Below are 57,671 nucleotides of genomic sequence, written 5' to 3' on the forward strand. Positions count from 1 at the left end.
ATAGTATGAAACTTTATTTTCAAACCAAAGAAGAAAGCAATAAAAAACAAATAGATGATTTTTTGAAATTATCTAAAAGTGAACGCTTTTATAGCTTTTTGCGTTTAATGGAGAAATTGCAAGGATTTCCCATTAAAAATAAAGTAGAGAAAAGCACTAATTTTATTTTAAAAAAAACGTAACATGCCTCATAAATGGGAAGAAAATATTAATCAGTTTATTGCAATTGCTAATAAACACAAGGTTCGTATGCTCATGGTTGGGGGTGGAGCTGTAAACTTTCATGGGTACCAGCGCCATTCATCAGATGTTGATTTTTGGATTGAAACCACAGCACTTAATTTCAAAAAATTAGTCGCTGTTTTTAAGGAAATGGGATATGACATTGAAGATTTTCCCGAAAATGTAAAAAAAGAAAAACAAAATATATCGGTTAAATTTTCTCCTCTGGATTTAGATTTAGAACTAATTACCAAGTTTTCTGTAAATAAAACTTTTGACGAAGCTTTTGAAAGTAGTGAAGAGGTAACGGTTAATAATAACTCGTTTTTAAAGTGGAATGTACTCTCTCTCGAAGATTTGATAACAAGCAAAATAAAAGCAAATAGACCAAAGGATTTATTAGATATTCAGCAACTGCTAGAAATAAACAAAAAAAAGTAACCAATTTGAAACACTTCAATATCAAATTCTAAACACTATAAAGTTACATGGAAAAAGTAAAAGCCAAAAAACATCTCGGACAACACTTTCTAAAAGATGAAAGCATTGCCAAAGCCATTGCCGACACCTTGAGTTTAGAAGGTTACAACGATGTCTTAGAAATTGGACCAGGAATGGGAGTGTTGACCAAATATTTGTTAGAAAAACCCATCGACACCTATGTTATAGAAATCGATACTGAATCTGTAGCTTATTTGGATGCCAATTATCCAAAGTTAAAGGACAAAATCATATCCGAAGATTTCCTTAAATACAACATCAATAGCGTTTTCGAAGGGAAACAATTTGCCATCATTGGTAATTTCCCTTATAATATTTCAACGCAAATTGTATTCAGAACCTTGGAGTTTAGAGACCAAATTCCGGAGTTTTCGGGGATGTTTCAAAAAGAAGTAGCCGAACGCATTTGCGAGAAAAAAGGAAGTAAAACTTATGGCATACTTTCGGTTTTGGCACAAGCCTTCTACGATACCGAATATTTGTTTACAGTTGACGAACACGTATTCAATCCGCCGCCAAAAGTAAAATCGGGAGTGATGCGTATGCGACGTAAAGAAAATTATACTTTACCTTGTAGCGAAAAACTCTTGTTCACCGTGGTCAAAACTGCCTTTCAACAGCGCAGAAAAACCTTGCGCAACAGTTTAAAAACCTTAAATTTGTCCGATAAATTAAGAGAAGATCCAATATTTGATATTCGCCCAGAACAATTAAGTGTAGCAGAATTTATTGCCTTGACCCAAAAAATAGAAGCCGATGGAATTTAAAATCAGCAAAGAGCTCATTCAAGAGTTAGAGCAACTCATTCAAAACAAAAACGACAGCAAGTTGGAATTGTTATTGAATGACATGCACCATGCTGATATTGCTGAGGTATTAGACGAACTAGAATTTGACGAGGCCACCTATATTTTTAAAGTTTTAGATAGCGAAAAAACAGCCGAAATCCTTCTAGAACTTGAAGACGATTTACGAGAAAATATCTTAAGCCGTCTTTCCCCAAAAGAAATTGCTGAAGAGCTTGATGAATTAGAAACCAATGACGCGGCCGACATTATTGCCGAATTATCTCAAGACATCAAAGCCGAAGTAATCTCAGAATTGCAAGACGTTGAGCACGCCAAAGACATTGTCGAATTGTTGCGCTATGACGAAGATACCGCAGGGGGAATTATGCACAAAGAGTTAGTGAAAGTCAACGAAAACTGGAACGTGCTCACTTGTGTCAAAGAAATGCGAATTCAAGCCGAAAATATATCACGCGTACACTCCATTTATGTGGTAGATGACGACGGAAGACTAAAAGGACGTTTATCGCTCAAAGACCTATTGACCACATCAACTCGTACCGCAATTAGTGATGTGTATATTCGTAAATTGAATTCAGTCAACGTAGACACCGAAGACGTTGAGGTAGCACGTATCATGCAAAAGTATGACTTAGAAGCCATTCCTGTAGTCGACGAATTAGGCCGTTTAGTCGGCCGAATCACCATCGATGATATCGTAGACGTAATCAAGGACGAAGCCGACAAAGATTACCAGTTAGCAGCGGGTATCTCCCAAGACGTAGAGGCCGATGATAGTATTATGGAATTGACCAAAGCGCGTTTGCCCTGGTTGGTTTTAGCACTATTAGGAGGATTTATTACCGTTCGTGTACTTGGATTGTTTGAAGGTGCTATGGCAGAACATGGTAAACTATTCTTTTTTACTCCCTTAATTGCTGCGATGGCAGGAAATGTTGGGGTACAATCCTCAGCTATTATCGTTCAAGGTTTAGCAAATAATACGCTTAGTGGTTCCCTCCTGGGCCGTTTATTCAAAGAAATTTCTTTAAGCCTTTTAAACGGATTAATCTTAGCCAGTATCTTGTTTTTGGGAAGCCATTTTCTGCTGAATGTAGAAGTAATTATTGGCGTAATTGTAACAATTGCATTGGTTTCCGTGATTATTATTGCCTCATTAATTGGTACTTTTATCCCGTTGCTATTAGACAAATTTGGTATCGACCCGGCATTAGCAACAGGGCCATTTATTACCACTAGCAACGACATTTGCGGAATTTTGATTTATTTTTCTATTGCCAAATTAGTGCTAGGATTCTAATTCAACAGCAAGAACCCAATTAACCAACCAAAAAACCAAACCATGAAAGTACACATCATCGGAGGAGGAAATCTTGGCGTTTCTATTGCCTTAGGTTTAGCCAAGTTTTCACAAGGACATCAAATCACCATCACACGACGCAACACGGCTAGCATTTTATATTTACAAGAACTCGGAATAACAGTAACTACAGACAATACCTTAGCTATTCAGGAAGCCGATTTGATTATCTTAACCATCAAACCTTATCAAGTCGATACAGTATTGACCGAAATCCTTCCAGTAATTACGAACAAAACCATTGCCTCAGCCGTTAGTGGTTTATCTATCGAAAATTTACAAAACAAAATAGGCCCTTCTCACAGCGCCATCCGAATTATGCCCAATATCGCTGCCCAATTTGGAGCATCAGCGACTTGTATAGCATTCAATGAAAAAAACAAAGAAGCCGCTCAACCAGTAGTACAATTGTTTCAAGACTTAGGGACAGCCCCAATTATCGATGAAAAATTGATGGATGCAGCCACCGTTTTAGCTGCCAGTGGAACGGCTTTTGCCTTGCGTTACATCCGTGCGTCTATGCAAGCGGGTATCGAAATCGGATTCGATTGGCAAACAGCTTTAGCAATTTCAGCACAAACCGTAAAAGGTGCCGCCGAGATGCTCCTTGAAGAAAAAGGCCATCCCGAACAATTAATCGACCGCGTAACTACACCACAAGGCTGTACCATCGCAGGACTCAACGAAATGGAAATGCACGGTTTCAGTTCCTCACTCATTCGAGGCATCAAAACTTCTTTAAAACAAATCAAAGGATAAATCATTTGGGCGTGCCACCCTAAAGCAAAGGGGCCAACTCATGCTAGTCGTGAGTCGGCCCATTTCCTTTAGGCTGTCGGGCTATCCGCGCTACTTCGGTAGCTAGCTCCTATCCCTCACGCGAAACATCGTTACGAAAAGAGATTTCAGATTTTCAATTAGACTAATATTTTTTGGATTAGTGCCATTAAAATAGATTGCAATTTGTGTTGATTGGTGCAATTCGTGGCTAAAAATAGATTTCAGATTTCAACAAGGCTAACCCGTTTATTTTGAATTAGTGTTATTAAAATAGATTGCAATTAGTGTTGATTGGTGTAATTCGTGGCTAAATAAATTATACCGCTTTTTTCTTTTTAGTTTTCTTTGCTTTTAAGTTGATTTTTAGCCAAATAAAACCAAGGGTTCCAGCCAAAAACGAAGCAATCAGTATCGCAATTTTAGAATAATTGATGATTTCTTCCCCGTCATTTTTAAAAGCCAACAAGGTGATAAAAATGGACATCGTAAATCCAATTCCACCTAGCATTCCTGCACCAACAATATCTTTCCAACGCAGTTCTTTCGGCAAAGCACAAACGCCAAAAGTCACTGCCAAAAACGAAAACAACCAAATACCCAAAGGCTTCCCAATGACCAATCCAGCAATAATCCCGATAGAATTTTCATGTAGTAAACCTTCGTGCCAATCTCCTGAGATTGGAATTCCAGTATTGGCAATTGCGAATAAAGGCAGTATAAAAAAGGCAACAGGATTGTGCAAAAAGTGTTGCAAACGGTAGGAAGAAGTTTGTGGTCCACCATCCCCAAACGGAATCACAAAGGCCAAAATAACACCTGTAATCGTAGCATGAATTCCTGAATTCAACATAAAATACCACATTCCTATTCCACCTAACAAGTACGGAATTAAGTTGTGCACTTTTCGTCGGTTCAAGATAAATAGGAAACCCCAAATCGCTAAAGCATAAAATAAATTTAGAAAGGCAATAGAATCGGTATAAAAAACAGCGATGACAATAATGGCTCCTAAATCGTCAATTACGGCCAATGCCGTCAAAAATATTTTCAAAGAAGCAGGAACTCTTTTCCCTAACAAGGACAATATTCCAATTGCAAAAGCAATATCGGTAGCCATAGGAATACCCGCTCCGTTTTGGGTAATCGTACCAAAATTTAGCGCTAAAAAAATCCCAGCAGGAACAACCATTCCACCCAATGCCCCAAAAATAGGTAGTGCAGCATTTTTGATATTGGCTAATTCACCATCATACATTTCTCGTTCTAACTCCAAACCAATCATCAAGAAAAAGATGGCCATCAAGCCGTCGTTTATCCAATCCGTAATCGTATGATGTCCCAAAGGAGTTTTCCAAAAGGCAATATAGTCAGTTTGTATGCTCGAATTGGCTAGAAATAAAGAGAGTACCGTTACAAATAGAAGTAATAATCCTCCAGCTTTTTCGCTTTCAAAGAAGGCTTTAAATGTTTTCGTCAATTTCATAGATTGTAATGTGTCTTTTTACTAATCGCTAATTTAAGCATTTTTAAAGGAACTACTTTCTAGAAAGTAAAAACCGTATTTTTTTCGTTAATTTGAAGGATAAAAAATAGTAGTTATGGACATCAAAATCCTTCATATAGACAGCAACAATCCCTTGTTGTGGGAACAATTACAAGAAGCGGGTTTTCACAACGAAGCCGACTTTATATCTTCTAAAGAAGCCATTGAAGATAAAATCAAAGACTATCACGGCATTGTGATTCGTAGCCGATTCAAAATTGATAAAACGTTCCTCGACAAAGCCACCAATTTACAGTTTATAGCCCGTGTGGGTGCTGGTCTCGAAAGCATTGATTGTGATTACGCTATAGCCAGAAACATTGCACTCATAGCCGCTCCCGAAGGCAATCGAAATGCCGTTGCCGAACATGCTTTAGGAATGATTTTATCGCTTTTTAATAACCTCAACCAAGCCGATGCTGAAATTAGAAAAGGGCAATGGAATAGAGAAAGTAATCGAGGTCACGAACTAGACGGAAAGACCGTTGGCATTATTGGTTACGGAAATATGGGAAAGGCTTTTGCTAAAAAATTGCGAGGCTTTGATGTTGAAGTAATCTGTCACGATATTTTACCAAACATAGGCGATGCTAATGCTAAACAAGTTACAATACAAGAATTACAACAAAAAGCCGATGTGCTAAGTCTACATATTCCTTGGACGCCTGAAACGGATAAAATGGTGAATGCTGATTTTATAGCATCTTTCGCAAAACCTTTTTGGTTGATTAATACCTCTAGAGGTAAAAATGTAGTTACTGCTGACTTGGTTCAAGCTTTAGAATCTGGAAAAATTTTGGGTGCAGGTTTGGATGTATTGGAGTATGAGAAATTGTCTTTTGAAACTTTGTTTAATGACAAAAATACGCCCGAAGCTTTTGATTTTTTACTAAAATGCCCAAAAGTTTTGTTGACGCCACACATTGCAGGCTGGACTTTCGAGAGTCATGAGCGATTGGCTCAAGTGATTGTGGATAAAATAAAAGCACTTTACAGTAAATGATAAGGAATTGGCTATCAAACATATGTAACTTTTTTTATAGATTTACAACTAACTAAATCAATAAATAAATGAACCATCATGGAAGAAACGAAACACGAAGCATGGAATACCCCTTATCCTAAAGCACAACCTGAAAATAAAAAGATTATTGCTGGAATTTTAGCAATTCTTTTTGGGTATCTTGGGATTCACAAGTTTGTTTTAGGCTACACACAAGAAGGAATTGTTCAATTAGTAATTGGTGTAGTTACCTGTGGAATTGGAGGCATAATTGGCTTTATAGAAGGTATTATCTATTTGACCAAATCGGATGAAGAATTTTATCAAACGTACCAAGTGGGCAAAAAGGGATGGTTTTAAGCGCTCTTATTGTTACTAGTCCTCAGCTTATTTGTTGTCAAACAAAAATGAATTAACAAAAACCATCACAATACTTTTTGTGGTGGTTTTTATTTTTACTCCAAACTTATATGTCCTTAAATGGTTCAAAAACATAATCATTTTGGAATTGAATCCAAAAAAAACATAATAATTTTGGAATCACACATAAAATTGCTATTAAAACTTCTGCCGTCTTTTATCTTTTTTCTGCTAAATCCTTTTATTGTACTAGAATTTTTGTTGAGATTAAATCAAAGTGCCCACAAATTCCAATTATTTTAGTATAATTTTAAGATGCATCCTTATTTTTTACCGTTGTAACATACAATTAAAAAATACTATCTTTACCGATTAATTTCTAAGTAAGAACCCAAGTTGCTATTTTGGCAACACTACTATATAATTATGGCTTGTACAAGTTGTTCAACTTCCGATGGTGGCGCACCAAAGGGGTGTAAAAATAATGGGACTTGCGGCACCGATAGCTGCAACAAATTAACCGTTTTTGATTGGCTTTCGAACATGAGTTTACCGAATGGCGAAGCGCCTTTTGACTGTGTCGAAGTACGTTTCAAAAACGGCAGAAAAGAATTTTACCGCAATACCGAAAAACTAACTTTAAGTATGGGAGACATCGTGGCAACGGTAGCTTCACCTGGTCACGATATCGGAATTGTAACGTTAACTGGCGAGTTGGTAAAAATTCAAATGAAGAAAAAAGGGGTCAATCCTAATAGCAACGAAATACCAAAAATATACCGAAAAGCTTCTCAAAAAGACATCGATATTTGGTCTGCCGCTCGAGATCGCGAAGAGCCAATGAAAGTTCGAGCACGTGAATTGGCGATTCAGCACAAATTAGAAATGAAAATTTCGGATATCGAATTTCAAGGTGATGGTTCCAAAGCAACTTTCTACTACACCGCCAACGACCGTGTAGATTTTAGAATGTTGATTAAGGATTTTGCCAAAGAATTCAGTACAAGAGTCGAGATGAAACAAGTAGGTTTCCGTCAAGAAGCCGCACGTTTAGGCGGAATCGGTTCGTGCGGAAGAGAGCTATGTTGCTCGACTTGGTTGACCGATTTTAGAAGTGTGAATACCTCAGCAGCACGTTACCAACAATTGTCTTTGAATCCACAAAAACTGGCAGGACAATGCGGAAAACTGAAATGTTGTTTGAATTATGAATTGGACACCTATATGGATGCTTTGAAACATTTTCCCAATTTCGACACCAAATTGGTAACCGAAAAAGGAGAGGCAATCTGTCAAAAACAAGATATTTTCAAAGGACTGATGTGGTTTGCGTATACGAACAATTTTGCCAATTGGCATGTGCTAAAAATTGAACAAGTACACGAAATCATTGCCGAAAACAAATTAAAAAACAAAGTTTCATCGTTAGAAGATTTTGCCATAGAAGTAGTAACCGAGCCGGAGAAAAACTTTAATAATGCTATGGGACAAGAGAGTTTAACTCGTTTTGACCAACCTAAAGTCAAAAAAAGACCTTCGAAAAAACGCAAACCAAATGCAGTAGCAACTGCTAATGTTGCTGCCGCACCAGCTATAGCGCCTAACAAACCTGCTACTCAAAATGGCAACAAAAAAAGACCTCACAACAACAAAAATCGAGGCAATGCCAATGACAAAAAACAGCAAGGCACTACTCCTAGCGGTGAACCAAGAAAACCTATAATAATTACTAAAAATGGGGATAAAAAATAGTTGTATTTTATTTTTGATAGCACTCCTTTTTTTTGCCTGTGACAAAAAAAGAGTTTTTGACGAATACAAAACAGTAGGCAGCGGCTGGAACAAAGACAGTATAGTTTCCTTTGATTTGCCGGTATTGGACTCCACACAATACTACAATTTATTTGTGAATTTGAGAGCCAATGACGATTATAAATTCAACAATATCTTTTTGATTGTAGCCATGGAACAAAAAAATGGCTTCACCAAAGTAGATACTTTAGAATACCAAATGGCCAATCCCGATGGCTCTCTTTTAGGAAATGGTTTTACCGATTTGAAAGAAAGTAAACTTTTTTATAAAGAGAAAGTTAGATTTAACGGACAATTCAAAGTGTACATCAAGCAAGCTTTGAGAGAAAACGGCAAAGTACCCGGTATACCTGTATTAGAAGGTATAACCGACGTAGGTTTTAGAATAGAAAAAATAGAGTAATTATGGCAGTTAAAAAAAACAACACCTCGTCTAAAGCAATTGATAAAGACATCAATTACTATAAAAAGAAGTTTTGGAAAATCTACTTCTATGGTTTGGGCATTTTGGCTCTTTTCTTCCTTTTTGCTTCTTGGGGACTCTTCGGTTCTATGCCTTCTTTTGAAGATTTAGAAAACCCAGACTCCAATTTGGCTACAGAAATTATTTCGGCTGACGGAGTGGTATTGGGAAAATATTTTCAAAAAAATCGTTCCCAACTTAAGTATTCAGACCTTCCTAAAAATTTGGTTGATGCTTTGGTAGCTACCGAAGACGCCCGTTTTTATGAACACTCTGGTATTGATGGCAGAGGAACCATGAGGGCCATTTTAAGCCTTGGAACCAGTGGTGGTGCTAGTACACTGTCGCAACAGTTAGCCAAACAATTATTTCACGGAGAAGGATCTAAATTTTTGCCTTTTCGTGTGGTTCAAAAAATGAAAGAATGGATTATAGCTATTCGTTTAGAACGTCAGTATACCAAAAATGAAATCATTGCTATGTATTGCAATGTCTATGATTTTGGAAACAACTCGGTAGGCGTTAGCTCGGCAGCAAAAACCTATTTCTCTAAAGCCCCAAAAGATTTGACTATAGACGAATCGGCTATTTTAGTAGGAATGTTTAAAAACTCAGGGCTTTATAATCCGGTACGTAATCCTGAAGGGGTAACCAACCGCCGAAATGTGGTTTTACACCAAATGGAGAAGGCCAAACTAATCACTGAACAACAAAAATTACAATTACAAAGTTTACCCATAAAACTTAATTTCAAATTAGAAACCCACAAAGATGGTATCGCTACCTATTTTAGAGAATACCTAAGAGATTATATGAAAAAATGGGTTGAAGAAAACAAAAAACCAGACGGTTCAGATTATGATATCTACAAAGATGGTTTAAAGATTTATACCACTATTGACTCCAGAATGCAAACCTATGCGGAAGAAGCAGTTGCTGCACATATGGCCAACATGCAGGAGGAATTTTTCATACAACAAAAAGAAAACAAAAATGCACCTTTTGTCAACATCACCGAAGCAGAGACTCAACGCATTATGAATCAAGCCATGAAATCCTCTAACCGATGGAATGTCATGAAGGCTATGGAAAAAAGTGAAGACGAAATCATTGCTTCTTTCAAACAAAAAACGAAGATGAAGATTTTCTCTTGGAAAGGAGAAATTGATACCGTAATGACTCCAATGGATTCTATTCGTTATTATAAACATTTCTTGCAGTCTGGATTGATGGCCATGGAACCACAAACCGGAAGCATCAAAGCTTGGGTGGGTGGCATCAATTATAAATATTTTCAATACGACCACGTAGGACAAGGCGCGAGACAAGTAGGGTCTACTTTCAAACCTTTTGTATACGCTACTGCTATTGAACAATTGAATATGTCCCCTTGTGACTCTATTATTGATTCTCCTTTTATGATTCATAAAGGACGCCATCATGTTACCGAAGATTGGGAACCAAGAAATTCTGATAACAAATACCGAGGAATGGTTACCTTGAAACAAGCTTTGGCACATTCTATCAATACCATTTCAGCTAAATTAATTGACAAAACAGGCCCTGAAGCCGTTGTGGAAATGACACATAAATTGGGAGTGAAATCAGAAATTATTAATCAGCCGTCTATCGCCTTAGGGGCAGTTGAAATTACTGTCGAAGATATGGTAGCTGCTTACAGTACTTTTGCCAATCAAGGAGTTTATGTAAAACCCCAGTTTTTAACCAAAATTGAAGACAAAAGTGGAGTGGTTATTTACGAGCCAATTCCTGAATCGCATGATGTATTGAATAAAGACATTGCTTTTGCTGTTATTAAATTACTTGAAGGTGTAACCGAAAGTGGTAGTGGAGCAAGATTAAGAACAGAAGGAGGAGGAGCAGGAGACCACCGCTGGACAGGCTATCCTTATATGTTTAGAAACCCTATCGCAGGAAAAACAGGAACATCTCAAAATCAATCCGATGGATGGTTTATGGGTATGGTACCGAATTTAGTTACCGGTGTTTGGGTTGGTTGTGAAGACCGTTCTGCTCGATTCAAAAGTTTAACTTATGGTCAAGGGGCAGCCTCAGCATTGCCAGTTTGGGGGTATTTTATGAAAAAATGTTATGAGGATCCTAGTTTACAAGTTTCTAAAGAACCTTTTGAACGACCCGCCAATCTTTCAATTAAAGTAGATTGTTACACTCCAAGAAGAGCCGTTGTGGTTGACACTACCGCTACAGAACAAACTACCGAGGAATTCGAACTATAAAAATTCAATAAGCCATAACGATAACCTTTTTAACTATCGTTATGGCTTCTTTATTTCAAAAAAAATACACTTTTAAAACCAATCTTCGCAATCGATTTCGTTATTGCTTCTTTTTTTGAATTAATTTAGCGGCTGCGATAAAATTTCTAATATTAAAGAGATTTTAAGTCGTTGTTTTATTGAATAAATACATTATCCCTAAAATAAATTGTAAACATATGATAAACAAAACGGTTTCCAATGTTCAAGATGCCCTTCAAGGCATCGAAAACGGAATGACACTGATGTTAGGTGGCTTTGGCCTTTGTGGAATACCCGAAAACTCCATTGCAGCTTTAGTTCAAAAAGGCGTTAACGATCTAACTTGTATTTCAAATAACGCTGGTGTAGATGATTTTGGACTTGGTTTGCTTTTACAAAAAAAACAAATCAAAAAAATGATTTCTTCTTATGTGGGAGAAAATGCAGAATTTGAACGCCAAATGCTCTCTGGCGAACTCGAAGTAGATTTGATTCCTCAAGGTACTTTGGCTGAACGTTGTCGGGCGGCTCAAGCTGGAATTCCAGCGTTTTTTACTCCAGCTGGTTATGGAACTGAAGTTGCCAAAGGGAAAGAAGTACGAGAATTCAATGGAAAAATGCACATTATGGAAGAAGCTTTCAAAGCTGATTTTGCCATTGTGAAAGCTTGGAAAGGGGATACTGCTGGAAATTTAATCTTCAAAGGAACGGCTAGAAATTTTAATCCGTGCATGTGTGGTGCCGCAAAAATTACCATAGCCGAAGTAGAAGAATTAGTTGAAGCAGGAACTTTGGACCCGAATCAAGTTCACATTCCTGGAATTTTAGTTCAACGTATTTTTCAAGGCGAAAAATATGAAAAACGAATAGAGCAAAGAACAGTTAGGAAAAAATAGTAGTCAGTGGTCAGTTTTTTAGTGTTCCGTCTGAAGCTAAATCTTAAATGACTCGAACTACCTTATTTGGTTTAAAAAAAATGTCTAAGATTCAGATAAAAACTAACATGACTTAAATGTTTCAAAAAAGAAAAGTATGCTAACAAAAGAAGATATTGCAAAACGCATTGCAAAAGAAGTACAAGACGGTTACTTTGTGAACCTAGGCATTGGGATTCCAACCTTGGTAGCCAATTATGTAAGAGAAGATATTTCGGTTGAATTTCAAAGTGAAAACGGTGTTCTAGGAATGGGCCCTTTTCCTTTTGAAGGCGAAGAAGATGCCGATTTAATCAATGCTGGCAAACAAACCATTACCACCTTACCAGGAGCTAGTTTTTTTGATTCCGCTACAAGTTTTGGAATGATTCGCGGTCAACATGTAGACTTAACTATTCTCGGTGCCATGGAAGTAGCCGAAAACGGTGACATAGCCAATTGGAAAATTCCAGGGAAAATGGTCAAAGGAATGGGTGGCGCTATGGATTTAGTCGCATCAGCAGATAATATCATTGTTGCGATGATGCATGTGAACAAAGCTGGTGAAAGTAAAATCCTGAAAAAATGTACCTTACCTTTAACTGGAGTTGGCTGTGTAAAAAAAGTAGTAACCGAGTTGGCAGTTATGGAAATCACTCCAAAAGGATTTAAACTTTTAGAAAGAGCCCCTGGTGTATCGGTAGAACATATCATCGCTTCTACGGAGGCCGACTTAATCATTGAAGGCGAAATTCCAGAAATGATGATTGACTAAAAAAAACCAAAAATCCCACATAAGTATCTTTTCTGATGTGGGATTTTTATAAAATTCTAGACCTAAACTATAAATTGAAATAGCCACAAACTTGCGTTAATAAATGAATTTGAGTTTTGGCTCGAACCAAGTTATGTTCTTCATAAGTGGTAGCATAATACGAATCGTTATCTAAATAGTCTGACAGAAAACGGCAAGCTTGTTCAAAAAGCAGCAAGGGCAAACTAAGGTGAATCGCTTGGGCTTCATTTGCAGTCATAAAAGAAAGGGCTTCATCGGTATATCCTTTCATGAAAGATTCGTAGATTTTAGCATCAAAATTTACTTTGCTCAAATCTTTTTCTTCCTCACTGGCCGTATTGGCACCCGTCCTTAAGGCATCGCCCACATCATGAAGGATACTCCCTGGCATTATGGTATCGTAATCAATAATGCAAATAATATTGTCTTTTTCATCAAAAAGCATATTCCCAATTTTGGTGTCATTATGTACAACGCGCAATGGGATTTCTCCTTTTTGAATGGCTAAAGCTACTGAGGCTATTGTATCATAATAATACTCCAGTTGCTCTATTTCTTTAGTCGCATTGAGCAAACGCTCTTTTGAAGCAGTAACAAGCTTCTCCTTAAAATAAGTATATCGCTTGGGTGTGTTATGAAAATCTGGAAGGGTATATTCAAGCTCAGTAATTGGAAAATCTAGCAACGCTTTATGAAATTGAGCCAAGTAAATCCCTGCTTTTTCAGCCATCCTAGGCGATTCTATTTTTTCCTTAACTACCGATGGAACATAGACCGACAATTGCCAAGTATCCTCACCTTCTTGAGTATAACACAAGCCCTCTGAAGTAGAGAGAAATGTGATAGTAGGAAAGCCTATCTTTTGAAAATATTGGGTAATCTTTATTTTATTATTCAAGAGCGCATGAATGTTAGGAAAAACAGTTTGATTCATCTTTTGTAAAATAAAATCACCCTTTGAAGTCGCAACTTTATACGTACTATTGATTAAGCCACTTTGTAGAATCACTACATCGTGAATAGTAACAGCTCCTAAAAAAACGCTAACTATCTTTGCAATTACCTTCATAATTTTTCGCTATACACCCCTAAATCATGAAGCTTTTTTAATTGCTTCATTGCTTTTTGCTTATCCTCTTGATACGTAACTCCAATCCATTCTTCGTTGGTCGAAATCACCGATATTTGATAAACACCAGCTTCAATCATAGCGGCAACCACCTGAGGCAACTGATACTCGATTGCAGGATTGTTTTGCCATTTTTGAATAAAGGCATCCAAATCTTTTTCTAAGAAATCAAAAATTGCAGGTGTAAACCCCCACATGTTCATAGAGACCAAAGTGCTCTCGGGCAATGATACACTTTCTCCTTTTGAATCAGGGTAAAAAATACCTTCATTGGTCTTGCTGATTTTTTCTCTCTCGATAGAATCCTTCAAAAAGCCATTTTCAATAGAAACTTCTGCTCGATTTACGGTACCATTTTCGGATAAGGTTTTCAAGATAGGAAATACAATTGCACACGGATTTACATTTTGGGCTAAATGTTGATGGGCTAAAACAAAGGAGTTTTGACCGTAAAAATCATCCGCATTAATCAACAAAAAATTTCCTTGTATTGCTTTTTTAGCACACCACAAAGCATGAGCCGTCCCCCAAGGTTTGGCATTTTCGTATACTATATTGTTTCTTTCAATTTTTCGATCTTGAATCACAAAAGAAACGGGCAATTGTTGTTGCACCAAATAGCGCTCACTAAGCACTGGAATCATTGGTTCTTGTACAATCAAAACCACGTTTCCAAAACCTGCTTTCAAAGCATCATGAATAGAATAATCCATGATAATTTGCCCCTGAGGTCCTAATCCGTCAAGCTGTTTAAGGCCTCCGTAACGAGAACCTAAACCTGCTGCTAAAACTAATAGTGTTGGTTTCAAATAAAAAGAGTAAAAAAAAGACTGTCTCTAGTGAGACAGTCTAAGTTAAATGATTATGAATTATAAATTTTCGAAAAAGTCATTCCCTTTATCATCGGTAATAATAAAAGCAGGGAAATCTTTAACTGTTATTTTTCGTACGGCTTCCATTCCTAATTCTTCAAAATCTACTACCTCAACAGAAAGAATATTCTCTTTTGCCAAAATAGCAGCTGGCCCACCAATAGACCCCAAATAGAAACCTCCATAGGTTTTACAAGCGTTCATTACGTCTTTGGTTCGGTTACCTTTGGCCAACATCACCATACTTCCACCATTTTTTTGGAACTCCTCAACATACACATCCATACGACCTGCAGTGGTTGGTCCAAAACTTCCCGATGGCATTCCTTCTGGTGTTTTGGCTGGTCCAGCATAATAAATAGGGTGATTTTTAAAGTACTCCGGCATTGGCTTTCCGGCATCTAACAACTCTTTAATTTTTGCATGTGCAATATCACGAGCTACAATCAAGGTGCCGTTTAGTTTTAATCGTGTTTTGATAGGATATTTAGACAACTCAGCCAAAATTTCTGGCATAGGCTTGTTCAAATCAATCTCTACAGCCGCTTCTAAATGAGGAGGTGTTTCTGGCAACATTCGTTTTGGATTTACTTCCAATTGTTCAACAAAAATACCGTCTTTGGTAATTTTACCTTTGATATTTCTATCCGCCGAACAAGAAACTCCTAATCCTACTGGACAAGAAGCAGCATGACGTGGCAAACGAATGACACGAACATCGTGCGTAAAATATTTACCTCCAAATTGTGCTCCAATATGGCTTTCTTGACAAATGATTTGTACTCTTTTTTCCCACTCCAAATCACGGAAAGCTTGACCAGCCATATTTCCAGAAGTAGGCAAATGATCAAAATAACCTGCAGAAGCTTTTTTTACAGCTGCCAAGTTAGCTTCGGCAGAAGTTCCTCCAATCACCAAAGCCAAGTGGTAAGGTGGGCAAGCAGAGGTCCCCAAATCCATAATCTTAGCACGAATAAAAGCATCTAACGATTTCTCATTCAACAATGACTTCGTTTGTTGGTATAAATACGTTTTATTCGCTGAGCCTCCTCCTTTAGCTAAAAATAGAAATTCATATGAAGCTCCTTTTTTAGCATAAATATCAATTTGGGCTGGAAGATTTGATCCTGAATTTTTTTCTTCAAACATACTGATCGGCACAATTTGAGAATAACGAAGGTTCTTTTCTTGATAGGTATTAAAAATCCCTCTAGACAAATACTCTGCATCATCAACACCGGTGTATACATTCTCGCCTTTTTTGGCCATCACAATAGCTGTCCCCGTATCTTGGCAAGAAGGCAATTCGCCATCGATAGCTACTACTGCATTTTGCAATAAATTATAAGCTACAAAACGATCGTTATCGGTCGCTTCTGGGTCATCCAAAATGGCTCTTAACTTTTCTAAATGCGAAGTACGTAGCATAAAAGAAACATCTCTCATGGCTTCTTGCGCCAATAATTCTAACCCTTTTGGGTCGATGGTTAAAATCTCACGTTCGCCTAATTGCTCGACCTTTACAAAATCGGAAGTAATTTTTCGGTATTGGGTTTCGTCTTTTAAAATAGGATAAGGATCCTGGTATATAAAGTCCATAGTGTATTGTTTTTTATAAAAGGTAAAGATAAGAATTGTTGAAAGAATGAAAATCCATTTCTCAAAACTTATCTTTTAGAATTGGTATAAATTAACAATCAGACACAAGGATTGCTTTTTGGACTTTAATTTATTTATTCAAAAACGGATAATGGGTAATGTTAAAATTACGTTCGACCCAACGAATAAATATTTGATAAAAGTTGTTGGCCATATATAATATGTTTCGTTCCTACGGAACTAAATTGTTGCATTATTTATCCATCAACGGATTGAAATCCGTTAATCGTGTGTCATTATTTTATCACAATAATTTAAAAAAACCAGCTAGCCACGAAAATTGCCGTAATTACACAAATCACGTCTACCAACAACATTGTTCCTAAAGCATAACGGGTATTTTTGATATTTACCGAACCAAAATAAACCGCAATTACATAAAAAGTACTTTCGGCGCTGCATTGAAAAATACTGCTGAGTCTTCCGGTCATCGAATCGGCTCCAAAAGTATTCATGGAATCAATCAAAAAGCCACGTGATCCTGCCGAGCTAAACGGTCTAAGCAAGGCTACTGGCAACGCATCGGTGATTTGTTTGTTAACTCCCATATTAGAAAATGCAAATGCTACCCAATTGCTCACAATCTCAAATAAACCACTATTTCTGAACAAAGAGATAGCGACCAACATTCCCAAAACATAAGGAAAAATGGTCACTCCTGTTTTCACTCCATTATTGGCTCCCGTTACAAACGCTTCGTAAACGGTGGTACCTGCCTCTGTAAATTTCTTTTCTTTTACAAAAGACAAAATCAGCGTAAAAGCAATAATAGCCACTAAAATTAAAGCTGAAAGATTAGAAGTAAAGTAATTTTTACCAATTAAATCCAAGTGATTCACATACATCAATAAACCTACAATAGCGGCGATTAAAACCATTAATCCTAGCACTAACGAAGCACTTTTAAAATTGATTTTTTGTTTTATACCTACAATTAAGAAAGCCGCAATGGTTCCGATGAAAGAAGTAATAATACAAGGCAACATCACATCGGCTGGATTGCTAGCGCCTGCTGCAGCACGATAACCAATGATAGAAGTAGCAATCAATGTAAGTCCCGATGCGTGCAAACACATGAACATAATCTGTGCGTCACTGGCTTTATCTTTTTCGGGATTGATGGTTTGCAAACTTTCCATCGCTTTTAATCCAAAAGGTGTGGCGGCTGAATCTAACCCTAAGAAATTTGCAGCAAAATTCAAGGTCATGTAAGAAATCGAAGGGTGATTTTTAGGAATACTAGGAAATACTTTTACGAACACTGGGCTCAATACTCTGGCTAGTTTTTCCGAAGCCCCTGAAATGATTAATAATTCCATCAGTCCACAGAAAAAAGCTAGGTAAGCCATCAATGGCAAGATCAAATCGAGCAACGTACTTTTACATGTTGGCAAGAGCCCATCCGATTTTTGAACACCGCTAAATACTTTGACTACTTTGTTTTTATACACATAAGTAGTGTCGGCGTTTAGGGTATCTCGATTGATGACCATCGTTTGGTCGGGTGCCTTTTTAAGACTGTCTTTGATAAAAGCAGGCATTTGTTCAAGATAGTGTTCCGATAGTAAAATAGGATCGTCTTTTTTGCCATTCAAAACATGATCTATAGTATAACTATTGCCCGAAAACAAACTCACAACTACAAAAAGGATGGAAGAAATAAATATAACCAACCAAAATCTACTCAATACCATAATTTATAATTTTTGTAAATGTACTATTTTATTTAAATAACCCCTTCAGGGTTTTAAACCCTAAAGGGGTTGCAGTAGGATTACACGTGAATAATCTCCTCTTCAATCAGTAGATCTTCTCTGCGAAGGCGAAGGAAAATCTGCGCCACGGCAATAGTGTCTTTTTCGCAATAGGTTACGATGCGATCGATGTCTTTCTCTACATAAAAAACATGTCCGACTTGGCTGCCGTCGATATCGCCTTTGGAGGAAGGAATACCAAGTACTTTACACATTAATTTTAAGGAAGTAAAATGCTTGTAATCCCCAAATTTCCATAATTCTAAGGTGTCCAAATGCGGAATCTCCCAAGGTTTTTTGCCAAATAAATTGAGTTTGTCAGGGATAGGCATTTGGTTGATGATCATTCTTCTTGCTAAAAACGGAATATCAAATTCTTTGGCGTTATGACCACACAACAGGTGTTGCGGCTGATTAAAATGATTATTGATGAGATTACTAAAATCCTTCAAAAGCTGCCTTTCTTCACCAAAAAAAGAGGTCACTCTAAAATTACGAATGTCCCCTTTGATGATAAAATAACCTACCGAAATACACACAATTTTTCCAAACTCGGCCCAAATTCCAGCGCGATCATAAAATTCTTCAGGTGTAAAATCGTCTTTGCGTTGGTATACTGTTTTTTGGTCCCAAAGCGCTTTCATTTCGTCATCCAAAGTTGTGAAGTTTTCTACTTCAGGAACGGTTTCTATATCTAGAAAAAGAATAGTATTGAGGTTTATTTTTTCGATCATAAATTAAATTTTAAACACGAATTGCACGAATTTTCACTAACTATTGAAGTCCTAAATTTAGGTAATTTTGTAATCTGAGTCGTCAAATTTTGTAAAAAACAGTTTCGCTTTTCTTAGAACAAACTTTGTTGCGCTGTTGGATTTTCGTGTTCGAGCAGCCATTTTTTGCGCCACAATCCGCCAGCATAGCCCGTTAGTGAGCCATCGGTGCCAATCACTCTGTGACAGGGTACTACAATCCATAGCGGATTTTTCCCGTTGGCAGAAGCTACTGCCCGTATGGCTTTGACATCGCCTAATTTTTTGGACAAATCCATATAACTACAGGTTTTTCCGTATGGAATTTCGAGTAGGGCTTGCCACACTTTTTGTTGGAATTCGGTGCCTTTGGGGTTAAGTTTAAAATCAAAATGGGTTCGATTGCCCTGAAAATAGTCGTTAAGTTGGGTAACTGCGTTTTGTAAAACTGATGGGATTTCAGAGGAAACGTCTCCCTCATTGATAACGGAAATTTGAGCAATGCCGTTTTCGTCGCCTTTAATTTGAGCAATTCCTAGTGGTGTATTGATAGCAACGGTTTCCATAAGTCGGTTTGAATTGAACCGCAAAGTACTAAAAGTTTTTGTATGAATGGCGGTGATTCTGCTAAGGATAAAACGAATTTATATGCCATTTGTGGTTGAAAAAAAAGATAACCGCAAGGGGCGCAAAAAATTTACGCATAGTTCGCAATGAAAAAACTTAAATGACCTTATATGTCTTAAATGGTTTTAAAAAAATCAACCGCAAATTAAACGAATTAACGCAAATTATTTTTGTGAAAATACAGTAATTGAGCCACGGATTGAACGGATGAAACGGATTTTAAAAAACTTATATTACCTTAAATGATTAAAAAAGGCAACCTCAAGGGGCACAAAGATTTACGAAAGGTTCGCAAAGAAAAAAAGAAACTGCAAATTTCACAAATTTTCGCAAATGGTTTTTGGACTGTAATTGCTTCCCTCGCGTAACCCATTGAGAACTTTGCGGTTCATTATTTAACTAAATTCAAAAAAAAACCATTCGTTTGTACAAATGGTTCATGTTTGGTTTACCCTGATCGAAACGGCATCCATTGCCGCCAGTCCCGAAAACCTTCGTGACGGCGGGAAAGATATAGTGTAGAGCAGGGCTCGAGCGAACGGATGAAGTAAACAACTCCTAACACTTCGACTTCGCTCAGGATTTTTTATTTCATGGTTGAATAAATATAGGCTTCTATTTCTTTTAATTCATCATCGGACATGGCTTTGGTAATGGCAAAATTGGCCTTCATTATTTCATATTGACTTGGGTCCATAATGGGTTGTGCCTCTTCTTTGAGGAAAGCCACTAGGTCTCCGTTCTTCTCTTTGTAGGCTTTGGCCATGTCTTGTACACTTGGACCAACTAATTTAGTTTCTACTCGATGACAGGCTATACAAGCTCCTTTTCCTTCAAAAAGTTCTTTTCCTAAATTTTCGGGAGTAGAAGTGATTTCTGTAGTTGTTTCTGTAGTTGCTTCCGTTTTTCCAAAAGGTTCTTGGCTTTCTTTTTTGCAAGAAGCAACAAGCAAAACAGCCGCAAGAATGATTACATTTCTCATAACAATTTATTTTAAGTTGTGGGTTTCAGTAATACTGGTCTAGTGTTTAGCGGTTTTGTTTTTTTAAAAGAATTGCAGCTTCTTTGGCAAAATAGGTCGAGATTAAACTGGCTCCAGCTCGCTTGATACACATTAACTGCTCCATCATTATCTTGTCGTTATCGAGCCATCCTCGCTCTGCTGCGGCTTTAATCATAGCATATTCGCCCGAAACATGGAAAACCGTTACGGGTACATTCACGGCATTTTTCACCTCACGCACGATATCCAAATAGGCAATTCCGGGTTTTACCATCACCATATCGGCACCTTCTTCCACATCAGACAAGGCCTCTTTGATGGCTTCGATGCGATTGGCATAATCCATTTGGTAGGTCTTTTTGTCTTTGGGTACTTCGATCTCGGCTTCTCTTGGAGCACTGTCTAGCGCATCGCGAAACGGGCCATAAAATGCCGAAGCATACTTGGCCGAATAACTCATAATCCCCACGTGATGATAGCCTGCGGCATCCAATCCTTGACGCAAACGCAATACGCGTCCGTCCATCATATCGCTTGGTGCTACAAAATCGGCACCGCCCTCAGCATGCGAAACGGCCATTTTTACCAAAGCGTCGTTGGTCGAGTCATTTTCTACATCGCCATTGGCAATGATACCGTCATGACCATACATAGAATAAGGGTCTAAAGCCACATCGGGCATGACAATCATTTCTGGACAAGCCGCTTTGATAGCACGAATGGCTTGTTGCATTAATCCGTTAGGATTCCAAGCTTCTTTACCGGTATTGTCTTTTAAATCCTCGCTAACTTTTACATAAATATTGACCGCACGAATACCCAATTCGAAAAGCTCTTGCACTTCTTTCACGGTTAAATCAATGGAACGTCTATAGATTCCAGGCATAGAAGGAATTTCAACTTGTACCTTTTCGCCCTCAGCTATGAACATTGGAAACATAAAATCGCTAGGGCTTAAAGTGGTTTCTCTCACTAAGCTTCGTATGGATTCGTTCACTCTTAAGCGACGGTTTCTGTGTAATGGAAACATACTATATTGTTTAAAATAGTTTAAAAGTCTAATATATAAAGTGTTTTTTATTCACTCTTAGCTTAAACCCAATCAATTGGTTTTTCTAATATTTTTAGTATTTTTTCTTCTTCGCTACCCGAGACTGGATGATGGTCATACACCCATTGCACATGCGGTGGCAACGACATTAAAATACTCTCAATTCTTCCGTTGGTTTTTAAACCAAATAAAGTGCCTTTGTCGTGTACCAAATTGAATTCGACATAACGACCTCGACGAATTTCCTGCCAAGTACGTTGTTCTTGATTATAGGGCAAATTTTTTCTTCGTTCTACAATAGGAACGTAAGCTTGAAGAAAACTATTGCCTACTTCAGTTACGAAATTGTACCAATCTTCCATACTCATTGTTTCAGAAGCTTTGCAGTAATCAAAGAATAAACCACCTATTCCGCGAGCCTCGTTACGATGTGCATTCCAAAAATAAGCATCGCACTGTTTTTTATATTTGGGATAAAACTCAGGATTGTGCTTGTCGCAAGCGGTTTTACAAGTTTGATGAAAATGAACAGCATCTTCTTCAAACAGATAATACGGCGTTAAATCCTGTCCTCCTCCAAACCAAGAATTGATAACATTTCCGTTGTCATCATACATCTCGAAATAACGCCAATTGGCGTGTACCGTTGGTGCCATTGGATTTTTGGGATGCAATACCAAACTCAAACCGCAGGCAAAAAAATCAGCTTCACCAACGTTGAATAATTTCTGCATACTGTCTGGTAATTTACCGTGTACTGCCGAAATATTGACGCCGCCTTTTTCGAAAACGGCACCGTTCTCGATTACACGTGTTCTTCCGCCTCCCCCTTCTGGGCGGTCCCAAAGGTCTTCTTTGAATTTGGCCTGACCATCAACCGCTTCTAATCCGGCTACAATTTGGTCTTGAAGGTTTTGTATGTAAGTGTAAAATTTATTTTTCATAAGCCTCACCCCTATCCCCTCTCCGAAGGAAAGGGGGAACTAGGAATTTATTTTGTGTTAGTATTGATGTCCGTTAAAGCCGCCATTTTAGCATTAATCCCAAACGAAAACACTTTACTTTCTTTTTGAATAAAACGATAAACAGCGAGTGCTTTTTCTGAAAAAGAAAAGGGACTTGCTGCAGATAACGCTATTAAAAAATCGGCAAAGGATTCCAATTGGTTCCAATCGAAATGAAGGCGCTGCAGATGAAGCAGCAAATCCTCTGGTGAAAAAACGTTCAGACTTTCCAAATCCATTGCGAAATCTTTCAACTCTACTTCGAGTGCGTCTTTTCGGTCTAAATTCCAATCCAAAGGCGGCAATACTAAAGAATGCAACTGCTTTAGACAATGGTCTATTCGGGTACTTTCTTTATCTCGCAATCCTTTGCTTAGCATTTTCTTCTATTTTTTTTATTCAACGGATTAAAATCCGTTGCCACTAGATTAGTCGTTCTTACGGAACTTTTTACAAAAAGTAAAAATATACGTTATCTGTCTTTTTTGCTGAACACTAAATCCTGCCAACTGACCACTTTCTATTTCTTTCTATATTCCTTCACCGCATCAACAAACGCCTTGGCGTGGTCTACTGGGATGTTTGGTAAAATTCCGTGTCCTAAATTGGCCACGTATTTGTCGGCACCAAACTCGTCAATCATTTCGTGTACCATTTTTTTGATGGTTGGTATAGGTGACAATAATCTGGATGGGTCGAAATTTCCTTGCAAAGTAATGTTTCCACCAGATAAATAACGAGCATTTCTTGGCGTGCACGTCCAATCTACTCCAAGAGCAGAAGCTTTGCTTTTTCCCATTTCGTTTAAAGCAAACCAACATCCTTTTCCGAAAACAATTACTGGCGTTACCTCAGCCAACGCCTCAACGATTTGGTTGATGTATTTCCAAGAGAATTCTTGGTAATCTACTGGTGACAACATTCCTCCCCAAGAATCAAAAATTTGAACGGCGTTTACTCCCGCTTTTACTTTTTCTTTCAAGTATAAAATAGTCGTATCGGTGATTTTTTGCAATAAGGTATGCGCCGCTACTGGGTTAGAGAAGCAAAAACCTTTGGCCGTATCAAAACTTTTGGAACCTTTTCCTTCTACGGCATAGCAGAAAATTGTCCAAGGTGAACCTGCAAAACCAATTAAAGGTACCTCATCATTTAGCATTTCTTTGGTCAATTTCACCGCATCCATTACGTAACCTAAGGTTTCTTCGATATTTGGAACAATCACTTGATTGACTTGCTCCATAGTGCGAATTGGATTTGGAATAATCGGCCCTAAATTGTCTTTTAATTCTACGTGAATTCCCATAGCACGAGGCACTACCAAAATATCCGAAAACAAAATCGCTGCATCTGGTCCTACGATACGAATAGGTTGCACGGTAATTTCAGCAGCTAATTCTGGCGTTTCGCAACGCGTGAAGAAATCGTATTTATCACGCAAAGCACGAAATTCTGGTAAATATCTTCCGGCTTGACGCATCATCCAAACTGGTGGACGTTCTACTGTTTCTCCTTTTAATGCTTTTAAAAATAGGTCGTTCTTTAACATAGTAATCAGTGTTCAGTATTTTAGTGTTCAGTCTGAACACCTTAAATTATTATTTTTTTGTTCTTTTATGTATATTCTTGTAGCACTTCTTCGATTACATCTTCTATAGAAGGTTGAGAGGCTACGATAATGTTCTTGATTTTATTTTTTTCTAAAGCCTCGGCGGTGGTTTCGCCTATGCAAAAGCAAATTTCGTTTTTTATTTTGTTTGCTGCTAAATAACTTTCGACCGCAGATGGACTAAAAAATAAAATGCCATCTACTTTTTCCTGAATTGGTTTGGGAGACAAAGTGGTCGTGTATACTTGAATCTCGTTGAAAACAATACCCGCACATTGTAAAGCTTCGGGTAGCGTATTTCTGCGAAGGTTTCCGCTAAAAAAAGTGTAGCTAGCATTTTTATAAATCAGTACAATGATTTCTGCTAAATCTTCAGCATATCCCATATAAGCTTCTACTTCAAACCCTGCTTCGGTGAGCATTATTTTGGTTTTTAAACCGACGCAAAAAACTTTGTTTTGTTTAAATTCTGCTGCTTTGGGATGTTTCAAGAAATTTTTCACGGCATTTTGACTGGTGAAAATCAAATGCTCGTTTACCGAATCTAAAGAAAAATCCGTGGCGGTGGTTTGGATAAAATTGGTTTCGATTACATCAAAATGAGCGTCCAGCAAAGCTTGCTTTTGATTGGGCAAAAGTGTTTTTGTGGATAATATTCGGATGGATTGACTCATTTTTATGTTTGTTTTCTGAAAAAGCCTATTGTTATTCTCTTAGCCCCGATGGGAGGGAATATCCTTTTTTGTGCCGATTTTTTTCGGGACAAAAAAGATAGGAAGGACAGCGGGAACCCATACTGGCAAAAAAGCCCTGTGTTTCGCTCCTTACTTTTTCAAGGTTTCTTTTATCGTTTTCATCAACTCGGTGCCGCCATTATTGAGGATTTCTTCGGCTGAATGGTAGCCTAGATTTTTCCATTCTTCGATGGGTACGACTTTGTTGATGGCTATTTTTTGTTGGCCGTCGATAGAAAAAAGGACGCCTTCGAAATGAATGGTGTCTTCGTCTTCGTTATAGGTTGCCAAGGCTCCGATGGGCGCGGTACAACCTCCTTCGAGACGGCGTAAAAATTGACGCTCGATGTGGGTACACACCTCGGTTTCGATATCGTTCAATTCGGATACGGCTTCGCGGCAAAACTCGTCCTCGGCCATGGCAACCACTACCATTGCTCCTTGCGCCGGTGCGGGAATCATCCAATCCAAATTGATAAAATCCGTTGGTTTTAAATTGATGCGTTCTAATCCTGCGGCGGCAAAAACGGCTCCACTCCAGTCACTGTCTTGCAATTTTTGCATACGAGTATTGACATTGCCTCGCAAATCGACCACTTTATGATTAGGATATTTGTTGAGCCATTGGGCTTGGCGACGCAAACTTCCGGTGGCGATGGTACCGCTACCTTCTAGAAAATCTAGATTGCCTTTGTGTACCAGAATATCTAAGGTGTTCGCACGCTCTAAAACGGCGGCTTGCACAATGCCTTGTGGCAATGTGGTGGGCACATCTTTCATAGAATGTACCGCAATATCGACTTGACCGCTAATCATAGCGACATCAAGAGTTTTGGTAAAAATTCCGGTGATTCCTAATTCGTATAATGGTTTGTCCAAAATGATATCGCCTTCTGATTTCACTGCGATAATCTCTGTTTTGAACCCTAAGTCGTTTAGTTTTTTCTCGACCGTGTGGGCTTGCCAAAGCGCGAGTTCGCTATCGCGGGTTCCGATACGTATTGTTTTTTCTGCCATTTTTTGTTTTTTTACCATTAAGGTATTTAAGTACCATTAAGATTTAAGTTGAATGTAAATTAATTAAGTTTTAAAACATGTATACTTAATTTTCTTAATCTCTTAATGGTGAAATATTATTTTGCATTTGTTTCAATTTGAAAAACTTTTTCAATCCATTCAATACTTTCATCGACCATAGTTTCTTCATCTTTGAGGTGATTGGCAAAATGAGTCGTGATTTTCTGAATGATGCGGTTGCTGATGATTTCGGCTTGTTCTTCGTTGAAATCGGCTATTTTCTTGCTTTGAAAGTTCAATTCGGCCTCTTTGATGGCGTTGAGCTTTTCTTTCAAGGCATGAATAGTAGGAGCAAATTTTCTAGATTTGGTCCAAGCTAAAAATTCATTTTTAATGACTTCAATAATGGCTTCGGCAGCTGGAATGTGTAATTTTCTGTTTTCTAAGGTTTCATCGGTCATTTGAGACAAGTGATCCAAATGAATCAAAGTCACCCCTTCAATTTCGGTTACATTTTCATGTACGTTTTTTGGGATAGACAAATCTAAAATCAGCATGGGTTTTTTCAGATTCAAAATCGCTTTGTCCACCGTTGGATTTTGTGCGCCTGTTGCTACCACTACCACATCTGCTTTTTGTAATTCTAGGTGCAATTCGGAATGATCTTTTACAATCAAATTTAGTTTACCTGCTAATTTTTCGGCTTTGTCTTTGGTTCGATTAATTAGTGTAATATGTTCGTTTTTGGTATGTTTTACCAAATTCTCACACGTATTTCGGCCAATTTTTCCAGTACCAAAAAGTAGAATATTCTTGTTCCCGATATCTGGAACATTTTTGATAATATACTGAACCGAAGCAAAAGAAACTGATGTAGCTCCAGAACTTATTTCGGTTTCGTTTTTAATTTTTTTGCTAGCCTGAATAACAGAATTAATCAATCGCTCCATGAAAGCGTTGGTTAAATTCATAGCTTTCGACTCGATAAAACCATTTTTAAGCTGACTGATGATTTCGAAATCGCCTAAAATCTGACTGTCTAATCCGGTTCCTACTCTAAAAATATGATTGATGGCATCTTGATTTTTGAAAACATACGCTACTTTTTGAAATTCTTCCACAGTGCCTTGTGAGTTTTCGCAAAGAAGTTTTATTAATTGAAAAGGGTGCTCTGCGTAGCCGTAAATTTCGGTACGGTTACACGTAGAAGTAACGATTAAAGCAGGAATTCCCTCGTTTTTTGCTTGTTGTAGCAAATTGGTTTTGGCCAATGCATCCAAACTAAATTTACCTCTGATCGCAGCATCGGCTTTTTTATAGCTTAATCCAACCGAGTAAAAATAGTGGTGCTTAGCACCTTGATTTTTTTCCATAAATACAGTTCCTGTAAAAGTGGAACAAAGCTAGAACTATCGCTCGTATAAAAACAACGCTAAAAGTTCTTTTTGTGTCGCTCAATGCTTTTTTGGATTTATTTCGTTATTTACAAGCAAAAACGTTTATTTTTGTAGCAAATATAAGGCTTATTGATTGTTTTATTTAGAGTGATTCTAAATAAAATAGCTGCATTACGAGCTTTTTTATAGAAAAAAAATGTCGCTATGAGTTCACAAGAAATTATAAAAATAGAGGATGATTTCACCTTATTGCGTTTTCAAAATGATGAAGAGACTCCGTTTCACACGCATCACGAGGTGAGCCATGGCTTGATTCAATTTCATTTTGGATTGAAAGGAAAAGCAAAATTTTTATTCAATCAAGGCAGTTATGCTCTAGAAATGAACGAAGAAAAGTCCTATTTGTTCTACAATCCTCAAAAAGAATTACCGCTCAATCTAGAATTATCGCCCAACACTTGGGTGATTACCATTTTGATTTCGATTCAAAAATTTCATGGTTTGTTTTCAACCGAAGCCAGCCACATTCCTTTTTTGAGCGACGAAAACAAGGATAAAAAATATTATAAAGAAGGCGATATTAGTCCTTCTATGGCTATTGTGTTAACGCAATTGTTTCATTACAATTTAAATCCTTCTATTAAAAATTTATACTATAAAGGTAAAGGTTATGAGTTATTGAGCTTATATTTCAACCGTTCCGAAGATCCCAATGCTGAGCAATGTCCATTTTTGATAGATGAGGACAATGTGATGAAAATCAAAAAAGCCAAAGAAATCATCATTGCCAATATGGCCGAACCTCCCGGTTTACAAGAACTAGCCGATACTATTGGATTAAATTTAAAAAAACTCAAAATGGGGTTCAAACAAATTTACGGCGATACCGTTTACGGCTTTTTATTTGATTACAAAATGGATTATGCCCGTCAATTATTAGATAGTGGTTCCTATAATGTAAACGAAGTAGGCTTGAAAATTGGCTACAGTACCGGGAGTCATTTCATAGCTGCTTTCAAGAAGAAATTTGGAACAACACCTAAGAAATACTTGATGTCTATTAACTCATCCATACTATAAACCATTAGTTTTAACTATCACATAGACATAAAAAAGAATAAGTCCTATAACTGATAAAAACAGTGTTTATCTATTTTTGAAACCAAAATCAATAAACGCAAGTTTTCATCCCAATAAATAAAACAAAAACATGAAAGGTGTATTATTAGTCAACCTAGGTTCCCCAGAAAGTCCAACTGCTAAGGATGTTAAACCCTATCTAGACGAATTTTTAATGGATAAATATGTAATAGATGTTCCTTATCTATTGCGTGCTTTGTTGGTTCGTGGTATTATTTTACAAACCCGTCCCAAAAAATCGGCCGAAGCCTATGCTAGAATTTGGACTAGCGAAGGTTCTCCTTTGATTGTAATTTCGAAAAAAATGCATCAAAAAGTGAAACAATTGGTAGACATTCCAGTAGCTTTAGCGATGCGTTATGGAACGATGACCATTCAAAAAGGCTTGCAAGAACTCAAAGACCAAGGTGTAACTGAAGTAATGCTTTTGCCTTTGTATCCACAACACGCTATGGCTTCAACAACTACTATTGTGGTTTTGGCTGAAGAATTACGTCAAAAGTATTTTCCAGAAATGACCTTTACGAATGTTCCTGCATTCTACAACAAACCTGATTATATTCAGGCACTTTCTAATTCTATCAAAAAGCATTTGGAAGGATTTGATTACGATCATTTATTATTCTCTTATCACGGAATTCCAAAACGTCACATTCGCAAAACTGATGTGACGAATTCTCATTGTAAAATTGATGGTTCTTGTTGTAACACGCCTTCACCTGCACATGAGTTTTGCTACCGTCATCAATGTTATGAAACTACCAAGCAAGTAGTAAAATTATTAGGAATTCCAGAAGGCAAATACAGCCAAACCTTCCAATCGCGATTGGCTGGTGACAAATGGCTTACTCCATATACCGATGTAGAAATCAATAAAATGCCCGAACAAGGCATTAAGAAATTAGCAGTGGTAACCCCAGCTTTTGTGGCTGACTGTTTAGAAACGCTAGAAGAAATCGCTATGGAAGCCAATGAGCAATTCCTTCATCATGGTGGAGAAGAATTTTTGGCAGTACCATGTATGAATGATGAAGACGAATGGTGTGGTGTGGTAGCCAATTGGATAAACGAATTCAAGAAAGTATAATTTTGTTAAAGGTTTGAAGTCGCTATAAAAACTTCAAACCTTTAACTTGAAATCAAAATAAATGGAACTCTACAACTACCTTAAATCCTTACACATCATTTTTGTAGTTACTTGGTTTGCAGGATTATTTTACATCGTTCGCTTGTTTGTCTACCAAATTGAAGCTGCCGACAAGCCCTCGCCAGAGAAAGAGATTTTGCAAAAACAATACAATCTGATGGCCTATCGTTTGTGGTACATCATCACTTGGCCATCGGCTGTTATTACGTTTTTTGTGGCTTTTTGGCTGTTGCTTTTTACCGATTTAGGTAGAGGCTGGTTGCAAATGCCTTGGATGCATGTCAAACTAGGATTTGTTTTCTTGTTGTATTTGTATCATTTTAAATGCCATCAAATCTTTACGCAACTGCAACGCAATGAAGTAAACTATACCACCAATCAAATGCGCCTTTGGAATGAAGGAGCAACTCTTATTTTATTTGCTGTGGTGTTTTTGGTAGTACTCAAAAATGCTTTCAACTGGGTGTATGGTGTGATTGGTATTTTTTTATTTTCAATCATAATCATGTTGGGATTTCGTTTTTACAAAAAAATTAGAGAGAGGAAATAGTGGTCAGGGGTCAGTTTTTAGTAATCAGTTGCCAATATGTGCCTGTTAAAATTTTGCCTGTTTGTAAGTTTAAAAACGGAATTATACATTAGCAAAATAACTGAACACTAACAGTCTGAACACTGAATACTAAAAAAATATGCTAAACAACTTCAACCTATCGATGCTTTCCTTACGCACTAGGATTTTCCTATCGATGATAGTTGTTATTGTAGTTTCAAGTGTTTTGCTCGCCTCTATTTCTATTTTACAGTTCAAAAGTGAAGCACGAGATTACCATCAAGAACGATTAGAGCGAAAAGAGACAGCAATTAAAGAGCATATTAATTATGTTTTGTCAACCACCACTTACCCGTTGACACCGATAAATTTAGATTTAATTTTTAAAGATAAAATTCACGAATTATCCCAAATTCATAACATCGAAATCAATATTTATAGCCTAGACGGTCATCTTTTAAAATCATCGAAAGAGTCCTTTTCTATTGATAAAATGGCTCCGCCTATTCCAAAATACATTCTGAAACTGGTTCGTTCCTCGATTGACAAACGTTTTGTAGACATCAAAACTATCGATGGCGTCAAAAATCGTTCGTCGTATAGCCAAATCAAAGACGATAAATTCAAACCACTTGGCGTATTAAATTTGCCTTATGTAGAAGATGATAGTTTTTATCAGAAAGAGCTGAATAGTTTCCTGATAAGATTAGGGCAAGTCTATTCTTTTATGCTGATTGTTGCTTTTGCCTTGGCGTATTTCTTGGCCACTTATATCACCAAATCGTTAAAAACAATCGCCGACAAAATGAGCGAAACGAATATTGAGCAGAAAAACGAAAAAATTGTTTTGGACGCCAATAGCCGTGAAATTAATTTGCTGATTCGTTCTTACAACGAAATGGTCGATAAATTAGAAAAAAGTGCACTTAAACTTGCGCAAAGCGAAAGAGAAGAAGCTTGGCGTGAAATGGCAAAACAAGTGGCACATGAAATCAAAAATCCGTTAACACCCATGCGATTAACGGTACAAAGTTTCCAAAGAAAATTTGACCCTACCACACCAGATGTCAAACAAAAACTCAACGAATATTCCGAAACCTTAATTCAGCAAATTGATATTATGAGTGCTGTGGCTTCGGCTTTTTCGAACTTTGCCTCTATGCCAGCCCAACAAAACGAAACGCTGAATGTGGTGGAAGTAGTCGAACTGGCTTTGGATATTTTCAATGAAGATTATATTGTTTTTGAGAGTCAGTATCCGTCCATAATTTCGAGTATGGACCGCTCACAACTTATTCGTGTGATAACCAATTTGGTCAAAAATGCCATACAAGCCATTCCAGAAAATCAGCAAGAAAAAGCCATCAAAGTGGTTGTGAAAAGAGAACACAACCAAGTCATCATTTTGGTTCAAGACAACGGAGTAGGAATTGCAGAGCAAACAGTACCCAAAATATTCGAACCCAAATTTACTACCAAAACAAGCGGTATGGGACTCGGCCTAGGAATTATCAAAAACATCATAGAAAATTACAACGGAACAATTACCTTTGATACACAATTAGGAAAAGGCACTACTTTTAAAGTGACCTTGCCGATTATTCAATCTTAAAAAAAAAAGCGTTATGAACTACGAAAATATTTTAATCGAACAAGAAAACAACATTGCCATCCTTACCATCAATAGACCTTCAAAGCTAAATGCTTTGAATATTGACACCATAAACGACCTACACAAAGCCATAAAAACATTGGGGAAAAACAAAGAAATTCAAGTGATACTAATTACAGGAAGTGGTGAAAAAGCTTTTGTTGCTGGAGCCGATATCTCTGAATTTGCACATTTTACCATTGCTGAAGGTGCCCAACTGGCTAGCGAAGGGCAAGAAAAATTATTCGATTTAATCGAAAATCTAAAAACACCAGTCATTGCGGCTATCAATGGTTTTGCCTTGGGTGGTGGGTTAGAATTGGCTATGTCTTGTCATTTCAGAGTTGCCTCAGACAATGCCAAAATGGGACTTCCAGAAGTTTCCTTAGGCGTAATTCCAGGGTACGGAGGAACACAACGTTTACCACAACTGATTGGAAAAGGTCGCGCTATGGAATTGATTATGACCGCCAGTATGATTGACGCAGAGACAGCCAAAAACTATGGCTTGGTAAATCATGTAGTGCCTCAAGCAGAATTATTGGATTTTACCAAAGGTATCGCTCAAAAAATCATGAAAAACTCTCCTTTTGCCATTGGTCGAGCTATAAAAGCCATCAACGCCAATTATAAAGACGGCAAAAATGGTTTCGAAACCGAGATCAAAAACTTTGGAAAATGCTTCGGAACGGCTGATTTTAAAGAAGGAACTACCGCATTCTTAGAAAAAAGAAAAGCCAATTTTACAGGAAAATAAATAAGTGGTCAGTGGTCAGGTTTTAGTAAACAGTTTGCTAAAACAAGATTTTTTTGTTCTTCAAATATCATATTATTATATTTTTTTGACATTCAAATATCATATTATTATATTTTTTTGATATTCAAATATCATATTATTATAATTTTTTGATGTTTGAATATCAAATTGTAGTATATTTGTGGCTTCAAATGGATTGACAAATGATACAAAGAAGCCAACAACCTGCCATAGACGCTTTACTTTTCAAAGGAAAAGCCATAGTAGTATTTGGTGCACGACAAGTAGGCAAAACCTCTTTGATTAAAAACACGATTAAAGAGCATCCCTATTTATGGCTCAATGGCGATGAACCCGATACCCAATTGCTATTAGAAAACATCACCTCCGACCGACTAAAAGCGCTAATAGGAAATAACACTATGTTAATAATTGACGAGGCTCAAATGATTCACAATATTGGGCTTTTGATTAAAAGAATGGTGGACAATTTTCCAGAAATTCAAGTCATCGCTTCGGGTAGCAGTGCTTTTGAACTAGCCGACAAAACCAAAGAATCTATGATGGGAAGAAAAGAAGAACTGCAACTCTTCCCACTAAACTTTGCCGAATTAGTAAAGCATACTAATTTTGTTGAGGAAACCCGTTTGGTACCTCATCGATTAGTATTTGGTTATTATCCTGAAGTAGTAAATCATCTTGGTCAGGAAGAAAAGATACTCAATGATTTAGTTGATGCTTTTTTATACAAAGACATTCTAAACTTAGATGGCATAAAAAAATCAGCCACCTTACAGCGATTAGTTCAAATGTTAGCTTATAGAATTGGCAGCGAAATTAATTACAGTTCTTTGGCAAATGAATTAGGAATAAGTCGCCTGACCGTTGAAAAGTACCTTGATATTTTAGAAAAAAATTTCATTGTTTTTAGCTTACATGCTTTCAGCAAAAACCAAGATAATGAGCTTAAAAAAGGGCGAAAAGTCTATTTCTGGGACAATGGTCTCCGCAATCGAATCATCAAAAATTTCAATCCCATAGAACTTCGTGACGATGTAGGTGCCCTTTGGGAAAACTTTATAATTAGCGAAAGAAAGAAAAAATTGATTTATGAAAATCAGTTCAAAGACACTTATTTTTGGCGCAATACTCAACAAGCCGAAATCGATTATTTGGAACTAAAAAATACCGAAATTGAAGCTTTTGAAATTAAATACAATCCTAATCAAAAAGTACGTTTTACCAAATCCTTCACCGAAAAATACCAGCCAAAAACAACAGCAGTCATTCACAGTCAAAATTTTTGGGATTACATCCTTTAATCTTTTTAATCTATAAAACACTACAACCTATGTCCTTCCAACCTGTATTTGCTGAATTTTGGCAAAAAGTAATTGAGAGTATCGAAAATCGTACTTTTGCTAAATTGACTTTGGCCAAAACAATTGGTGATACCGAGTTAAAAAACATTTATGCTCGTCCCATTATAACCGCCCAAAATACCTTAGAATTTTCAATAATTGCGCGCTATAAAACCGAAGAAATAGAAAGTTTCCATTCGTTAGAGGAAGCCTTTTTCGTGTTGAGTCCGTATATGAATAATCCGTTTTTGACCGCCTTACTTTTTACTTCAGAAATGGATTTGACATTCAAATTGAACAAAAAAAGAATAGGAAGTTTAACAGAAAGTGACCCTACCTTTAAAAATGCTTCTGATGTTATGCTGGAATTAAAAGCTAGTGAAAATAAGTAATGTGTGCTGTTCTTTGGTTTTACCTTATTGCTGTACTATAATAGCCACTGAATACTAAAAACTGCAAACTGAACACTAGGCCTCCCCTTCCCACTCGGCATAAAACTGAGACAAGAAGTTTTCCATATAACGATGTCTTTTTGTGGCGATTGCTGCACCCGTTTTGGTGTTCATTGTATCAGCGAGCAACAATAATTTCTCGTAAAAATGATTGATAGTTGGCGCTTGACTTGACTTATATTCTTCCTTCGTCATATGCAAATTGGGGGCTATCTCAGGATTGTACAATGCTCTGTTTTTGAACCCTCCGTAATTAAACGCTCTGGCAATTCCAATGGCACCAATAGCATCCAAACGATCTGCATCTTGTACAATATCCAATTCAATAGAAGAAAAACTGCGCTTAGTCTTACCGCCTTTAAAAGAAATATTTTCAATGATTTGCACTACATGCACAATTACTTCTTCGGCTACGTGTTGCGATTCCAGAAAATTTCTCGCCGTTCTTGGACCTATGGTCTCGTCTCCTCCATGAAATTTACTATCTGCAATATCATGTAGTAAAGCCCCTAACTGAACGACAAGTGTATCACAAGACTCTGACTTGGCTATGAGTAAAGCATTCTTATACACCCTCTCTATATGAAACCAATCGTGTCCTCCCTCTGCATCGGCTAGTGTTTGTTTTACAAAAAGAATTGTATCGTGAATTAGTTTAGCGGTATTCATTTGGGGTGTTTTTTTTATAAAAAAACTGATTTTTAAAGGGCGTTCCTAAAAAAATCAGTTCTCTTTATGATCTTACTTTATATCTAAAATAGCTCAAAATTAAGGATTACAATCTTGCAGGCTCTACCCATTTAAAGATATACGACTCAGCTGGGATTACCAAACGTTCTGAAATTTTTGCCATTCTTGCTGGTAATTTCATTAAATAATCTCTTGCTTTTTCAGCTTCGTCAGTTAATCCTCCAATTTTATCGATTTCCCATTTATCGATTAATTTTTGCATAATCTCTACATAATCCGTAGCAGTATACACACCTATACGTTGAGCAGAATCAGAAAATTGTTCGAAAGCAGAACTTATCTTTTGTCCAGATTCTCTTAAAAAGTGAGCCGGCATCACAATTTTTTGTTTCATCATGTATTGAAAAGCCAACATCATTTCGCTAGGGTCTACTTTAAAAATTTGATTTACAAATTCGCTATAGGCTAAATGATGACGCATTTCGTCGCCTGCAATCATTTTACAAAGTTTAGACAATTTCTTGTCCCCAAAATTCTTAGCCAATTGCGACACACGATTGTGAGATACATAGGTAGCTAATTCTTGAAAACTAGTATACACAAAGTTCTTATACGGATCAGTTCCCGTGCCGATATCAAAACCGTCGTTAATCAAATGTTGCGTTGTAACCTCAACCTCACGCATATTTACACGCCCTGACAAATACAAATATTTGTTCAACAAATCTCCGTGGCGGTTCTCTTCACCAGTCCATTGGCGAATCCATTTGGACCAACCATTGCGCTCTTGGTTATCTACTCCTTCTACTTCCATCAACCAAGATTCATAGGTTGGCAAAGCTTCTTCTGTAATGGTATCTCCAACAAGAGCTACCCAAAAATCATAAGGTAAATCTTTCGCAATTTCTCTTAATTCTTTTACTTCTTCTAAGAAAGTAGCGCTCTCAGAATTTGGCAAAAAATCAGAAGGTTGCCATATTTTTTCTACCGGAATTAGAAATTGATCCACAAAACTGTCGACGTTTTTTTCTAAAAACTGCATCACTTCTAATCGGATGTTTTTTATTGACATGGTATTTTTATTAAATGGTTATTGGGTTTTTAAAAATGAATAGCACTCGTTACAGTGCTTTCTGTTTTTTGAAACAATTCCTCAAAAGCATAGTCTTTAACCGCCATAGGCTCATGAATGGTAAACGTTAAACAATTTCCTAAGCCCATTGGAAAGGACCCGTAACGCACCATCTTCCAGGAATTATTTATTGTGATAGGCACTACATAAGCTGATGGCGCATATTTGCATAATATTTTTAATCCACTTTGCGCAAACTCCTTTGGTTTTCCGGTTTTACTTCGAGTTCCTTCAGGGAAAATAACTGCTGAACGGGTATTTTTTTCTATGTATTCAGACAAGCCTTTGATGGTTGGAATGGCTTGTTTCGGATCTTTCCTGTCAATCAAGACAGAACCTCCGTGGCGCAAATTATAGGACACACTTGGAATTCCGCTTCCTAATTCTTTTTTACTAACAAACTTGCAATGATAACGACGCATGTACCAAATAATAGCTATAATGTCATACATGCTTTGATGATTGGCAACTACAATTAGAGGAACGTTTTTGGGTACACTATCCAAATTCTCAAATCGGTAGGTGGTGCCTAAAATATTAGTGCATTTTACCAAAAAGAAGTTCAAATAATCGACACTCTTTTTGTGTGCCTGATAGCCAAATCCATTAAAACAAATCCATTGAATGGGATGAAAGACCAAAAGACAAAGTATAAAACACAAATAGTAAATTACGGATAGGGGGTACGAAATTATTTTTTGCATGCTATTGAAATAAAGAGTCAAAAGTACGAATTAAATTTTTATTGCGATTTAAATCCTAAACAATAATCCTTTTGGGGTTTAATTGTACCTTTGCGTTCTAATTCTCATACTGTTTTATTGAATTCAATGGATTTCAGTTACCCAAAAGAAGAAAAGCTAAAAAGCAAAATTACTATCGGGAAATTATTCACCGAAGGGAAATCGGTATCGAAATATCCTTTGCGATTGGTGTATTGCCAAGAGCAAAAAGAAACCACACAGCAAATAAAAATGGGGGTTTCGGTTTCTAAAAAATACTTCAAAAAAGCCGTAGATCGCAATTACTTTAAACGCGTACTCAGAGAAACCTATCGATTAAACAAGCATTTACTGATTCCACATTTGGACGAACCTTATGCTTTTATGTTTTTTTACCAATCCAAAGAACACCTGTCTTTCGATGAAATCAATACCAAAACGATTCAATTGTTTGAAAAATTTGTAGCACAACAAGCTCAAAAAAAAGCAAACGAAGCCAAAATTACCGATTCGACCAGCACCGAATTGTCCTAAAAAAACAGATTCCCTTAATTATTCCTGTTTTATTACTACTTTAGAGGTCTATTTATTAACCAACACTTTCCTTATGAACGCATTTTTTCAAAAAAAATACATCATTCCTGTTTTGGCTTCAGCCTTTTTGTTTGTTGGGGTAAGTTTCAAGAATGATTTCTTTGAAATTGCTAAGCAAATAGAAATTTTTACCACACTTTTCAAAGAGGTTAACTCTAATTATGTAGATGAAACCAATCCAGGTGATTTGATGGATAAGGCCATCAAAGGGATGTTGGCGAGTTTGGATCCCTACACCAACTACTTCAATGAAGCAGATGTGGTGAAGTTCAAAATCAACAATACCGGTGAATACACTGGAATTGGTGCATTAATCAGTCGCAAGGAAGACCAATTGATTATCAAAGAACCCTATAAAAATTTCCCTGCGGACAAAGCGGGCCTCAAAGCGGGCGATGCTATTATTCAAATTGGAGATGTCGTGCTGAAAGATTTTAAGGACGATGCCTCGCAATTACTCAAAGGCTCTAAAAACACTAAGATTGACATAAAATATATTCGCCAAGGCAAAACATTAACTACCCAATTAGTCTTGGATGAAGTAGAAATCAAATCAGTGCCTTTCTTTGGAAAAATAGATGCCAAAACAGGATATATCGTACTGACTCATTTTACCAAAAAAGCGTCGGCAGAAGTAAAAGAAGCATTGGAACAACTTAAAAAAGAGGGTGCCGAACGCATCGTTTTGGATTTAAGAGACAATCCAGGTGGGCTATTGAATGAAGCGGTGAATATTTGCAACTTATTTGTGCCCAAAAACGAAACCATAGTAACTACCAAATCGAAAGTAGAAAAATACAACAACACCTATAAAACGACTCGAGAACCAGTAGATTTGAACATTCCCTTAGTCATCATCGTCAACGGAAAAAGTGCGTCGGCTTCAGAAATAGTGGCAGGTGCTTTGCAAGATTTGGATCGTGCGGTGGTTTTAGGCAGTCGTAGTTTTGGAAAAGGATTGGTTCAGCGTCCTATCGATATGTCTTTTGGAACACAAGTAAAAGTAACTATTTCTCGTTACTACACTCCTTCTGGTCGTTGCATACAAGCTTTAGATTACACCCGAAAAGATAAAAATGGAGTAGCTACACGTACAGAAGAAAAAAATTATAATGCTTTTAAAACCAGAAAAGGAAGAACCGTATACGACGGAGGAGGCATACAGCCTGACATTGAATTAGCAGAAACACAAGTAAGCGCCGTGGCCAATGCGGTAGTGAGAAACGAGGCCATCTTTGATTATGCCACTACGTATTATTACAAAAATCCTAATTTAGGCAACACCATCCCAACTATCACCGATGCGGATTACAATGATTTCAAACAATTTTTGAAAAACAAAAAATTCAATTTGGATACCGAAACCGAAGTAAACTTGAAAAAGACTTTGGCTGCTGCTAAAAAAGAAAAAATAGACGAAAGCATTACGGCGGAATACCAACAATTACTAAATGCTATTCAAAAAAGTGAATGGAATGCTTTGGACAAAAATCAAAAAGAAATTAAAAATTTATTGCTAGACGAGATTATCAAACGCTACCAATACCAAGAAGGATTGTACCAATACTACATCAAAAGCAATCCCGAAATCAAAAAGGCGGTAAGCGTGTTGACTACTTCTGCGGAGTACAATAGTATTTTGAAATTGTAAAAGAACGCAGTAAAAATTAGCATCAATTCTTAAACATATTAGCCATATAAGCATTCAAGTAAGCATCTTATTTTTAATATATTAGAAATTTAAGGCCATATTAAGTTAGTTTTAATATCCTTTAAATTCTTCCCCTAATGTTTTAGAAAACAAAAATCTAGTTTAAAATAACTCTAATGTCAGTTCGAGCGCAGTCGAGAACCATCACTGCATCTCGACTACGCTCGATGTGACAAAAATTAGAAATCTAAGAATCATAATTTACTTGATTACCCTCTTTTCATCTCGATATGCGGAATGTCATCTTCTAAATACATTTCACTAATAGCCACAAAACCATGGCTTTCGTAGAATTTTTTCAAGTACAATTGAGCGCCAATCGTAATCACTGCTTCGTTAAAATGAGTTGCAATTCCTGCAATAGCGTTTTGCATCAATTCATGACCCCATTTTTTATCTCGATACCTAGCATCAACCACTACTCGTCCTATTGAGGCTTCTGGAAAACTAATCCCTGGCGGTAATAATCGAGCATGTGCTACAACTTTATCTTCATACGTTCCAAAAAGATGTAGGGCTTTTTTATCTTTTCCGTCCAAATCCAAATAGACGCAATTTTGCTCTACTACAAAAATTTCACTTCTCAATCTTAAAATATCATACAACTCATGAACAGTCAACGCCTCGAAGGATTTAATTTCCCATTGTACACTCATAACAACTTTTATTTTTTTCTTTCAATTATTTGAACCGATTTTATAATCGATTCTAACTCAAACATTATATCTCTTTTTTCATCGGCGGGTGAGTAACAAAATCCTTCTAACACCATTATTCGGTTGTACTCTTTGTCAAAAATCACATAATTGATGAAAGGTCCGGACATAAAATCATTCTTTAATTCCCATGTTCCTTTCGATTCAAAAGTGGGACGGTTATCTAATTTTATGTTGAACCAATACGGCGCATAGCCTTCTCCAGTTATCATCGGTGTTTGTGCTTCACGGCCCTTGATGTATAACTTTCCTATAGAATCTCTCATTCGAATGATTGAGGCAATGGGGTTTTTGGTCTTGATGGTATTCAGAGGAACTTGATACAACAACAGACTCATACTACCACTCACAATTTCTTTTTTTAACCAAATGAAACGAGGTTTTTGTAAGGCATATTCAAAATCGGAAGGCACATCTAGATGAATATGAAATTTATTCTCTATAATTTTGGGAGGCAATAATGACTCACTATTAATTCTTTGATTGGCTTGAATTTCGCCTTCTTTAATGATCTGAATCATTTCGGGACTGTGCTTTTCTAATAAATACAGAAGCGTATCATTTGTAGTCCCAGTAAGATGAAAAACAGTTTGCGGTTTGGCGTATTGGTTTTTCTTAACTTCAAAACCAGTAGTTGCTCCTTTTTTGACTACTACAATGGTACGACTATCTGTGATAAAGCCTTCTACTAATTTATCAGGATATTGATTGATGGTAAATAAGGGTTCCTCCTGAGGCAAACCAAAAACTGGGGCTGCTAATTTATTTCGCAGCGAATCACCCACTTCCCCATTCCATAAAGCATCGTTCATAATCACGGCAATCGTATTGATTTTACCAACCGATTCTCGCAATAAGGATTCTTGTTTTTTCCCGCAAGAAAACAAGAATAACGAAACTAAAAGGTATAAAAAATGGGTTTTAGTCATACTTTTTATTTTATAAAATAAAACACTACGAGCTTTACATCCGAAGTTTTGGTTGGTTGACTTAATTCTGTACAATTAATAAAAAACCGCAAATTCGCAAATTAAAACTTAAAAGCATAAAATAATTTGAGAATTTGCGGTAAAAAGTTTGAGAATCTGAAAGGAAAATGCAATAAAGCACTAGTTATAACTAAAATTGTGTCCTCTACAGCCACTTCTACAATTGAAAATAAAAAACCGCAAATTCGCAAATTAAAACTTAAAAGCATAAAATAAGTTGAGAATTTGCGGTAAATAGTTTGAGAACCTGAAAGAAAAATGCAATAAAGCACTAGTTATAACTAAAATTGTGTCCTCTACAGCCACTTCTACAATTGAAAATAAAAAAACCGCAAATTCGCAAATTAAAACTTAAAAGCATAAAATAATTTGAGAATTTGCGGTAAAAAGTTTGAGAATCTGAAAGGAAAATGCAATAAAGCACTAGTTATAACTAAAATTGTGTCCTCTACAGCCACTTCTACAATTGAAAATAAAAAACCGCAAATTCGCAAATTAAAGCATGAAATAATTTGCGAATTTGCGGTAACTATTTGAGATCATGAACACAAAATGCGATAAATCAGATAGTTTAACTATTGAGACCGATACAAACCCAAATGTAGCCCAATTTATTGTATTACCCGTTTATTTTCAACTTCATTCCTGGTTTTAAATCTGCTGCTTTAATTCCGTTCCATTTTTCTAAATCGGTAATGGTAACACCAGGATATTGTTTTGAAATACTAAATAGTGAATCTCCTTTTTTTACATAATAATCACTAGGAGCACTTTTAGGTTTGGTTGTGGGAAACATGTCTTTCTTTTTAAAAGAAGCTACCGTAGCATTATTAGTTACAATCGCAATTTCATTCTTAGCGACAATTAAAGTCGAACCTACAGGTATTTTATCCTTTTCAATACCATTCCATGCTACAATATTTGCTGAAGTGGTACCAAATTTTTTAGCAATAACTGTCAAATTATCTCCTTTTTGAACCACATAAGTAATGTCTTTTAATTCGGGTTTTATTACCTCTTGTACTACTACATTATTGGTAGTGCCCACTTGAAAAGTTATACCTGGCTTCAAATTACTAGCAGTTATAGGATTCCAAGTACGTAAATCATCTACAGAAACATTAAATTTACGAGCAATAGCATTCAAATTATCTCCTTTCTCTACAATATAAATGTTAGAAGAAGCAACTACCGCCGTACTATCAATTGCAGCAGTATTTGGTGTAGCAGTTTTAGCAATCACATTGGCAACAGCTGTTGAAGTCGAACCTAAGGGAGCCGTTCTAATCTTAAGAATTTTTCCCACCGGCACCCAATTAGTGGTTAAATTATTCCAAGATTTAAGATCGGCTTCGGATACGCCATAGTCTTTGGCTACCGAGGCTAAATTATCTCCTTTTTTGATTTTATACCATTGATTGACTAAGGCAACATTCACTGAATCATTTGATTTGGTTCGAGCGGCCAAAGCCGTTTTGGACCACTGCATTGGTTTTTTACGTAGACTGTTATCATAGGCCGCATAAGCATAGATTTTGTCTTCGTTGGAAGTAAAAATGGCAATTTTGTTTTGTGGCAATCGCAGATAATTGGGTTGATCACCATAAACCGGAATAACATTCATTTTATACGAAGGATTCAACAATTGCAATTCGACTACAGGGATGTCGATTAAATCCGCAATTTGTTTGAAGGAGATTTCTTTTTGAATACGAATCGTATCGGTTTCGAAGTGTTTGAAAGTGGCACGTTCAGGTTTAATGCCGTGCTCTTTATGGTATTCATACAAGTACATCGTAGCTAAAAAAGCGGGAACGTAACCTTGCGTTTCTTGTGGTAAATGTTTTTTGATGTCCCAAAACGTTTGCTGTCCGCCCGATCGCCTTATGGCCTTGGTCACATTTCCTGGACCTGAATTATACGAGGCTAAAACCAAATCCCAGTCGTTGAATAAAGGATACATATTGGCCATATATTGTGCCGCTGCTTCCGAGGATTTCAACGGATCCGATCGCTCATCAACATAGGAATCGATTCGCAAATTATATTGTTTTCCGGTATGATACATGAACTGCCAAAGGCCTGTAGCACCTACTTTTGAAACTGCTTTTGGATTCAAGGCAGATTCTACAATGGCTAAATATTTTATTTCTAAAGGAATGTTCTTTTTGGCCAAAGCTTCTTCGAAAATCGGGAAGTAATATTCAGAAGTAGCCATCAAACGAGCGAAAGCTTTTTTCCTATTTTTCAAAAAGGATTTGATTAAATTTTCTAATCCTTGATTGTATTCAATATGAAACGGAGACTTGGCGTCCATAGCCGCTAGTCTTTGTTTTAACAATTCAGTAGGTAGTTCAAAATCAACACTTTGATCCGTGTTCAAAGTTTGAATATCCTTGGACAAGTCGTTGTATATGTCCAAATTAATCAATTCTTTCATCCACAAACTATCCACTTGTTGGGTAGCCTGATGGTGAACAAATGTTTTTTTGATGGAATCTAAATAGGAAAGTGGTATTGGGGAGGCTTGATTGGAATGAACTTCGGGTAGTTGCTGCGAAAAAGCAGCAAACGAAATAAAAAACAATAAGCTTAGTGTGGCATTTTTAAGACTCATACAATAGGATTTCAATATGCTTAATTTCAACTAGTTGACCAATTGATACTACAAAATTACTAGCTTACAACTGAAAAAAACCATAAATATTGTTAAATATACAATATTTATGGTTTTTGAGACCCTTTTACTTAAAAAAAAAATGTTAAAGTAGGATTATTCTATTACTACTGTAATTTTGAAAAATGCAATTTTTACATTTATTCTAAAATTGCAGCGATTCCTGGTAAGGTTCTTCCTTCTAACATTTCTAGCATAGCACCACCACCAGTAGAAACATAACTCACTTTATGTTCAAAACCGAATTGTTTTACGGCAGCCACAGAATCACCACCTCCCACTAATGAAAATGCACCTGCAGCTGTCGCCTCAGCAATGTAGTCGCCTAAAGCAATCGTTCCTTTGGCAAAAGTTGGCATTTCAAAAACGCCTAATGGACCATTCCACAAGATAGTTTTGGATGCTAAAATTACTTTTTTGAAATTCTCTAGTGATTTAGGTCCTGCGTCCAAACCTTGCCATCCCTCAGGTATGGCATTTACATCCATAACTTGTGTATTGGCGTCGTTAGCAAAACCATCCGCTGCTACAACATCAACAGGAATATGAATTTGTACGCCTTTTTCTTTGGCCAAACGTAAAATTTCTAAGGCCAAATCTTGTTTGTCGTCTTCACAAATCGAGTTTCCAACAGTTCCTCCTAAAGCTTTTACAAACGTGAAGGTCATTCCGCCTCCAATAATCATGTGGTCAACTTTATCTAAAATATTTTCGATTACTGTAATTTTAGAAGATACTTTAGATCCTCCTAAAACAGCGGTTACTGGTTTCTCACTGTTCTTTAATACTTTATTCAAACTTTCAATTTCTTTGGCCAATAAGGTTCCAAAACATTTACTGCTAGGAAAAAATTGAGCAATAATAGTAGTAGAAGCATGTGCACGGTGGGCTGTTCCAAAAGCATCATTTACATAGATGTCTCCTATATCTGCCAATTTTTTAGCAAAAGCAACATCACCCGCTTCTTCCTCTTTATAAAAACGTAAATTTTCTAACAACACTACTTGTCCAGGTTGCAAAGCGGCTGCAGCTGTAGTGGCAGGTTCCCCGATGCAATCGGTAGCAAATTGAACTGGCACACCTAAAACTTCAGAAGTTTTGGCTACTATATGACGTAATGAATACTTGTCTTCAGCTCCTTTTGGTCGTCCTAAGTGGGACATCAAAATCACGCTCCCGCCATCGGCCAAAATTTTATCTATAGTAGGCTTAGCAGCTTCAATTCTATTGGCATCGGTTACATTAAAATTTTCATCTAAAGGCACATTAAAATCCACACGGATAATGGCTTTTTTATCTTTGAAATTGAAATCGTTTAAAGTTTTCATTATTTAACAGTATTTAATTTAAAAATGTATAGTGACGCACAAAGATACACTATTTTGGAATTTTGATTTTAGTGTATACTATTAAAAATTAGCTAATTAATTACGAAAACGATGTAAATCGGTTATCCGTTATCAGTTATCGGTTGATGGTTTGACCGAAACTGAAAACCGATAACCGACAACTGATAACGGATAACCGATAACCGATAACCGATAACTGAAAACTGAAAAACTAATCATGCACCGGACTTTGAGTACAAGGACAATTGCTGATGCTTTGTAAGAAATCAAAACCAAGGGTGAGCATGTGGGTTCCGGAATTGGCGGGAGCTAATTCATTCATAGTGATTTGGTACGCATAGCCGAAATAAAATCCTGCTTTTTTGAATCCTACCATGGGTCCAACGTTTAAGGGTTTCCCAATTTGGTCATTCAAGAAACGGTACGAGGCTCCTAACCAATAATAATCGTCCCGACTGTTAAATTTTCTGTATTTAAAATTGACATCGGTACTCGAACGGCGATCCGATTCAAAATATTGAAAATAGGCAGAAGGTTCAAACTCAGCACGATTGTAGCCGCCATTGGTAAACACATAGCCGGTATAGACTTGGTAATTGCGCAACAAGTCGGGCTCTAAAGCGATGAATTTATCCAAATCTTTGGGCAAAATATTACTGGCATTCAAACTCAAATAATAGTTCTTTAAACGGTACAACAAACTGACATCAAAGTTGTTGTTAGAGGTAAAACGATTGTTATTGATCGAAGGATCAGGATTGGTAGGATTTAAATTATCGAGATCAATTTTGAAATTATTGATGTTGAAAGACAATCCAAAAGACAAGTATTGTTTGGAGTAATAATCCAAAATAATATGATGGGCAAAGGATGCTTTGGCCCCTGTTTGACGCGTATTTCCATTGCTATCATTATAGGCAGAAAGTCCAACTCCTGATTGATCGGCTATACGAAAATCAGCATATACCGATTGGTTGTTCGGAGCATCTTTAATCCCTACCCATTGGGTTAACCCATTGACACGTATTCTAAAATTATCTCCAATTCCAGCATAAGTAGGCGAAATCACAAAAGGATTATCGGCCAAATACTGGGTCCAAACGGGTAAATTCAATTCCTGAGTGTGACCTGCCACACCCACTAAAAGCAACAATGCAATGATACTCTTTTTCATAATTCAGTAGATTCTTTGTGGTATGGCAACGACGCTATTGGGGCCGGCGTCGTTGCTACCTATTTTATTCGAATGACTTGCTTCTAATCGTTATCCTTATCTCATTAATGTAAAGTGACCTACAAATTCACGATCGTCCTGAACATTTCTCAATTTCAAAATGTACCAATAATCACCCGTTGGCAATTCCAAATTGTTGTAACGACCATCCCAACCTTGACCTTCTCGTAAGGTTGCGATTTTTCTTCCGTAACGGTCGAAAATACTAATCGTCAAATCTTTGTAATTGATGGTATTGGTAGGTGTCCAAGTATCATTATTGCCGTCACCATTTGGCGTAAATACATTTGGAATTTCGATATCAATAAATTCAAAGTAACGCATCGCTGTAGCTTCACAACCATTGGCATCTCTTACGATTACAGTATAGTCACCAGACTTATAGTAAATCAATTTATTGTTAGAACTAAAGGTATTTCCACCATCGAATGAATATTGATAATTTCCTGCGCCACCTGTAGCTGTAGCTACGATTTCGTTCAATCCACCATCGGCCAAAGTCAGGGCTAAAGGTGTAAAACCTAACACTTCGAACGAAGCCGTTACTTTCTCACAACCATTAGTATGTCTAGCCGTAACGGTATGGAAACCTGGTGCTACATTACGGAAAATGTTACTCGCTTGGAATACTGTCGAACCATCTAAAGCATAGTCTACATCGGCTGGATTGGTAATGCTCGCATCAACGGTTACCGTAACCGTATTACTTGGCGAATTGTTATCACAACCATAAGCTACAATAGCTTTAGGATCTAAAGTTACCGATTCGTCTAGCGTTACAATCCATTCTGCTGTACAACCATTGGCATCTTTTATGTACACAGTATGTTCGCCTCCAGCTAAACCAGTGAAATTGAACACGGTTTGAGTCAATGTTCCCGTTACATAAGTACCGTTGATAGTATCAAGTGCGACACTATAAGGCGCTACCCCACCAGTGATGTTCACATCGAAGGCGGCATTCAAATCGCCGGCACATAGTTCTTGCACTTCAGAACCTGCAACGGTTGCTACCAATATCGCTGTAGGTTCAGTTATGGTTTGGGTCACAAAAATAAAACAACCGTTTTCGTCTTGTACCAAAATATCGTAGGTTCCTGGCGCTAATTGATCAAACACCCCGGTATCAAAAAACTGATTGAGTTGAGGAGAAATGGCATACTTAATCACTCCTGTTCCACCAGAAGCGGTTACGGTAATGATTCCATTGGCGGCTCCGTTACATGTAATTGGAGTGGCCACTGCTGATGCCGTAACAGGCAACATGGGTTCTTCAATAAGTTCAGAAACAGAAATCACTTGACAATCTCCCCCACTGTTCACACGAACGCTATAGGTTCCTGCTGGCAATTGGGTGAACGTACCTGGAGTAGTTTGTACAGGGGTAAAGCCTACTGGATTTCCGGCACCGTCTAATAAGGTATAGATATAATTTCCTAAACCACCGGTAGCAGTCGCCACAATAACTCCTGTAGTATCACCTTTACAATTGATTTTAGCGTTTAACACATCTAGTTTCACCGTTAATGGTGGCAATGGATCAATTACAATAGCATTAGACACTTGACTCACACAACCGTTAGCATCACGCACATAGTAACGGTAGGTTCCTGGCGTTACCGTAATTGTTGCGGTAGCACCCACCATTGTACTCCAAGGTCCTGTTGCAGTTGTACCGTATTCATACGTTCCTGTTCCACCAGTAGCTGATAAGGTAAGCGTCGCATCAGTCAAACATGTTGGTGTAGTTGCTACTACCAAAGTAGCTGCTACTTTTGTAGGTTCGGTAATTACGATTGGTGTTACGGTGGTCGTACTACAACCCCATCCATCGGTAACCGTTACGGTATAGGTTCCTGCGCCTAAATTAGCAAATACATTACTCGCTTGTGGTCCAGAAGAACGTACTGGCGAAGCCGATATCGTATTCAACGTATACAAGTAATTCGAACCTTGACCCCCTGTTGGAGCATTCACCGTTATCGAAGCAGTTGTATCGCCATTACATTGTAAGGCTTGATTGATTGTAGTCGTCGTAAAGGCTATAGGTGTTGGATTAACTAATGTTACAGTAGTTGTTGCAACACATCCTTTAGTATCTCTCACATTCACTGTGTATGTACCAGCTGTTAAGCCAGTGAAAACAGATTGTGTTGAATAAGCAACACTTAGAGGACCAAGCAATTCGAATTCATATCCTCCAGGCCATCCACCGGTAGCGGTAGCAGAGATCGAACCGTTATTGCCTGGTACACAAGTAATGGCAGTATGTGTTTCGCTAATTACTAAAGCTGTACTAGGTCCTGTAATTGTAAAGTTTTTGCTTACAGTACAGTATGGCGTGTTGGTTAAAGTAGCTGTAATGGTGTAGGTTCCTGCGGCTAAATTGGTCAAATCTACAACGCCTGCTGCAGTAGATGCACCACTTGGCAACGAATTCCCAAGAGCATCTACCAAAGTATAGGTAAACGGTCCTGCTTCATTCGTTGGTAAAGGCACTCTATCGATTAAAGTCACTCTAGCACTTCCAGTAGTGGTTCCAAAACAAGTCACATCTACTATGTTATCGATGGTCAAATCGAAAGTGTTGGGTTCGTTGACGAAGTGTACTCCTGTGATTTCACAATTGGTGTCAACGTTTCTCACTGTGATTTCGTAATTACCAACCGGTAAATTGGTGAATGTAGCTACGCCTGCAACTACTGAAACTGGTGGGAAATTATAAACAGTCCCTTTCGTTACTGTAGGTGGTGTAACACTACTATCAATAATTACATCCCGAACCGTAAACTGCAAATTAGTAGGCGTACCTCCAATTGCGCTAACCGAAACAGCTATATCTTCAAGATTCGTACATGTTATCGCATTAATTACATTCACATTCACTTTGTCCAATTGTACAAAAGGAGCAATGGTAATTGGAGCTGTTGTAGTTCCTGAACAACCGTTACTGTCAAACACATTCACCACATAAGATCCTCCTAAAAGATCTGCTTCGGTGTAGACATTGTTGCTGCCGAATTGTACCCGTGTTCCGTTTTTAATAAACTCATAATTCAAATAAGGAGCTGTTCCACCAGTCACTCCAGTAACGGTAATCGTAGCTAAGTTGCTTGTATTTCCTGATGTACAGCCGAATTCAACTACTGTTGGAGCAGGAACCGTAATTAGTCCTGGTTCAATTATAGTTATAGTCTCTGTATCTGTACATCCTCTTCCTGAAGTCACTACAACAGTATAAGTACCCGCTGCTAAACCACTGAATAATGGAGAAGCTTGAGAAGGTCTTGTTACTGGAAGATTACCTACAGTTGTAGTTCCTGTTAAAGTATACGTATACACAGGATTATCATTTACGCCTGCCGTTGGAGTATCCATTGAAGCTGTAATCGTTCCATCTGTTCCTCCGTTACAAGTGACCTCTGTTTTAGCTAAGGCAAAACCTGTGATTGGTGTAGCGACTTGTAGGTTCACAGTAGCAAATACTTCACATAAAGTCGTCGTATCTTGAACGCCAATGATATGATTTCCTGAACTCACATTTGGGAAAGAAGTTACCGAAGCAAATGCGCTACCATCAATATTGTATAGATAACTTCCTGAACCTCCCGTTGCACTAACCGTTATCACCCCATCATTATCTGCACAAGAAACAGGAGTACTCACGGTTGGGGTTAGAATAAGTGGTTGACGAATTACTACTAATGCTGGTACTGTTGTTGTACAGCCATTCTTATCTTTCACCGTAACATCATAACTTCCTGGAGCGTTGACTACAAAGATTGGGCTGGTTTGGAAACCGCCACCAATACTGTATTCAAATGGTCCTACTCCTGTTGGTGTATTGATAGTAAACGTATACGTTCCATTGATAGGGTCTGGACATTCAGTGAAAGCAACTCCATTCAAAACAGGATTTGCATCCATTACAACCACAATATCTAATTTGAATTTACAACCGTTAGCATCTTGTACCCAAACATCATAATTATTTGGACTTGGTAAAGTAACCGCCAATGTGGCATTGTTACTTGCAGTATAATCTGTAGCGATTGGCGTAACACCATCGGCTACAAAAGCATAAGTATAACTTGGTGTCCCACCAGTTCCTTGAACCGTAACTATTGCACCTGAATTACAATTGGCATTCACATTGCTTACTAGTGTTAAATCTAAAACTGTTGGCTGAGCAATTGCAAAAGAAACATCTGCTGTACAACCTGTTGTAGCATCTGTAACTTGTAAGGTATAAGCACCTGGTGCTAAACCTGTTAAGGTTACTATATCAGCAGCTTGTGTAATAGTTCCCCCTGTTCCAGTTGTTAAAACAGCTGTATAATTTGTGAAATCTGTTACTTTGAAAGTAGCTGAACCATTGTTATCCCCAAAACAAGTCACATCTGTAGTAGCCGAAACCGCTACGGTAATGTTGTTTACAGGAGCTACAGTATACGATTCTTGGTACGTACATCCATTGGCATCAGTTACTTGGAATACATAAGTATCAGGGGCTAATCCAGCGAAAACAGGATTTGCAAGATTATCAATCATTGCCGCTATAGGCGAAATAATTTGATACGTATATGGAGTAACACCATTTTGAACATTGCTAATAGTTACCGTACTTGTAGTAGCTAAAGGCGCACAATAAACTGGTGTACCATTAATATCCATCTGAGTTGGTGGATTTAATGGCAATACATCAGCAGTAACCGCAGCTGCAATTGGACATCCATTTGCGTCTTTAACCAAAACTGATACAAGACCTGGTATATTGGTAGTATAGGTATTAACCGTTGAATAGTTAGCACCTCCATCAAAACTATACTCTAAAACACCTGTTCCTCCACTAGCAGTAACAGTAACTGTAGCTTGTTGCGTAATGTTACCTGTTCCACAAGAAAGTGGAGTAGTGACAGCCGCTGAAGCAGTAATTGCTGAAGGTTCTGAAATAGTAATTGGACTAGAAGGTAAAGTACATTGTTTCGCATTACGCACCGTAACCACATAAGTAGTTCCTGCTGCTAAACCAGTAAACTGATTAGATGTTTGGAATGGAGTTGTTGTAACACCATCCGTTAAACTATATTCATAAGGTCCTTCACCAGCAGTTACATTCACGGTAATTGTACCATCAGAACCACCATTACAACTTACATTAGTCTCGGTTGTAGTAAAAACAGTAGTTGGGATTGGATCTAACACAATACTAGTAGTCGTTTGACAAGTAGTTGTATTATTTGCATCAGTTACTCTAAACGTATAAGTTCCTGCTGTTGAAGCTGAAAGAACATTAGTAGTCATAGTAGTCCAAGGAGCCCCACCAGTTGTAGAATACTCAAAAATATATGGTAATGGAGTTGTAGTACCACCATTTGCAGTTAATGTGATTTCTGCATTTGGACTTGAAGTACAATCTAATGCCTTGGTTACTGCAGCAGACAACTCTAGTTTTGGAAGTACAACAAAATCCACATTAGCCTCACAACCATTACCGTCTTTGATTACTAAATTATAAGTACCCGCAGCATTGAAGGTAAAACTTGGTGAATTCTGGAAAGCACTTCCGTTTACACTATATGTTGCTGGTACAATAGTAGCTGTTGCTGAAGCATCAGTCACTAAATTTATAGTAAAGGCTGTTCCATTGTAACAAATTGGGGCAGGTGCGGTAATTGTTGGTGGCGCATCTTGCAATAAGATTACATCGTCCGATTTGATACAACCATAAGCATCTTTTGCATACACATAATACGTTGTACCAGCCAAAGATCCAGCTCTTGTAAACGTATTTGTTGAAACCCAATTGACATCTGAAGCCAAAGGAGGAGTCGCAGAAGTAGTAACTTGATAGCTATATGGAGCAGTACCGTCTTTAGCTTGACCAGTAATTATACCTAAGTCATTACAATTTGAATTCTTAATTACATTAGCTGTAATAGACAAATCAATTGCAGATTCTGTTATGTCAAATGGCGCAGAACTGATACTACATCCAGCGTGTGGTGCAGCACCTGTTTCAGTAACCAAAACAAAATAATTTCCAAATGGTAATGTGCCAAAATTTGAAATCACTAAACTACCACTTGCAGGAATTGTTGTTGCAACAGAAGAACCTACTGGTGTTACTGATTGTGAATTATAAATTTGATACGTAACCGGAGTATCGAAACCATAAGTATGATTCATAGTAAATGAAACATTACCATCTGCTGCTCCTTTACAAGTAATATTATTTGGAGTTAAAGGATTTACAGTTATTGTTGAATTAGTTGGAACAGCAATACTAGATGTTTCAAAATAATAACAACCTGTCAAACCATCATGAACAATAAATGTATATGTGACTCCTGGAATTAAATTTGGAATTGTAGTTTTTTTACTTCCTACAGCATCTTCATCATACCAAGGTAAAGTTGTTGGTCCAGTATAGGTTAACCCTGGACTGTATACTGCAAAATGGAATGGTCCTGAACCAGTAATCGATGTAGAGGCTCCAATAGCAACTTCTGCAGAACCTAATCCTGCACAAGTTGGACCAACTGGTGTAACCGTAATATCTAAATCATCAGGTGGTGAAGCTACCAAAATATTATTTTCAAAAGCGGTGCAACCATTAGCATCCGTAATGATTATTTGATACAAACCAAAATCAACAACATCAAAAACAGCAGTTGTACCAGTTTGATTATTAAATTTCACATCATAACCATTGACACCCGTAACGTGATAAGTATAATTTGGAGTACCTCCAGAAACAGAGTTAATTGTAATAGATCCTAAAGATATACCAGTTACACTATTACAAGTAATTGGGGTTACTGTTCTAACAAAAGTAATTGGTGTTGGCTCTGTAATAGTAATCGTTTCTGTATTCGTACAACCTTTAGCATCCGTTACGGTTACAAGATAATCTCCCGCAGACAAACCTGAAGTTTGTGTACCGTAATTAATACCTGTGGTAGTATTCAATACATTAAATACAAATGGAGATTGTCCTTTGGTATTATCAAGGGCTATTGAAATAGCAGCCGTATCGTCACCGTTACAATTGATAAATGCCGTTTGTGTAAGACCCGTAATATCTGGATTAACAGGAGTTGTTACTGCAATAGCCGTTGTCGTTGTATAGGTACAACCTGTCACGGTATCAGTAACTCTAAAAGTATAGCTTCCAGCGGTATTTGTTGTAAAGATATTGGACGCCATAGGAGTAAATGCTCCTAAAGCTTCTTTTGATTCATAAGTAAAACTTCCTGAACCACCTGTTGGGGTAAGCGTAATACTTGCAGCTGTTGGAGCTGGATTACAAGTAATATCTTTATTTAAAACCGCATTCAAGGTTAATTGCGGAACAACTGTTATTGTAGCTGCAGGTACAATACAACCGTTACCATCTTTGATTCTAACGATGTAATCACCTGATGCTGTAACGGTAAAGGTATTCCCTGATTGAAAAGTACCACCATTTAAACTGTATGTTATTGGATTAACAATTCCTGAAGCTGGAGTTGTGTTAGTGGCAGTAATCGTAAAACTTCCTGCACCTAAACACTGTCCTGTAGCTGTAGCAGTTACAGTTGGTGTTGGGTCAGTTGCAATAGTTATTGGTAACACAAAAGTACATCCTTTGGCATCAATAACATGGGCATACCATGACGTACTTGTAGAAGGGTTAAGGTTAGCAATAGGACTATTTCCATAAGCTCCAGGAGTTGTTGCCGAAGTAACAAAAGAGTATCTGTAATTTGGCGTTCCTCCAGTTGCAGCTACTTCAACTCTAGCTGTTGCTACATTACAATTGGCGTTTTTATTCGAAACTAAACTCAAGGCTAAAGCAGCTGTAGGTTGCGTAATAGTTACAGATGTTGGCGCTGTACATCCAGTAGTTTCATCGGTAAATACAACACTATAAGTATTCGCTCCTAAATTAGGCAAAGTAAAAGTAGTGGCATTTAGTCCAGTTAAGGCTGTACCACCATTGATGGTATAACTGTAGGTCCCTGAGAAACCACTTACATTATAACGAATGGACCCTGTAGTATTTCCGAAACAATCTACATCGGTCAATTTAGTAGCCGTTACTGCAATTGGTGTAAGGGCAGGAACGGTGTGTGATTTGGTCGCATAACAACCATTGGCATCTGTTACTCTGAAAACATAAGTACCAGCGGTTAATCCTGAGAAAATACCTGTTGTAGCTCCAGTAGAATTTGTTACTGGACCTGAAACAATTGTATACGTCAATGGTGCTACTCCTGTACCAGCGGTTACTGGCACCGTTACTGTACTAGTCGTACTTGAAGCCGGTGCACAATAAATTGGTGTATTGGTTATGGTAGCAATCGTTGGTGGGTTTAATCTATTCAGAGTTATACTACCAGTAGTAACACAATTACTAGCATCTCTCACCGCATAATTGATGATTTGATCTGTTCCGTTATCGTTTACAGTAAGTGTGTTGGTATTGGTAAAACTACCTCCATTAAAACTGTATGTATATGGTGCGGTTCCTGTTGTAGGTACACCAATAGTTACAACAGCCGCTTGCTTGATATTAGTAGGGCTACAACTAAAAGCTGTTGCAGAAGCTGAAACTACCAATACTGTTGGATTGACAATCGTCACTTGTGTTACTGCCGATTCACAACCTTTACTATCAATTACTTTTACATCATATACTCCGGCAGCCAAACCAGTAAATTTATTAGTGGTTTGTGTGGTATACGTTGCAACTGAACTTAATTTTATTGCGTAAGTATAAGCACTAGTAAATCCACCAGCAGCGGTTACGGTTATCGTTCCGTCATTGGCATTGTTACACGTAATATCAGTTTTGGCTACGGTAATCGTTGGAGTAGTTTTTGGGGTTACAGTTATGGTGTTACTGTTAGCCGTACAGCCTTTGCTATCGGTTACGTTAAATACATACGTACCCGCTGTTGAAGCCGTAAACGGAAAAGTCGCAACTGTTGTGGTACCACCATGAGTAACGGTATAATTATATGGACCTCCATTACCTCCTGTAACTACGGGATTACCAATAATCGCATCTGCCAAACAACTTAAGTCATTGATTAAAGCAACAGTCAACCCAATTTGTGGGGCAATGATAATATTAGGTATAGTTGCCGTACAATTGTTGCTATCCGTAACCACTATGGTATGCGTTCCAGGAGCCACATTAGTAAACGAATAGGTAGTTGCTGCAGAGCTAACCGCCGCATTACCATCTAATTGATATGTAAAAGGTTCTACTCCACCTGAAATCGTTACATCCAATCGAGCAGGATCTGCAGTGGTGTAGCAATAGTCTGTTGTGGCAGCTAATGAAGCTGTTAAAGCTGGTGGTGCCACTACTGTAACAGGAACTCCAACCAAATTAAAACATCCGTTAGCATCACGTACAAAAACGGTATAACTTCCAGCCGGTACATTGGTGAAAATACCTCCGTTGTTGCTAAAGGCTGTAACTACTGTTGTACCATTCGCTTGACGTAATTCGTATTGATAGGCTGGTGTTCCACCACTTCCAACAGCCGTAATGGTGGCGCCAGTAGTACAAGTGGCTACTTTAGTAACCGAAGCGGTAAGAGCCACTGGAGAAGGTGCTGTAATCGTTACCGAAAAGGATTGGCTACAAGTAGCTAAAGCTGTAGCATCTGGACGAATTAATATCGCATAAATATTGGGTGCTAAATTTGGAATCGTAACCGGAGAAATAAGACTTGTTGACCAAGTAACTCCATTGTCTTTAGAATATTGGAACCCTTTAATAGGATCAAAATTTTGAGCGGCAATGGTGATTGCGCCATTGTTGGCACCTGCACAAGTGACGTCTGTCTTTCCTACAATTTGAGCGGCAAAGGCTTTACCACTATCAATTACGATTGGGAAATCTTTTTGTGTGATACAAGTTGCAGGAAGTTGGTACACGGTGATGTCATCAATAACTACATCATTCCCGTTATATAAAATACTACCGGAACGTACTACAAATGTCAAATTAGTATTGTTTCCAGGGTTCAGTGTCAGCGATACCGGTACCCATTTGTTGCGGTTTGGATCCGAAGGCAATTCGGCTATTTTGCCTGAATTTTGTTGGGCTACCACAGTTCCTGAGGGGTCTACTAACTGCACTAAAATATCAGGTGCAGCACCAGACTTGCCTGCGCGTAATAAATTGGCCACTGCAAAATCTACTTTTACCGGCTGATTGGGAATCACATCTATTATGGGTTTGCTGTACAACACGCCGTTTGGTCCTGCGGCAGAGCCAATATTCACTAACAAGAATCGGCCCCTTGCATCACCAACACCAGGCAAATTATTCGGATTGGTCGTATGGTCTTTAAAGTGAAACCAAGCCCCTACATTGGTGCCACTTGGGTCGTCGCTTCTCCAGAAATCATTGGTCACAGAATATTGATTGTCTTCTACGGAACGGGTGCCACACAAATAAGGTGCGTTCACACGTAAATCGTTAAAACAATAAGCAGCGGCAATTCCAGTAGTGGTTGTAGGATTTCCTGAACCAAAGTTTTCTGTTAGTAACACACTATAGGTGGGTACCGAGGTGAGTTTGTATTTTACACTTACTACGTGTGGTCCTGTAGTAACTCCCGTAAATACATTATTAGTAATAGGAACATTAGGTGTCCCATCTATTAAATATTCGTAAGTATAGTTCACCCCTCCAGGATTGGTAACAGTTACGGTTGAAGTCGCTGTACCATCACAATTAAATACCGGAGGACTAACGGCTAGAGTTGGATCTAAAGGTCTTGGGTCTAAAATAACGGCTGGCAAGTTAAATTCGCAACCGTTGTTGTCTCTTATTTTTAAGCTATAAGTTCCTGGTAATACATTTTTTTCTGGGCTATTTTGCCAGCTCAAACCGCCATCAAAACTATAGGTATACGGTGCCGTTCCGCCTTGAGGGTTGGTAATTCGTAACTTACCTCCTTGGTTTACACCCGAGCCATCAGGCAAGGAACAACCAGCCAACTCAGCCACACCGGCAGATGCAGTTACAGCTGCAGCAGGTTCGGTAATGGTGATAGGGGTTTGAGGCAACAAACAACTCACACCACTCAACGAATAACGCACCACTGGTACGTAGGTTGCTGGAGCAAGGTTAGAAAAGACAGGATTAGTACTAAAGGTAAGCCCGTTGTCGATACTGTAGTCTAAAGTATAGCCATTGGCATTGGTCACATTAAAATTGATTGCTCCAGAATTGGTGCCATGACATAAAATATCTTTTTTGGTAACAGTAAACACTGGCGGAGCAATGGCAGAGACATCAATAGAAGTGGTCGCTTCACATTTATTAAGATCGACGGCTTT

General features: G+C 37.6%; 45 protein-coding genes (1 of these 45 running past the window's edge). 21 read left to right on the plus strand and 24 right to left on the minus strand.

What is annotated here, in order from left to right; genetic code table 11:
* Positions 1-5 precede the first annotated feature (5 nt).
* From ACSVH5_RS10065 to proC, 5 genes are read left to right on the plus strand one after another with little or no spacing between them, the layout of a single operon-like run.
* Positions 6-182 (plus strand): hypothetical protein, encoded by a 177-nt coding sequence (locus ACSVH5_RS10065; protein ID WP_438061307.1) that lies wholly within the window; start codon positions 6-8, stop codon positions 180-182.
* Between the two features lies 1 nt (position 183).
* Positions 184-663, plus strand: coding sequence for a nucleotidyl transferase AbiEii/AbiGii toxin family protein (locus ACSVH5_RS10070; protein WP_438061308.1), 480 nt, complete (start codon positions 184-186; stop codon positions 661-663).
* 47 nt (positions 664-710) lie between these two features.
* A complete protein-coding gene (gene rsmA / locus ACSVH5_RS10075; RefSeq protein WP_438061309.1) occupies positions 711-1,490 on the plus strand; it encodes a 16S rRNA (adenine(1518)-N(6)/adenine(1519)-N(6))-dimethyltransferase RsmA in 780 nt (259 codons plus the stop codon).
* Complete coding sequence (gene mgtE, locus ACSVH5_RS10080) at positions 1,480-2,832, plus strand: magnesium transporter (RefSeq protein ID WP_438061310.1); 1,353 nt, start codon at positions 1,480-1,482, stop codon at positions 2,830-2,832. The genes rsmA and mgtE overlap by 11 nt, the downstream gene beginning before the upstream one ends.
* A gap of 42 nt (positions 2,833-2,874) precedes the next feature.
* On the plus strand, positions 2,875-3,651 hold the full coding sequence (gene proC / locus ACSVH5_RS10085; RefSeq protein WP_438061311.1) for a pyrroline-5-carboxylate reductase: 777 nt from the start codon (positions 2,875-2,877) through the stop codon (positions 3,649-3,651).
* A 337-nt stretch (positions 3,652-3,988) separates the two neighbouring features.
* Here proC and nhaA read toward each other — a convergent pair whose 3' ends face one another.
* Positions 3,989-5,155 carry a Na+/H+ antiporter NhaA gene (nhaA, locus tag ACSVH5_RS10090; RefSeq protein WP_438061312.1) on the minus strand — a complete coding sequence of 389 codons (1,167 nt, stop codon included), beginning with the start codon at positions 5,153-5,155 and terminating at the stop codon, positions 3,989-3,991.
* Between the two features lie 115 nt (positions 5,156-5,270).
* On the opposite strand from nhaA, the gene ACSVH5_RS10095 reads away from it, so the two are divergent.
* From ACSVH5_RS10095 to ACSVH5_RS10125, 7 genes are all read left to right on the plus strand, one after another.
* Positions 5,271-6,218, plus strand: a complete 948-nt coding sequence (locus tag ACSVH5_RS10095) for a 2-hydroxyacid dehydrogenase (protein WP_438061313.1) — start codon at positions 5,271-5,273, stop codon at positions 6,216-6,218.
* A gap of 78 nt (positions 6,219-6,296) precedes the next feature.
* On the plus strand, positions 6,297-6,578 hold the full coding sequence (locus ACSVH5_RS10100) for a TM2 domain-containing protein (RefSeq protein ID WP_438061314.1): 282 nt from the start codon (positions 6,297-6,299) through the stop codon (positions 6,576-6,578).
* A gap of 426 nt (positions 6,579-7,004) precedes the next feature.
* On the plus strand, positions 7,005-8,330 hold the full coding sequence (locus tag ACSVH5_RS10105) for a PSP1 domain-containing protein (protein ID WP_438061315.1): 1,326 nt from the start codon (positions 7,005-7,007) through the stop codon (positions 8,328-8,330).
* Positions 8,314-8,793, plus strand: coding sequence for a gliding motility lipoprotein GldH (locus ACSVH5_RS10110; protein ID WP_438061316.1), 480 nt, complete (start codon positions 8,314-8,316; stop codon positions 8,791-8,793). The genes ACSVH5_RS10105 and ACSVH5_RS10110 overlap by 17 nt, the downstream gene beginning before the upstream one ends.
* A gap of 2 nt (positions 8,794-8,795) precedes the next feature.
* Positions 8,796-11,111 carry a penicillin-binding protein 1A gene (locus tag ACSVH5_RS10115; protein WP_438061317.1) on the plus strand — a complete coding sequence of 772 codons (2,316 nt, stop codon included), beginning with the start codon at positions 8,796-8,798 and terminating at the stop codon, positions 11,109-11,111.
* Positions 11,112-11,329: 218 nt separating this feature from the next.
* Complete coding sequence (locus tag ACSVH5_RS10120; RefSeq protein WP_438061318.1) at positions 11,330-12,028, plus strand: CoA transferase subunit A; 699 nt, start codon at positions 11,330-11,332, stop codon at positions 12,026-12,028.
* A 136-nt stretch (positions 12,029-12,164) separates the two neighbouring features.
* Positions 12,165-12,821 (plus strand): CoA transferase subunit B, encoded by a 657-nt coding sequence (locus ACSVH5_RS10125; protein WP_438061319.1) that lies wholly within the window; start codon positions 12,165-12,167, stop codon positions 12,819-12,821.
* Positions 12,822-12,888: 67 nt separating this feature from the next.
* On the opposite strand, the gene ACSVH5_RS10130 is transcribed toward ACSVH5_RS10125, so the two are convergent.
* From ACSVH5_RS10130 to hemA, 14 genes are all read right to left on the minus strand, one after another.
* Positions 12,889-13,911, minus strand: a complete 1,023-nt coding sequence (locus ACSVH5_RS10130; RefSeq protein ID WP_438061320.1) for a phosphotransferase enzyme family protein — start codon at positions 13,909-13,911, stop codon at positions 12,889-12,891.
* Positions 13,908-14,780 carry a nucleotidyltransferase family protein gene (locus ACSVH5_RS10135; RefSeq protein ID WP_438061321.1) on the minus strand — a complete coding sequence of 291 codons (873 nt, stop codon included), beginning with the start codon at positions 14,778-14,780 and terminating at the stop codon, positions 13,908-13,910. Before ACSVH5_RS10135 ends, ACSVH5_RS10130 begins: the two co-directional genes overlap by 4 nt.
* Before the next feature lie 60 nt (positions 14,781-14,840).
* The gene (locus tag ACSVH5_RS10140) at positions 14,841-16,442 is read right to left on the minus strand and encodes a fumarate hydratase (RefSeq protein ID WP_438061322.1); all 1,602 of its coding nucleotides are present in this window, start codon (positions 16,440-16,442) and stop codon (positions 14,841-14,843) included.
* A 314-nt stretch (positions 16,443-16,756) separates the two neighbouring features.
* On the minus strand, positions 16,757-18,196 hold the full coding sequence (locus ACSVH5_RS10145) for a nucleoside recognition domain-containing protein (protein ID WP_438061323.1): 1,440 nt from the start codon (positions 18,194-18,196) through the stop codon (positions 16,757-16,759).
* 80 nt (positions 18,197-18,276) lie between these two features.
* A complete protein-coding gene (locus tag ACSVH5_RS10150) occupies positions 18,277-18,990 on the minus strand; it encodes a 3'-5' exonuclease (protein WP_438061324.1) in 714 nt (237 codons plus the stop codon).
* 113 nt (positions 18,991-19,103) lie between these two features.
* Positions 19,104-19,574: a methylated-DNA--[protein]-cysteine S-methyltransferase gene (locus ACSVH5_RS10155; protein ID WP_438061325.1), complete on the minus strand. Its 471-nt coding sequence runs from the start codon at positions 19,572-19,574 to the stop codon at positions 19,104-19,106.
* 647 nt (positions 19,575-20,221) lie between these two features.
* Positions 20,222-20,617 (minus strand): c-type cytochrome, encoded by a 396-nt coding sequence (locus ACSVH5_RS10160; RefSeq protein ID WP_438061326.1) that lies wholly within the window; start codon positions 20,615-20,617, stop codon positions 20,222-20,224.
* Positions 20,618-20,663: 46 nt separating this feature from the next.
* Positions 20,664-21,668 (minus strand): porphobilinogen synthase, encoded by a 1,005-nt coding sequence (gene hemB / locus ACSVH5_RS10165; RefSeq protein WP_438061327.1) that lies wholly within the window; start codon positions 21,666-21,668, stop codon positions 20,664-20,666.
* Between the two features lie 62 nt (positions 21,669-21,730).
* Complete coding sequence (gene hemF / locus ACSVH5_RS10170) at positions 21,731-22,633, minus strand: oxygen-dependent coproporphyrinogen oxidase (protein ID WP_438061328.1); 903 nt, start codon at positions 22,631-22,633, stop codon at positions 21,731-21,733.
* A 47-nt stretch (positions 22,634-22,680) separates the two neighbouring features.
* Positions 22,681-23,073 (minus strand): hypothetical protein, encoded by a 393-nt coding sequence (locus ACSVH5_RS10175; protein WP_438061329.1) that lies wholly within the window; start codon positions 23,071-23,073, stop codon positions 22,681-22,683.
* Positions 23,074-23,213: 140 nt separating this feature from the next.
* Complete coding sequence (gene hemE / locus ACSVH5_RS10180) at positions 23,214-24,242, minus strand: uroporphyrinogen decarboxylase (protein WP_438061330.1); 1,029 nt, start codon at positions 24,240-24,242, stop codon at positions 23,214-23,216.
* Between the two features lie 65 nt (positions 24,243-24,307).
* Positions 24,308-24,976 (minus strand): uroporphyrinogen-III synthase, encoded by a 669-nt coding sequence (locus tag ACSVH5_RS10185; RefSeq protein WP_438061331.1) that lies wholly within the window; start codon positions 24,974-24,976, stop codon positions 24,308-24,310.
* A gap of 150 nt (positions 24,977-25,126) precedes the next feature.
* Positions 25,127-26,053, minus strand: a complete 927-nt coding sequence (gene hemC, locus ACSVH5_RS10190) for a hydroxymethylbilane synthase (protein WP_438061332.1) — start codon at positions 26,051-26,053, stop codon at positions 25,127-25,129.
* 116 nt (positions 26,054-26,169) lie between these two features.
* Positions 26,170-27,426, minus strand: coding sequence for a glutamyl-tRNA reductase (gene hemA / locus ACSVH5_RS10195; protein WP_438061333.1), 1,257 nt, complete (start codon positions 27,424-27,426; stop codon positions 26,170-26,172).
* Between the two features lie 228 nt (positions 27,427-27,654).
* Here hemA and ACSVH5_RS10200 point away from each other — a divergent pair, with 228 nt between their 5' ends.
* The 7 genes from ACSVH5_RS10200 to ACSVH5_RS10230 all read left to right on the plus strand — a co-directional run bounded on the left by ACSVH5_RS10200 (position 27,655) and on the right by ACSVH5_RS10230 (position 34,448).
* On the plus strand, positions 27,655-28,530 hold the full coding sequence (locus ACSVH5_RS10200; protein ID WP_438061334.1) for a helix-turn-helix domain-containing protein: 876 nt from the start codon (positions 27,655-27,657) through the stop codon (positions 28,528-28,530).
* A gap of 130 nt (positions 28,531-28,660) precedes the next feature.
* Positions 28,661-29,677 carry a ferrochelatase gene (gene hemH / locus ACSVH5_RS10205; protein ID WP_438061335.1) on the plus strand — a complete coding sequence of 339 codons (1,017 nt, stop codon included), beginning with the start codon at positions 28,661-28,663 and terminating at the stop codon, positions 29,675-29,677.
* 61 nt (positions 29,678-29,738) lie between these two features.
* Entirely contained in the window at positions 29,739-30,287 is a 549-nt protein-coding gene (locus ACSVH5_RS10210; RefSeq protein ID WP_438061336.1) for a CopD family protein, read from the plus strand.
* 196 nt (positions 30,288-30,483) lie between these two features.
* The gene (locus ACSVH5_RS10215) at positions 30,484-31,899 is read left to right on the plus strand and encodes a sensor histidine kinase (RefSeq protein ID WP_438061337.1); all 1,416 of its coding nucleotides are present in this window, start codon (positions 30,484-30,486) and stop codon (positions 31,897-31,899) included.
* Positions 31,900-31,912: 13 nt separating this feature from the next.
* Positions 31,913-32,695, plus strand: a complete 783-nt coding sequence (locus ACSVH5_RS10220; protein ID WP_438061338.1) for an enoyl-CoA hydratase/isomerase family protein — start codon at positions 31,913-31,915, stop codon at positions 32,693-32,695.
* 203 nt (positions 32,696-32,898) lie between these two features.
* Entirely contained in the window at positions 32,899-34,017 is a 1,119-nt protein-coding gene (locus ACSVH5_RS10225) for an ATP-binding protein (RefSeq protein ID WP_438061339.1), read from the plus strand.
* A 29-nt stretch (positions 34,018-34,046) separates the two neighbouring features.
* Positions 34,047-34,448 carry a hypothetical protein gene (locus ACSVH5_RS10230; protein ID WP_438061340.1) on the plus strand — a complete coding sequence of 134 codons (402 nt, stop codon included), beginning with the start codon at positions 34,047-34,049 and terminating at the stop codon, positions 34,446-34,448.
* A gap of 75 nt (positions 34,449-34,523) precedes the next feature.
* On the opposite strand, the gene ACSVH5_RS10235 is transcribed toward ACSVH5_RS10230, so the two are convergent.
* From ACSVH5_RS10235 to ACSVH5_RS10245, 3 genes are all read right to left on the minus strand, one after another.
* The gene (locus ACSVH5_RS10235; RefSeq protein WP_438061341.1) at positions 34,524-35,177 is read right to left on the minus strand and encodes an HD domain-containing protein; all 654 of its coding nucleotides are present in this window, start codon (positions 35,175-35,177) and stop codon (positions 34,524-34,526) included.
* 106 nt (positions 35,178-35,283) lie between these two features.
* Positions 35,284-36,270: an acyl-ACP desaturase gene (locus ACSVH5_RS10240; RefSeq protein WP_438061342.1), complete on the minus strand. Its 987-nt coding sequence runs from the start codon at positions 36,268-36,270 to the stop codon at positions 35,284-35,286.
* Between the two features lie 29 nt (positions 36,271-36,299).
* The gene (locus tag ACSVH5_RS10245; RefSeq protein ID WP_438061343.1) at positions 36,300-37,034 is read right to left on the minus strand and encodes a lysophospholipid acyltransferase family protein; all 735 of its coding nucleotides are present in this window, start codon (positions 37,032-37,034) and stop codon (positions 36,300-36,302) included.
* A 126-nt stretch (positions 37,035-37,160) separates the two neighbouring features.
* Here ACSVH5_RS10245 and rnpA point away from each other — a divergent pair, with 126 nt between their 5' ends.
* Positions 37,161-37,586 (plus strand): ribonuclease P protein component, encoded by a 426-nt coding sequence (gene rnpA / locus ACSVH5_RS10250; RefSeq protein ID WP_438061344.1) that lies wholly within the window; start codon positions 37,161-37,163, stop codon positions 37,584-37,586.
* A gap of 73 nt (positions 37,587-37,659) precedes the next feature.
* A complete protein-coding gene (locus tag ACSVH5_RS10255; RefSeq protein ID WP_438061345.1) occupies positions 37,660-39,297 on the plus strand; it encodes a S41 family peptidase in 1,638 nt (545 codons plus the stop codon).
* A 269-nt stretch (positions 39,298-39,566) separates the two neighbouring features.
* Here the strand turns inward: ACSVH5_RS10255 and ACSVH5_RS10260 are convergent, their stop codons facing one another.
* From ACSVH5_RS10260 to ACSVH5_RS10285, 6 genes are all read right to left on the minus strand, one after another.
* Positions 39,567-40,013: a GNAT family N-acetyltransferase gene (locus ACSVH5_RS10260; protein ID WP_438061346.1), complete on the minus strand. Its 447-nt coding sequence runs from the start codon at positions 40,011-40,013 to the stop codon at positions 39,567-39,569.
* 8 nt (positions 40,014-40,021) lie between these two features.
* On the minus strand, positions 40,022-41,002 hold the full coding sequence (locus ACSVH5_RS10265; protein ID WP_438061347.1) for a DUF4837 family protein: 981 nt from the start codon (positions 41,000-41,002) through the stop codon (positions 40,022-40,024).
* A gap of 679 nt (positions 41,003-41,681) precedes the next feature.
* Positions 41,682-43,679 carry a LysM peptidoglycan-binding domain-containing protein gene (locus ACSVH5_RS10270; RefSeq protein WP_438061348.1) on the minus strand — a complete coding sequence of 666 codons (1,998 nt, stop codon included), beginning with the start codon at positions 43,677-43,679 and terminating at the stop codon, positions 41,682-41,684.
* 200 nt (positions 43,680-43,879) lie between these two features.
* Positions 43,880-45,067 carry a phosphoglycerate kinase gene (locus ACSVH5_RS10275; protein WP_438061349.1) on the minus strand — a complete coding sequence of 396 codons (1,188 nt, stop codon included), beginning with the start codon at positions 45,065-45,067 and terminating at the stop codon, positions 43,880-43,882.
* 232 nt (positions 45,068-45,299) lie between these two features.
* The gene (locus tag ACSVH5_RS10280) at positions 45,300-46,262 is read right to left on the minus strand and encodes a PorP/SprF family type IX secretion system membrane protein (protein WP_438061350.1); all 963 of its coding nucleotides are present in this window, start codon (positions 46,260-46,262) and stop codon (positions 45,300-45,302) included.
* A gap of 96 nt (positions 46,263-46,358) precedes the next feature.
* Positions 46,359-57,671, minus strand: the 3' portion of a protein-coding gene (locus ACSVH5_RS10285; RefSeq protein ID WP_438061351.1) for a T9SS type B sorting domain-containing protein. 2,946 nt of this gene lie beyond the right edge of the window; the window shows 11,313 of its 14,259 coding nt (coding positions 2,947-14,259); its start codon lies beyond the right edge, outside the window; the stop codon is at positions 46,359-46,361.

The sequence above is a fragment of the Flavobacterium sp. RSSA_27 genome (genome assembly GCF_051547125.1).
Taxonomy (GTDB): Bacteria; Bacteroidota; Bacteroidia; order Flavobacteriales; family Flavobacteriaceae; genus Flavobacterium.

Bases quoted from the DNA above. Each gene is read 5' to 3' on its own strand.
- ACSVH5_RS10065 (WP_438061307.1), top strand. From the start codon at position 6: ATGAAACTTTATTTTCAAACCAAAGAAGAAAGCAATAAAAAACAAATA.
- ACSVH5_RS10070 (WP_438061308.1), top strand. From the start codon at position 184: ATGCCTCATAAATGGGAAGAAAATATTAATCAGTTTATTGCAATTGCT.
- rsmA (WP_438061309.1), top strand. From the start codon at position 711: ATGGAAAAAGTAAAAGCCAAAAAACATCTCGGACAACACTTTCTAAAA.
- mgtE (WP_438061310.1), top strand. From the start codon at position 1,480: ATGGAATTTAAAATCAGCAAAGAGCTCATTCAAGAGTTAGAGCAACTC.
- proC (WP_438061311.1), top strand. From the start codon at position 2,875: ATGAAAGTACACATCATCGGAGGAGGAAATCTTGGCGTTTCTATTGCC.
- nhaA (WP_438061312.1), bottom strand. From the start codon at position 5,155: ATGAAATTGACGAAAACATTTAAAGCCTTCTTTGAAAGCGAAAAAGCT.
- ACSVH5_RS10095 (WP_438061313.1), top strand. From the start codon at position 5,271: ATGGACATCAAAATCCTTCATATAGACAGCAACAATCCCTTGTTGTGG.
- ACSVH5_RS10100 (WP_438061314.1), top strand. From the start codon at position 6,297: ATGGAAGAAACGAAACACGAAGCATGGAATACCCCTTATCCTAAAGCA.
- ACSVH5_RS10105 (WP_438061315.1), top strand. From the start codon at position 7,005: ATGGCTTGTACAAGTTGTTCAACTTCCGATGGTGGCGCACCAAAGGGG.
- ACSVH5_RS10110 (WP_438061316.1), top strand. From the start codon at position 8,314: ATGGGGATAAAAAATAGTTGTATTTTATTTTTGATAGCACTCCTTTTT.
- ACSVH5_RS10115 (WP_438061317.1), top strand. From the start codon at position 8,796: ATGGCAGTTAAAAAAAACAACACCTCGTCTAAAGCAATTGATAAAGAC.
- ACSVH5_RS10120 (WP_438061318.1), top strand. From the start codon at position 11,330: ATGATAAACAAAACGGTTTCCAATGTTCAAGATGCCCTTCAAGGCATC.
- ACSVH5_RS10125 (WP_438061319.1), top strand. From the start codon at position 12,165: ATGCTAACAAAAGAAGATATTGCAAAACGCATTGCAAAAGAAGTACAA.
- ACSVH5_RS10130 (WP_438061320.1), bottom strand. From the start codon at position 13,911: ATGAAGGTAATTGCAAAGATAGTTAGCGTTTTTTTAGGAGCTGTTACT.
- ACSVH5_RS10140 (WP_438061322.1), bottom strand. From the start codon at position 16,442: ATGGACTTTATATACCAGGATCCTTATCCTATTTTAAAAGACGAAACC.
- ACSVH5_RS10145 (WP_438061323.1), bottom strand. From the start codon at position 18,196: ATGGTATTGAGTAGATTTTGGTTGGTTATATTTATTTCTTCCATCCTT.
- ACSVH5_RS10150 (WP_438061324.1), bottom strand. From the start codon at position 18,990: ATGATCGAAAAAATAAACCTCAATACTATTCTTTTTCTAGATATAGAA.
- ACSVH5_RS10155 (WP_438061325.1), bottom strand. From the start codon at position 19,574: ATGGAAACCGTTGCTATCAATACACCACTAGGAATTGCTCAAATTAAA.
- ACSVH5_RS10160 (WP_438061326.1), bottom strand. From the start codon at position 20,617: ATGAGAAATGTAATCATTCTTGCGGCTGTTTTGCTTGTTGCTTCTTGC.
- hemB (WP_438061327.1), bottom strand. From the start codon at position 21,668: ATGTTTCCATTACACAGAAACCGTCGCTTAAGAGTGAACGAATCCATA.
- hemF (WP_438061328.1), bottom strand. From the start codon at position 22,633: ATGAAAAATAAATTTTACACTTACATACAAAACCTTCAAGACCAAATT.
- ACSVH5_RS10175 (WP_438061329.1), bottom strand. From the start codon at position 23,073: ATGCTAAGCAAAGGATTGCGAGATAAAGAAAGTACCCGAATAGACCAT.
- hemE (WP_438061330.1), bottom strand. From the start codon at position 24,242: ATGTTAAAGAACGACCTATTTTTAAAAGCATTAAAAGGAGAAACAGTA.
- ACSVH5_RS10185 (WP_438061331.1), bottom strand. From the start codon at position 24,976: ATGAGTCAATCCATCCGAATATTATCCACAAAAACACTTTTGCCCAAT.
- hemC (WP_438061332.1), bottom strand. From the start codon at position 26,053: ATGGCAGAAAAAACAATACGTATCGGAACCCGCGATAGCGAACTCGCG.
- hemA (WP_438061333.1), bottom strand. From the start codon at position 27,426: ATGGAAAAAAATCAAGGTGCTAAGCACCACTATTTTTACTCGGTTGGA.
- ACSVH5_RS10200 (WP_438061334.1), top strand. From the start codon at position 27,655: ATGAGTTCACAAGAAATTATAAAAATAGAGGATGATTTCACCTTATTG.
- hemH (WP_438061335.1), top strand. From the start codon at position 28,661: ATGAAAGGTGTATTATTAGTCAACCTAGGTTCCCCAGAAAGTCCAACT.
- ACSVH5_RS10210 (WP_438061336.1), top strand. From the start codon at position 29,739: ATGGAACTCTACAACTACCTTAAATCCTTACACATCATTTTTGTAGTT.
- ACSVH5_RS10215 (WP_438061337.1), top strand. From the start codon at position 30,484: ATGATAGTTGTTATTGTAGTTTCAAGTGTTTTGCTCGCCTCTATTTCT.
- ACSVH5_RS10220 (WP_438061338.1), top strand. From the start codon at position 31,913: ATGAACTACGAAAATATTTTAATCGAACAAGAAAACAACATTGCCATC.
- ACSVH5_RS10225 (WP_438061339.1), top strand. From the start codon at position 32,899: ATGATACAAAGAAGCCAACAACCTGCCATAGACGCTTTACTTTTCAAA.
- ACSVH5_RS10230 (WP_438061340.1), top strand. From the start codon at position 34,047: ATGTCCTTCCAACCTGTATTTGCTGAATTTTGGCAAAAAGTAATTGAG.
- ACSVH5_RS10235 (WP_438061341.1), bottom strand. From the start codon at position 35,177: ATGAATACCGCTAAACTAATTCACGATACAATTCTTTTTGTAAAACAA.
- ACSVH5_RS10240 (WP_438061342.1), bottom strand. From the start codon at position 36,270: ATGTCAATAAAAAACATCCGATTAGAAGTGATGCAGTTTTTAGAAAAA.
- ACSVH5_RS10245 (WP_438061343.1), bottom strand. From the start codon at position 37,034: ATGCAAAAAATAATTTCGTACCCCCTATCCGTAATTTACTATTTGTGT.
- rnpA (WP_438061344.1), top strand. From the start codon at position 37,161: ATGGATTTCAGTTACCCAAAAGAAGAAAAGCTAAAAAGCAAAATTACT.
- ACSVH5_RS10255 (WP_438061345.1), top strand. From the start codon at position 37,660: ATGAACGCATTTTTTCAAAAAAAATACATCATTCCTGTTTTGGCTTCA.
- ACSVH5_RS10260 (WP_438061346.1), bottom strand. From the start codon at position 40,013: ATGAGTGTACAATGGGAAATTAAATCCTTCGAGGCGTTGACTGTTCAT.
- ACSVH5_RS10265 (WP_438061347.1), bottom strand. From the start codon at position 41,002: ATGACTAAAACCCATTTTTTATACCTTTTAGTTTCGTTATTCTTGTTT.
- ACSVH5_RS10270 (WP_438061348.1), bottom strand. From the start codon at position 43,679: ATGAGTCTTAAAAATGCCACACTAAGCTTATTGTTTTTTATTTCGTTT.
- ACSVH5_RS10275 (WP_438061349.1), bottom strand. From the start codon at position 45,067: ATGAAAACTTTAAACGATTTCAATTTCAAAGATAAAAAAGCCATTATC.
- ACSVH5_RS10280 (WP_438061350.1), bottom strand. From the start codon at position 46,262: ATGAAAAAGAGTATCATTGCATTGTTGCTTTTAGTGGGTGTGGCAGGT.